Below are 57671 nucleotides of genomic sequence, written 5' to 3'. Positions count from 1 at the left end.
GATGTATCTTCCATTATCCAATTCGGATGTCCTAACAATTGCCTCTTCTACTGTTGTTATTTGTTCATCAGTTACATTTGTACCTTCGCTGTTGTTTGAACAAGCTGTTAGGAAAAACATAAAAATGATAAAAAAGGTTAAAATTGAAAACACTTTCATTTTCATAGAGGACCCCCCTAATTAATTGAATTTAATATCTCTTTTAATTATTCTACCATATTTACCTTGCCTTTTTTCAATTAAACTTCTTACAAGATATTTTTATGGCATTGGGTCTTAATTTTTATTATTGATACTTCTACAAAGAACAATTATTCTCCTCTTTCAATTGCATAATCTCATTTAATTAACTGCGACTTTAGCAAAACGACTGTCTTATTTGATAATCGCAGTAAATAATTAAATACTCAACTTCCGCACCCCAAAAAGCGTGATATTTTATTGGATTTTCAAGGAACCAAGGACTTTTTTACTACGAATCGCGACTGATTTGCATTGCTTTTTTCAAATAAGGAGGCATTTTTTCAAAAAAGATATCCAAAAATCTTTATATTTGATTATCTGTAATAAGCAACTCTTTTGATAAAGTCTCACATAGATGTTCTAACAATAATTGTAGTGCTTCTATTTCACCAAAAAGGATGTCTTTTTCTATATATTTTTATGTTTTTCTAGAAAAAAGATATAATAGGCTAATCACAATAAGAAAGAACCTACCAATCATCGCCGATATACTTTTCCAATAAAATAAAGTAGTGGCTTAGAAAGAGTTAAGCAGTTAAAAACTTCCTAACTCTCCCCCTATAACTTATTCCGTATCTTCATTTTTCTTCTTCCTCAATCGATAAAGATATAAAATAGGTGCTAATCCACAGACAAAAAAGATTCCAGGTATTAAAAGCACGTTGATTATATTAAATTCATCAATAAGAGGCAAGAGTATTGCAGAAGTTACACAAATGGACACTAATACAATTAAATGTATTTTTAGTCCTTTTTTCGGATCTTTCTTCTCGCCTTCGTGATCTACGCTAATATTCATAGATAAATAAGCAGTTACAATGGTAGTAATGATAAAAACGAACCATAAGGGGTTATCGGTCATTCCATTGATCCCTTTTGTCACAAAGTCATAACCTAAAATTGCGATGATTCCAAGTGTTTGAATAACATAGGCAATACGAATGTTTTTCAAGTTTTTCAGTTTGAGTCGTTCATCTTTAATTTTTTCCATTTCTCCACTCCTCCCTTTCTAACCAAAATAATTCATCTAATGTTTTGTTAACTGTATAGCAAATTTGGAGGCAAAGTTTTAACGACGGATTGTACTTACCTTTTTCAATTAAACTAATTGTCTGTCTTGTGACACCGACTTTATCAGCCAATTGTTGTTGGGTGAGGTCCATCGACACTCGAGCGATTTTTATTTTATTTTTCACAAAATCAACTCCTCCATAAATGTAACATATATATTACATTATATAGTATATGTTACATTTTGCAATATATAAATTACATTATGTGTGAAATAATGCTTTATTTTTTGCAACAGAAAAAGACCAACAAAATGAAATACAAATTGATGGTTACATAAAATTATAATGAAATTTTTGCGAAATCGTAAAGCTAAAATTAAGGCTAATTGATATACGCTTTAAATGCCTTTTTGGGTGCGAATTGATATAATTTTTGTTTGCACCTCTGAAGAGAACCCGTTAGATATTAACTATCTCCCTTTTTGCTTAAGTGGTGTTCTTTACAAACTTATTGTAAATCAAAACCCAGATGTTATACACTTTCCCCTCCTTCTTTAAGTAAAGTGCTATCGTTGAATAAGAAGCATTAGTTTTGATAACAAGTTTCATATTCATCTATCATTATCCAACTATCACAAGCTCGTCCACTTTCATCATAAATTTCCTATCCAATTATAATCTCTATACTTCTATCAGAATCTGGATATTCAGGACCTTCGTCATTTCTTATATAGATGGCGTTATCACCATTCCATCCCATAGAAAAGTTGCTTTTCCATCGCTATAATTAATAGTTTGCACTTCGCTATTTTCATTATTAGTGATTTCCACCTATATATTAGCCCCGCCAGTTGCACCACCCCAATGCTTAAAATAAGAATCAGCCGTATATATTCCATTTGGGGAATCTACAGGTCCTTTATAATATGTACCTTCACCAAGACTATCAAACGTAAAGAAATATTTTTTATATCCAATTACCAACAGAATTGCAATAATAATTAGTATGAGTGTTTTATATCTCTTTCTCAAATAATCACCCTCAAATATTCTAATAATAGTCTAATCTAGTTAGTCAGTATCTATGTCGCTCTTGTACTCTAGAATGTCACCAGGCTGACATTCCAAAGCTTTACAGATCGCCTCTAAAGTTGATATTCTAATAGCCTTCGCTTTTCCATTTTTCAATATGGAAATATTCGCCATTGTTATTCCAACCCTATTTGAAAGCTCCGTTACACTCATTTTCCTTTTCGCTAACATCACATCAATATTGATTACAATTGCCATTGTTTTCACCTCAGACCGTTAATTCATTTTCTAACTTTATATCTAAAGCATTTCTTAATAGTTTCTGAAGAACCCCAGCAAAGACTGAGATGACAGCTGATGCAAAAATAAGTATAATTCCGATAAGTGCTATCCCAGGATGCAAAGCATTTTGTGACATAAGAAATATCGTCCCTATTACATATAAGATACTGATAGTAATTGCACAGTACTTTATAAGTTTTAAAGATTTTACAGATGATTCTGAGAAGGCATCGTTATTATCAATGTAGTTTAAAAGTCTTACTGCCTGATACAGAGCGATAAAAAGCGGGATCGCAGTAACATACAAACCGATTAGAACGGGATACTGTAAATAAGCTAACTCTGGAAACATTTCTACCGTATAATTTGCCAACCAAGGCAGCAAAAAAACACACAAAGCAAGTACCGAAACCCTAATAAGAAAAACAGCTGTCTTTAAAAAGATCGTTGTTCCTCGTTTCATTAAAAAGCACCTCACTTATTTATTGATAATTTTATTTTATTACAAAATTTATCGTATTACAATAAAATATTACTATATTTCATTATATTATTGTTGTTATAGAAATATCCTTTTCATTTTGGTCAAAGATAAAAAGCATTCCAATGTAATGTAGGAATGCTTTATCACTTTAAACTACTCAATTAATATCATCTAAAACAAACCTGCATAATTAGCTAAAGATGCATCTGCGTAAGACGATCTACCTATTTTGTTAAGCACCAAACAGTGCAATTAAAAGTGGGTTCCATTATCTGATTTTTTTGAATTATTAAATAGAAAAAGTACTATCTAACCATAAAATAATCTATTAATAATCCTGCTATGATTTACAAAATGCCAATAAGAAAGTTTACCCTTTTTTCGTGTACCCCTGTTTTCTCAAGTATGTAAAATATAATTCCCAATGCCCCTAAGTATTGAATACTATTGAGAAAGTTATTCTCTTTGAAAATAAACATATCTGCATAAAATTGATGAATTCCTGAAACTAGTTCAAATATGAAAAGCATCATTGGTATTCTTAATTTCCACTTCATTTTTAACCACATTACCGTTTATCATATTTTTTATTATTCAACTCTTCTGTTGCATTAATAGAATATAGAGTACAATACATTATTTCAGTAATGCACCAGTTTATTGAATAACATCCAATTGATTTACCCTTCAACGATTGCGAGGTATTTCAAAGTTTCTTCATTAACTTCAACAAGTAAAATATCTTCTCTTTCTTTGGCTGAAAAAATCTTTGCACCAACAGGAAGTTTATTCGACATTTCATCATTAAAATCTGTATTAGCATCATTTCTTGTTACTATATCACCAATTTGAACGTCTTTTGTTAAAGACAATTCTTCAACCCAATCGATATTTGTTTTATAAATTACTCCATCATACTGGAAAATATCAGCATCAGGATTCAATTTAAGGACTTCTTCAGCATCGATACTATCAATTGTTACTGTGGTTGTTTCCCCTTCATTAGAACATCCACTAATCATTAATAACGCTGATGCAATCAGTACGTAAAATAACTTTTTAGTCAATGTAATATCCCCCATTATTTATAGTCGGAAATACTCTATCCTAAGTTTCTTCTTCCACTAACCTGTCATGTTAGCTAAAGATGGATTTCCTAGACGGGCTACTTGTTGTGTTAAAGCACCTGTTCGTTTGAGAAGAATTCTTTAAAGTTAGAGATCTAAATCATTTAAGGTCCCTTTCAATATTTATCTGATTTTCTCCGCCAACTCTAAAATAATTCCCTCTGGACCACGGACATAGCATAACTTATAACTTTCTTCATATTGCTGTATCTCACTAAAGATTTCCGTGCCCTTCCTTTTCAACTTTGAAACAATAGCTTCAATATCTTCAACAGCAAAACAAATATGTCGGATACCCAGCGTATTTGCAAAAGGTTGCTGAATATCTTTTTCATCTGACGGCGTATAAAATTTGACTAGCTCTATCCATACCTGACCATCTGGCATCCCCAATCCTACACATGCCGTTTTAACATCATTAAGCCCAACTATTTTGTCCAATTGTTCTCCATCCAATTCCCATTCCGCTTGCACTTCAAGTCCTAAATCAAGAAAGAACGCTTTAGCCTCTGAGAGATCATTTACGTTTATACTCACATGATCTATTCTATTGATTTTCATATCTCATACCTCCAATGCTCCTGTTATTTTCAATACCTGTGTTCGTGTAAGGATTGTTTGAAATGTAAGCGTCAAATACCGCATTATCCAAAATCAGGATAAGCGATTATTTGACGCTTACCTTAATTAAGTCCTTTTTCAACGAAACACCCCCTTAGGGAAACATATCCAAAGAGATAAAATGGATCCACTTTTTCATCAATGATAAGAATTTATTTCAATTTCGCATATTCTCCAAAGTTATTTACATAGCACAAACAAATAAAACCAAACTTAAAACCCTTGTCACAAACATTATTGTGACAAGGGTTTTAAGGTTTTATCCAATCGAACCTTCCATTTCGAATTTGATTAAGCGATTCATTTCAACCGCGTATTCCATTGGAAGTTCTTTTGTAAATGGCTCAATGAAGCCCATTACAATCATTTCCGTAGCTTCTTGTTCAGATAAGCCTCTGCTCATCAAGTAGAATAGTTGCTCTTCTGATACTTTAGAAACTTTCGCTTCATGCTCCAATGAAATATTATCATTGTAAATTTCATTATATGGAATCGTATCCGATGTTGATTCATTATCGAGAATAAGCGTATCACACTCAATATTCGAACGAGATCCATCTGCTTTACGTCCAAAATGTACTAGTCCACGATAGGAGACTTTTCCACCTTGCTTAGAGAAGGATTTAGAAACAATTGATGAAGATGTGTTTGGTGCTAAATGATACATTTTAGCACCTGCATCTTGCACTTGACCACGACCAGCAATCGCGATTGAGATTGTGTTTCCACGTGCACCCTCACCTCTTAAATGAATCGCAGGGTATTTCATCGTAAGTTTTGATCCAATGTTCCCATCAATCCATTCCATTGTTCCATTTGCGTCAACTACTGCTCGTTTTGTTACAAGGTTATATACGTTATTTGCCCAGTTTTGAATCGTTGTATAACGGCAATAGCCATCTTTCTTAACGACGATTTCTACAACTGCACTATGAAGTGAGTTTGTCGTATAAACTGGTGCCGTACATCCTTCAACATAGTGAACAGATGCACCTTCATCAACAATGATTAAGGTTCTCTCAAATTGTCCCATGTTCTCTGAGTTAATGCGGAAATACGCTTGAAGTGGTGACGTTGCTTTCACACCTTTTGGCACATAAATGAATGAACCGCCAGACCAAACAGCCGAGTTTAATGCTGAGAACTTATTATCTGAATACGGGATAACCGTTCCGAAATATTCTTTAACAAGTTCTTCGTGTTCTTGTAATGCTGTATCCGTATCCAAGAAGATAATACCCATTTCTTGAAGGTCTTCTTTAAGACTATGGTATACTACTTCCGATTCGTACTGTGCAGAGACACCGGCTAAATATTTTTGCTCTGCTTCAGGGATACCTAATTTATCAAATGTTTGCTTGATTTCATCTGGTACTTCATCCCATGTTTTTCCTTGCTTTTCGGATGGTTTTACATAATAGACGATTTCATCGAAGTCGAGTCCCGTAAGATCTCCACCCCATTGCGGCATTGGACGATCATAGAAATGCTTTAATGATTTCAAACGATAGTCCAACATCCACTGTGGTTCATTTTTCATTCTTGAAATTTCTTCTACTACTTTTTGGGTTAACCCTCTTTCCGTACGAAAAACGGAAACATCACGATCATGGAACCCATATTGATATTCTTCTATTTCTGGTGCATTCTTCGCCATTGATAAAACCTCCCTTAGGTATTTACATTAGAAGAAAACAGCGATTCCTTTCTTCCAATTATCTTACCCTATTCCTCACGAACGCCTTTTTCCATTGCTTTCCATGCCAAAGTTGCGCATTTAATTCGTGCTGGAAACTTTGATACGCCCTGCAAAGCTTCGATATCACCGAAGTCTAATTCATCTGTATTTAGCTCTTTACCAAGCATCATGTCAGAGAATTGATGTGACATTTCGAGTGCTTCACTTATTTTTTTTCCTTTTACTGCTTGCGTCATCATTGATGCAGATGACATGCTGATTGAGCAGCCTTCCCCGTCATACTTCGCATCCTTCACAATGCCATCTTCCACCTGCAATTGCAATTGAATCCGGTCACCACAGGTAGGATTATTCATGTCAACTGTTACTGCATCACCAGCAACAATCCCACGATTTCTAGGATTTTTATAATGATCCATGATTACGGTTCGATAAAGCTGATCAAGGTTATTTAAAGACATTCCCAAAATACTCCTTCGTTTTCAAGAGTCCTGCAACTAGATGGTCGATTTCTTCTTCCGTATTGTATAAATAAAAACTTGCTCTCGCTGTTGCCGTTACATTTAACCACTTCATTAATGGTTGTGCACAATGATGCCCCGCACGTACCGCAATTCCTTCTGCATCGAGGACAGTTGCTGTGTCATGTGGATGGACATCATCTAAATTAAAGGTTACAAGTGCACCGCGATCCTGTGGTCCGTAGATACTTACACCATCAAGTTCACTTAATCGCTCCATTGCATAGTGTGCTAGTTTCTTGTCATGTGCTAGTATATTATCCATACCAACTTCATTTAAAAAGTCAATGGCAGCTCCAAGACCAATTGCCCCTGCAATAACCGGTGTGCCCGCTTCAAACTTCCACGGTAATTCCTTCCAGGTTGAATCATATAAATTAACGAAATCAATCATTTCGCCACCAAATTCTACTGGTTCCATTTCTTCTAACAGTTCTCTTTTTCCATATAATACGCCAATTCCTGTTGGTCCGCACATTTTATGCCCAGAAAATGCATAGAAATCACAGTTCAGATCCTGTACATCTACGGTCATATGCGGAGCACCCTGCGCACCATCAACTAAAATAACGGCACCTTTCGCATGCGCAATTTCCGCAATTTGCTTGATCGGATTGATCGTTCCTAAAACATTTGACATATGGGTAATGGCAACGACCTTCGTGTTCTTCGTAATCGTCTCCCTCACATCGTCAAGTGAAATCGTTCCATCCTCTTGGAGTGGAATATATTTCAACGTTGCTCCTGTCGCTTTGGCCGCTTGCTGCCAGGGTATTATATTACTATGATGCTCCATTGGCGTAATGACAATTTCATCGCCCGCAACTAAATTTGCTCTTGCGTAGCCATATGCTACGGTATTAATCGATGTGGTTGTACCACGGGTAAAAATCACTTCAGCCGCACTACTTGCATTAATAAATTGGCGAACTTTTTCCCGTGCACCCTCATATTTATCGGTAGCTCTTGTCCCTAGTGTATGAACACCACGATGGACATTTGAATTATCTTGGCGGTAATAATCATTAACCGCCTCGATCACTTGAATTGGCTTTTGCGATGTTGCTGAGGAATCAAGGTATACTAATGGATGTCCATTCACTTCCTGGTCTAAAATAGGGAACATTTGACGAATGGCGTTAATATCCATTAGTTTACTTTCCTTTCAATTACCTGTTTCAACTGATTCTTAACAGATTCAATTGGTAATTGATCGACAACAGGTGCCAGGAAGCCGTGAATAATCAAACGTTCTGCTTCTTCAGTCGTTAAGCCACGACTCATCAGATAGTACATTTGTAATGGATCAACACGACCAACAGATGCTGCGTGACCTGCCGTTACATCGTCCTCATCAATTAATAGAATTGGATTTGCATCCCCACGTGCATCTGGGCTAAGCATCAATACGCGTGATTCTTGTTCCGAATTTGCCTTCGTACCACCATGCTCGATTTTACCAATTGCATTAAAGATCATCGTTGCACTTTCCTTCATTACACCGCGTTGTAAAATAAATCCGTCTGTAGCTTTACCATGCTGATCAATGCTTGCTGTAAAGTTTTGGATTTGTTTCCCACGACCAACGGATACAGCATTTGCTTTTGATGTAGAACCATCGCCGATTAGATGTGTAATATTTTCCGATACAGTATTACCATCATTCATTTGTCCGAGTGCCCAATCAATGGTAGCATTTCGATATGCTATTCCGCGACGGTTCACATAGGAAGTCGTTCCTGCAGCAAAATTATCGACAGCACCAAAGGAGATAGTAGCATTATCTAATGCAAACACTTCTGTAATAATATTTGCTACTGTTTCTTGTTCATCGTTATTAGAAATGTAGTTTTCTACATACGTTAATTTACTATTTTCATCAGCAACTACAATAACATGGTTCACAAGTGCTAATTCAGGGTCTTCCTGCCAGAAAATCACTTGAAGCGGGTCTGCAATTTCTACATTCTTCGGAACATATAAGAATGCACCGCCATTGAATAATGCTGCATGTAGTGCCGTTAATTTATTTTGATCTACTGACACTGCATCTTTCATAAAATATTTTTCAACTAACTCGCTATGGTTTTGTAATGCAGTAAAAATGTCAGTGAAGATAACACCTTTTTCTTGTAATTCTTTACTCAATGTTGCATATGCAACAGAATGATTCCGTTGAATTAACAAGTTTGCTGGGACATTTTCTTCATCAAAATATTCTTGAATTTCTTGCGGTAAGTCTTCAATCGATGTAATTGCGAAGCCAGTTGTATATTCATGTTTAAAATTACTGAAATTCCATCTTGTAATCTTTGTTTTATCCGGCTTCGGCATTTCTAATACTTCTGCTTGTTCAAGCGCTTGAAAACGCAAGACTCGCATCCATTCTGGTTCATTTCTATCCTTAGAAAATTGCTCGATATATTCTTTATCATAAGGTAGCTTCGTTTCAACAGTCATATTACCCCTCCTAACATTTACGCATTTTGTTCTACAGATTCTTCCGTGTCTTCGATCCCTAGTTCTGCTTTAATCCATTCATATCCTTCATCTTCTAAGCGTTTTGCTAATTCAGGGCCACCTGATTTCACAACACGACCTTGCATCATTACGTGAACATAATCTGGTGTAATGTAATTTAGTAAGCGTTGGTAATGTGTAATCATTAAGCAACCAAAGCTCTCACTACGCATTTTGTTAATCCCTTTTGAGACAATTTTAAGTGCATCAATATCTAATCCTGAATCAATTTCATCAAGGATTGCTATGTTTGGTTTAATTTGTAGTAATTGAAGAATCTCATTTCGTTTCTTTTCTCCACCAGAGAAACCTTCGTTTAAGTAGCGTGTTGCCATGTTTTGATCGATTTCTAGAAGATCTAAATCATTATCCAATTCTTTAATAAATTTCATTAACGGAATTCCGTCTCCCTCTTCACGTCTTGCATTGATTGCTGAACGTAAGAAGTCAGATGTTGTCACACCACTAATTTCACTTGGGTATTGCATTGCAAGGAAAAGGCCTGCACGTGCACGTTCATCTACTTCCATTTCCAATACATCTTCACCATCAAGTGTAATGCTGCCTTCTGTTACTTCGTATTTTGGATGACCCATAATTGCTGAAGCTAATGTTGATTTACCAGTTCCATTTGGTCCCATGACGGCGTGAAATTCTCCACCCTTTATTGTAAGGTTTACACCCTTTAATATCTCTTTATCCTCAATCGACACATGAAGATTCTTAATTTCTAACACTGATCCTGCCATTATAAAACCTCCAAATACTAATATATTTTATCAAATGGATTTGAGATCCATTATCAATCTATTCTCATTATAATCTTATAGCAAATCAAATTAATTATCAACATATTTACAATTAACGTCAAATAAAGGATTCCCTAGTATTTATCCTGTATTTCGCTATTATTTCTTCTTATATATACCCCAATCACTTAAAGGCAGATATGGAGCGTTTAATCGATAATCATTAGAGGCTAATTGATAACAGAAACATGAATTCTCTCTTCGTAAGGATACCATATACTCCCCTTCAATTCAAAAATGCTGATGCCCTTTTCTTTGAGAGCATCAGCATTTCTTTTTTACTATCTAGGAAACTATAAAATTTGAAAGCAGTGGACAACTTAATTACTGAGAATAGCTACGTCCAGCTCCATGTTTACATGTGGATGTTACTATTTACTTGGGCGGCTAAAACTTTGCATTCATGATGGTCCTTCTCCCGTCTTTCTTCAACCATAAGACGATTGTCTAAATTCCGTTCATACTCAGCATAACTCATATGATGCGTTTGATGCATTGCCTTTTCCATTTCTGATGTGTACCTCAGACCATTAATAGTGAACCATCCTCTCGATTTGACTACATCTAAAATGGTAACATAAAGATGTTCCTCGAGACAAAATCGATTTAAGCCGATGTAGTACAATGTCGTTTACTCTCATCAAGTATGACCGACACTTTAAGGGTCTATCGTTCATTTCCTGCTATTTTCTAATGAATACTCTCGAATCCACAATCAACGCTTATTTCGTACCGCCTACTGGAACGATTGCACCATTATATTTTTCTAGTATAAAATTAGCAATCTCTTCAGACTGAAGAACATCAACAAGCTTCTTCAATGATTCTTCATCTTTATCCTCAGAACGAACGGCAATAACATTAACATAGTCCGATTCTTCTCCTTCAATAAAGAGTGCATCGTCAATTGGATTTAAATCAGCACCAATTGCATAGTTTGTGTTAATTACGACAAGTGCATCTGCTTCATTATGGTATAACTCTGGTAAAATTTCAGGTGCATAGTCTGGTGAAAACACTAAGTTTTTGGGATTATCCACAATGCTATCGATCGTAATTTCTTCCGCATTTTCATCTAATGTAATTAAACCTTCTGCTTCAAATAATTTTAAAATACGTTCATGGTCTGCTACAGAATTACTTAAGATAACTTCAGCGCTATCCGGAATATCATCTACACTTTTAATGTTTTGAGAATATACACCCATTGGTTCAACATGAATTCCACCAATAGATTCAAGTTCATATCCTGTATTTCCAATTGTTTCTTCTAAAAACGGAAGATGTTGGAAATAGTTTGCATCCAAGTCACCATTTGCTAAGTCATCATTAGGCAACACATAATCTTCGTAGGGTACAATTTCAAGTGTAATCCCTTCTTCTTCAAGTAATGGGACTGCTTCCTCAAGAATTTCTGCATGTGGCGTACTTGATGCTCCTACTTTAAGCACAACATTTTCATCTTGGCCTTCCGTTGTTTTTGTTGAATCATTTTCTTTTGAATTACTTCCACCACAGGCTGCCAATACTAAAACAGCTAGAAGTGCGATTAAAGTTAAATACTTTTTCATTATTTAGTTCCCCTTTTCTAATTGAATGATATATTTATAAAGGATAATACATCCTAGATAACATGTTATTAACGTTTATCGATTCGTTTGGAAATCATATCTCCAATAAATTGGAAAATGAATACAATGATTACAATGATAATCGTACAAACTACTACAACGTCAAAGTCTCGACGCATAAAACCGTAATAATGGGCGCGATTTCCTAATCCCCCAGCACCTATGACACCAGCCATTGCTGTATAACCAATTAAGGCGATTGCAGTTACCGTAATACCCGATACTAGTGCAGGCATTGACTCTGGAAGCAACACCTTAAATATGATTGTTTTTGTTTTTGCGCCCATTGATTTAGCAGCTTCCACCACACCTTTGTCAACTTCAACTAATGCGATTTCCACTAAGCGTGCATAGAATGGTGCGGAGCCAATAATAAGTGCTGGTATTGCCGCATTTGGACCACGAACCGTTCCCATTAAAAAGCCTGTAAATGGGAATAGTAGTAAAATCAAAATAATAAATGGCACTGCACGGAATATGTTCACTACTGCCGATGTAATCTGATAAATGTATTTATTTTCCCAAATTCCATTCTTATTCGTTAAGTAAAGGAGCAATCCCAATAATATGCCAAAAATAATAACCCCAATTAATGAGAGTATCGTCATATACAGTGTTTCATAGGTTGCTTCAATCATATCCTCTGCTTTTACATTTGGAAATAAATCAGATAGCATTTTCAATAACCTCCAATTCAACTGAGGTTTCATTTACAATAAACTGACAAGCCTGCTCAATTACTTCTTTCTCACCATTCATTTGCACATATAGCGTACCAAATGCACCATGCTGTGTTTGCGTAATTTTCCCTTGTAATATATTGATATCAACGTTAAATTTACGTGAAACCTCACTTATTAATGCTTGATTTGTTGATTCGCCAATAAATTGCAGACGTAGTATTTTTCCAGTAGTCGAATTTGCGATTAACTGATTAATCATTTCGTTATCTTCGTCATTGCCCATTACTTGTTCCACAAATTTCTTCGTAACGGCTTGCTGCGGCTTTTGAAAGACATCGAGGACATCTCCTTGTTCCACAACCTTCCCATTTTCCATTACCGCTACACGATTGCAAATTTTGCGAATTACGTGCATTTCATGTGTAATTAGAATAATTGTCAATTTCATTTTTGCGTTAATATCCACCAATAATTCTAGGATGGAGTTGGTTGTTTCCGGATCGAGTGCCGATGTTGCTTCATCACAAAGCAATACTTTCGGTTTATTTGCTAGTGCACGAGCGATACCAACTCGCTGCTTCTGTCCTCCACTCAACTGGGATGGATATGCATTTTCTCTACCAGATAAGCCCACTAAGTCAATTAATTCCTGTACCCTTTTCTCTCGCTTATCCTTGGAAATACCCGCAATTTCTAATGGGAAAGCAATGTTCTCTTTTACCGTCCGTGACCAAAGCAAATTAAAATGCTGGAAGATCATCCCTATTTCTCTTCTCGCGAGTCGAAGCTCGTTTGATTTTAGCGAAGTAATTTCCTGTTTATCAATAAAAATCTTACCGCTTGAAGGCTCCTCCAAGCGATTGAGTAGTCGGACAAACGTACTCTTCCCTGCGCCACTATAACCAATAATGCCATATATTTCACCTTGATTGATCTTTAAGTTAAGATTGTCAACAGCCTTTAGCTGCTTATTGTCTTGTTTAAAAATTTTACTTAATCCTTCAATCGAAATCACTAAGATTCCTCCTCTTAATACATAACACATCTTAGAACTTACTATACCTTTAGAAAACTTGGTTGTCACCAAGCCTTTCGGTGACAGCCTTAGTTGCACTTATGTAGTAAGAAATATTTTATACTTTCTTAACTACCAAAAAACGCCCTTCTGATTGAGAACAGAAGGACGTTTAATATTAAAAGTCTCGTGTTCTCTCATCTGCCAAAGCAATGCTTTGCAGGAATTAGCACCTTTCAAACAGACCATGCTTGAAGGTTGCCGCGGTATCATGGGGCCAGTCCCTCCACCGCTCAAGATAAGAGCTATCAACATATTCGATTAGTTAGTATAATGAAATTATATTAGCATGATAGTTACATTATGTCAATTGCAGGCAATATGAACTCATCTATGTTACTTTAAATAATTCGGGCTTATATTCTAACAATAATGAATAAATATTGGCAATGGATTGGAATGCATAAACCTTTTCTTTTATTTCATTTCCCTCTTTAATTAACAGACAAGGTACACTCTCAATTTTGAGCTCCTGCATAAATTCTGGATGTAAGGATGCATTCATTTCATAAAATATATCTTGTTTATGGATGGACTCAATTTTCTCAAGCATGCTTCTTGCAACACTACAAGTACCACAAAATGGCGTATAAATATATAATAAATAGTTTTCCTGTACTAATTGTTTAGTCGTTACTTCTTGCAACCTAACCACCTTAACTTCTTATAAATTCGGCATCAAAAATACCGGATGTACCTGAAAATTCTTGCTTAATAATGCGGATGCAAGAATATGCACGGGGGTTGTAGCAACCTCACGATATTCACTACTCACATAAATATGATCCGCATGTGGTAATTCTCGGGCAAGCTGCTTTCTTAGCTTCAACCCTGATTTATCTTCATCAACTAGAATAAATACTTCTTTCTCATCTAAGCAATACGTATCTAATAGCTCTTCAAAACGCCCAATACCCAATGTACCGTTTGTACAGACAATTGTAACATTGTCATTAATCACTTTCTCAACCTTTCGTTTATCGGTTAATCCTTCGACAATGATTATTTTATCTGACCCCATTGTTATCATCGCACAGCACTCCCCATATAAGTAAGCAAGCTAGACGCTTCGTTGATTTAGTATATGATAGAAAGAAAGCTAACTATACACTATTTTCAAATGTCAGTTAGCCTTTTATTTTAGTCCTGTTCTATGAAAGCCTTATATTGTTCAGCCGTTAATAATTCATCAAGCTCGGATTCATCAGATAGCTCAAGTACTACCATCCATGCTTTTTCATATGGAGATTCATTCACATATTCCGGATTATCATCTAAATCTTCGTTTGTTTCCACAACTTTCCCACCAACTGGAGCATATAATTCAGATACAGTCTTTACTGATTCCACACTACCGAATGGCTCGTCACTAGAAACCTCATCATCGACTTCTGGTAATTCAACAAACACAATATCCCCTAACTCATCTTGTGCAAATTCAGTAATACCAATGCGAACATTGTTTCCCTCTTTTTTCACCCATTCATGTTCTTTTGAATATAATAAATCCTCTGGTAAATTCATCCTAATCCCTCCGTTAGTTCATTCTAATTAACTATACAATGTTACATCATATATTTCTAGCCCTTGTAGAAATTTTCTCATTTCGTTATTTTAGTTTTAGTCCCAGGCTTCTTCATACGCTTCTACCTTGAAACCAACGGTAACCTTTTCACCATCCGTAACAATTGGTCGCTTGATTAGCATGCCATCAGATGCTAAGTATGCTGCCATTTCTTCGATCGTTGCATCCTTAATTTTGTCTTTCATATTCATTTCCCTATACTTTATCCCACTAGTATTGAAAAATTTCTTAGCAGGTAATCCACTATTTTCAATGAGCTCGAGAATCGTTTCTTTCGCTGGCGTCTCCTCAACAATATGTATTGCTGTATAGTCAATATTATGTTCATCAAACCATTTTTTAGCCTGCTTACATGTTCCACATTGAGGCAACCAATAAAATGTTAAAGCCATATTATTACCACCTATCTAGAATAAAATTACTCTCATTATAGCATAAGAGGTGCCTGTCACTTCCCGGGTTTTGTAATAAAATGTCGAATCCTAGAACTGCCACATGCTATTCATTCCACTTATTACATTTCGAGTTAACTTCTAATTGTGAAATACTAACTTTAAGAACAAAAGCTTAAAGCTAGTTTAGCAACGTACGGACTGCGCCCCACAGGACGTGGGGTGGTTCGACGTTGCCACACGAAGTGGCGAACTTAGTCGAACTTCTCCTTGCCTTTTGAGATAAAGGAAACTCTTTGGGAGCGTAAGCGGTTGACTTAGATTACGGAGGTGAGGGAAGTCTCGCTACAGCTTTAGCGCTGGAGCTGGACGTGGCTATTCTCAGTAATTAAGTTATCCACAGCACCCAATTTTATAGTTTCCTATGCTATTTAAAAATCCCCCTACTAAAAAGTAAGGGGCATCCTATTAACTAATCTCCACTTTACAACACATACTTCTCCTCAGCGATGATTTTCGCTGCAATCTCTCGTTTCTTCGCGACAATATTTATTGGCGTATGTCTTGTTAATTTCCTTAACGTCGACAGTAGCATCCGAAGTGTGTCCCCTTCTTCAATCGCAATCAAGGTTTCTTTCGCATCTGCTTCCATCCGATTAAATGCTTCTTGAACATATACTTCAGTATAAAGGATTTTTTGATTATTTTTTTCTTCGCCTGTCTTATTGATCGCTTTCTCTGTCCTTAGTATTGCCGACTCGATATTATAAACTTCAGAGACCATATCAGCGATATTAACTAACACCTCTTGTTCCTTCTCAATTTTTTGCATATATTTCTGTGCTGCGAGTCCTGCTGCAAAAAGCACGAGCTTCTTCGCATTTCTTAACAGGTATTTCTCCTGCTCCAATGTTCCATTCCCAACTTCTTCCGGCATCCTCATGATTAATTCTTCCTGCAATGCCTGGGCCTTTTGCAGTAATGGGAGTTCACCCTTCATCGCCTTCTTCAAAATTGTCCCTGGCACGAGTAAGCGATTGATCTCATTTGTTCCTTCAAAAATACGATTAATCCTTGAATCACGATAGATTCTTTCCACTTCATACTCTTGGATGAATCCATTCCCACCATGTATTTGTACGGCTTCATCGACCGTATAGTCAAGCATTTCCGTTGCCATATATTTATTCATCGAGCATTCGATTTGATACTCAGCAATCGCTGCTGCCACTTCTCTGCCATCCCTTAACTGCTCAGCCGTCAGCACACCCAGCCGCTGCTCCATTAGGCCAACGGTACGATATGCGGCACTTTCATTGGCGTATATCCTTACTGCCATTGTCGCCAGCTTCTCTTGGATTAATGAAAAACTAGAAATCGCCATTCCAAATTGCTTCCGCCCATTTGCGTATTTTACTGCTAATTCTAATGCTCGTTTTGCTCCACCAACTGCACCAATCCCCAGTTTATAACGACCAACATTTAGAATGTTAAATGCAATAATATGCCCGCGTCCTTTTTCACCAAGGAGGTTTTCGATAGGTATTTCTGCGTCATCTAAAATTAATGTACGTGTCGAGGAGCTTTTAATTCCCATCTTCTTCTCTTCTGGACCGGTAGATACACCTGGATAATCACGTTCGACAATAAAGGTTGAGAAATGCTTGCCATCAATTTTGCCATAAACAATAAAAACATCTGCAAATGCCGAGTTCGTAATGAATTGTTTTTCGCCATTCAAAATGTAATGGGTTCCCGCTTCATTTAATACCGCTGTCGTTTTGGCACCTAATGCATCAGACCCCGAACTGGATTCCGTTAAGGCATAGGCTGCAATTAGTTCACCTTTCGCGAGCTTTGGTAGATACTTTTCCTTCTGCACCTCTGTTCCGAAGAATACGATTGGCAAGGAACCAATCCCAACATGTGCCCCATGTGTAATCGAAAATCCACCAGCACGGGAAAACTTCTCTGTAATCAAAGCAGAGCTTATTTTGTCTAAACCGAGTCCACCATATTCTTCAGGAACGTCTGCGCCTAATAACCCAAGTTCTCCAGCTTTTTTCAATAATGCTACCGAATGCTCGAATTCCTGCTTTTCTAGGTTTTCTACTTTCGGTAAAACTTCACGGACAACAAAATCCTCCGTCGTTTTTGCAATCAATTTCTGTTCTTCCGTAAAATCCTCTGGCGTAATAATATCATCAGCAGTCAAATCTTCTATTAAAAACACTGCCCCTTTAAAAAGCTTTTCCCTCGTTTCACTCATATCCATCTTCCCCTTTTCGATTTCTTATAGTAATTCAAATACTCCTGCAGCACCCATTCCTCCGCCAATGCACATTGTGACAACACCGAATTGGACATTTCTTCGTTTCATTTCATGGATTAATGTTAAGGTTAGCTTCGTTCCAGTACATCCCAGCGGGTGTCCAAGTGCAATTGCACCGCCATTTACGTTAACGATGGTCGGATCTAAATCAAGTGCTTGAATAACCCTCACTGCCTGCGATGCAAATGCTTCATTTAATTCAAATAGTCCGATGTCATCAAGCTGAAGGCTTGCAAGCTTCAATGCTTTCGGAATTGCCGCAACAGGTCCAACTCCCATAATTTCTGGTTCCACGCCAGCAACTGCAAAAGATCTAAATTTAACCATTGGTGTAAGCCCCTCAGCCTCCGCTTTTTCTTTTTCCATCACTAGGACAGAGGCTGCACCATCACTCATTTGCGAAGCATTTCCCGCAGTAACCGTTCCATTTACCGCAAATGCAGGGCGAAGATTTGCAAGTATCTCCACTGTTGTACCTTCCCTTACCCCTTCATCCATTTTGAAAATAGTCGCTGTTTCCTCGATTCGATTGTTTTTCCCAATCACTCTTTCCGTAACCTCAATCGGTACAATTTCATCCATGAATTTACCTTCTTTTATCGCCTTTGCTGCCCGCTCATGGCTTTGTACCGCAAATGTATCTTGTTCTGCACGTGAAATATTAAAACGCTTCGCAACTTCTTCTGCTGTATGCCCCATTCCCATATAATAGCCAGGTGCTTCCTGAACGAGCTTAGGATTCGGTTTAATTACATGGCCACCCATTGGAATCATACTCATCGACTCTGCCCCACCTGCAATAATCGCGTCACCTGCACCAATCATAATCCGCTCCGCTGCGAAGGCGATCGACTGTAAACCAGACGAGCAATAGCGATTAATCGTAATTCCAGGAACATCTACCGCTAAACCTGCAAGTCCGGCAATATTCCTCGCCATATTCATCCCTTGCTCTGCTTCTGGATTCGCACAGCCGATAATAACGTCATCAATATTGCCTGCATAGTCGCCAGCACGTTTTAATGTTTCTTTAATCGTTAATGCGGCCAAGTCATCTGGGCGATAATTCGCTAATGATCCTTTATGTGCTTTCCCTACTGGGGTCCTCGCACCTGCTACAATCACTGCTTCCTTCAATAATCTCTCCCCCTTGTTATTAATTTCTTAATGCCTTCCCTTTTACCAACATATGTTGCATCCTTGCCTGTGTAAGCGGTTCACCAATAAGACTTAAAAATGCTTCACGCTCGAGATCCAGCATTACTTGTTCATCGATTTGCGTTCCTTCCCTCAATCGTCCACCAGATAGGACGTAGGCAAGTTTTTCTGCAATTTTCACATCATGTTCTGATGCATACCCACCATATTGTAACGTCTTCGCCCCCATGACCATTGCCGCATATCCTGCATTGCCGACAATCGGAATCTTCTCTGGTTGTGGTGCTCGATAACCCGTTTTCGCAAGTCCTAATACTTTTTCTTTTGCATCATGTAATAAATGATCAGGGTTTACGCTAATACCATCACCCGCATCTAAATACCCGTTTTCAAAAGCTTCAGCAGCAGAGGTTGAAACCTTCGCCATAGCAATTTTTTCGAATACATTATTTGCAATTTTTGTTAAGTCAAAAGGAACACCTTGTGGTAGATTACGCAGCTCTTTTAAGTAGAGCTCCTTCGCCCCTCCCCCACCCGGAATGAGGCCAACCCCGAATTCAACAAGCCCAATATACGTTTCCGATGAGGCTTGAATTGCTGCAGCAGGTAAAGAAACCTCAGCACCTCCGCCAAGGGTCATATTAAATGGTGCGGTGACTACCGGCTTTTCTGAATACTTGATTCTCATCGCCATGTTTTGGAATCCGCGAATAACCATATCTAATTCGTCAAAGTTATCATCCTGTGCCTCCATTAACATTAATGCCAGATTCGCACCAACACAGAAATTCTTACCTTGATTACCAATGACAAGCCCTTCATAATTTTTTGCAACTTCATCTATCGCATAATTCACCATTTGAATAATATCAACGCCAATTGCATTGCTCTTTGAATGAAACTCTAATAATGCGACACCACCGCCCAAATCAACTAAACTAGCGCTATTATTTTGTTTGATAACAGGATTTCCTTCTTTAAGACGTCTTAAATTGATTTCTTTCTTATTCAATACTTTCTTTTTGAATTCACCATGGTCATAAAAGCTGACTTCTCCGTTCTCTTTTCTATAAAAAGATTCATTACCATCTTCAAGAAAATTCAAGATCCATTTCGGTACGGTCAGTCCCTCTGCCTGCATTCTTGCAACTGTTTTCCGAACCCCAATCATATCCCATATTTCAAAAGGGCCAGCCTCCCAGCCGAATCCCCATTTCATCGCTCGATCAATTGCTGGGATGTCATCTGCAATTTCGCCAAGTAATTCAGCAGAATAGATTAACACAGGGTGAATGACAGACCATATCAAATCACCTGCTCGGTCTCCCTCTGACATTATAAGCGCTTTCAATTTACGGTTTGATCCTTTCTCCTGTATTGCCATCTCAGTCGCAGCTGTTGATAATTTTGTCCGTTCCACATATTCAAAGGTTTCCGGGTTTAATTCATAAATGATGCCAGCTTTTTTCTTATAAAATCCTTGGCCAGTTTTAGAACCATGCAAGCCCATTTCATTCATCTTCTTCATAAATTGCGGAACCTCAAATACTTTCCGTTCTTCGCCTTCGACATGGTCATAAACATTCTTTGCAACATGTATGAAGGTATCTAACCCAACTACATCCAGTGTTCGGAAGGTTGCACTTTTCGGGCGGCCAATCAATAGTCCAGTTATAGAATCGATTTCACCGATACTGTATCCTCCTTTTAACATTTCCCTTACTGTTACAAGTAAGCCATACGTACCAATTCGATTCGCAATAAAATTAGGAGTATCCTTGGCGATGACCACACCTTTTCCTAAAACATTCTCACCAAATGCTTTCATAAATGCAAGTACCTCTGGACTCGTATGTTTCGTTGGAATGACTTCTAATAATTTTAAATAACGTGGTGGATTAAAAAAGTGTGTGCCAAGAAAATGCTTCCTAAAGTCTGTTGATCTATCCTCAATCATTTCCTCTACCGATATCCCAGAAGTGTTCGAGCTTATAATTGTTCCTTCTTGGCGATGTTTTTCTACCATTTCTAATACTTGCTGTTTAATTTCTAATTTCTCTGTAACGACCTCTAAAATCCAATCAACTTCTGCTATTTTCCCGATATCATCCTCGAAATTGCCAATTGTAATTAAATCTAAACTTTTCTTCGATGTTATTGGTGAAGGCTTTCGTTTTAGTAGTTCTTGTTTATTCTTTGCTGCTATTCTGTTCCGTACGCTCTGATGTTCTAATGTCAGTCCTTTTTGTTTTTCATTTTCTGTCAATGCTCTGGGTACAATATCAAGCATCAAAACTGGTATTCCTACATTTGCTAAATGTGCAGCAATTCCCGAGCCCATCACACCCGATCCTAGAACCGCTGCACGCTTGATTGATTGCTTCATTATTACAATCCCCCAATCTAATATTGAATGAATACTCATTCATTATCCATCTGCTTTCTACTATAAAGGAATATCAGACATTTCGCAATAAATTTAATTGAATTTGAATTATAAACGTAATCATTCCTATTTACATATCGTAATGATTACGATATGATACTATTTATAAATATATATTTTAGATAGAACGGAGATTATTAATGAAATCTTTATATAAAATGATGACATTACTATTTATCGGCTTGATTGCCACTGGCTGTACAGCAGCAAATGATACGACATCATCTGATACAGATAAATTAATGGTATACACAACCATCTACCCAATCCAATATGCTGTTGAACAAATTGGTGGGGACACGATTACCACAGAAACTGTTTATCCCCCAGGTGTAGATGCACATACGTATGAGCCTACTTCGAAAGATATGACGAAGATTGCTAAAAGTGATGCCTTTATCTATTTAGGTGCTGGCATGGAAAGTTTTGCTGAGACAACAGCAAAGGCACTTGCAAAACAAGATGTAACATTAGTTGAAATTGGTGAACATGAAGCGCTTTTTAACTCACCAGATACTACAGAGCATCTGCATGACGATGCCCACAATCACGGCGATCATGACCCACATATATGGCTTGATCCATTACGGATGATTGACATTGCTTCGATTATTAAAGATGAATTAATTACATTAAATCCAGATGAAGAAGCAACATATACTGCAAATTTTGCAACATTAAAAAAAAGCTTACTACAATTAGATCAACAGTTCGTCGATACACTGGCAACGAAAGAAAATAAGTCAATATTAGTCTCACATGCTGCTTTTGGTTACTGGGAAGAACGTTATGGCATTAAACAAATCTCCATTAACGGAATATCCTCTAGTAGCGAGCCATCGCAAAAGGAATTAACAGAAATCATTGATCAAGCGAAGGAATATGAACTTGATTATATTATTTTCGAACAAAACAGCTCCAATCGTGTGTCGGAAGTCATTCAAAATGAGATTGGCGCCGAAGCACTTACCATTCATAATTTATCTGTATTAACCGATGAAGATATTACGAATGATGAAGACTATCTTTCTTTAATGACATATAATTTAGGAATACTAGATAAAGCTACTAAATAATGAACAAACTTCGTGCCTGCTTCACAACAATTAACTATAGGTACCTATTTAAAGAGGTGGAATGATGAAAGAACCAATTATTTCGATGGAAAATATCAGTTACGGTTATGATAGAAAAACGGTATTGGATCATATTAGTTTTGAAATTCCCCGTGGCTCATTCATGGGCTTGATTGGACCAAACGGTGGTGGAAAGACAACATTAATTAAACTCATCCTGGGCTTATTAAAACCCGATAAAGGATCTATTAAACTATTTGGGGAACCAATTGATAAATTCAAGGATAGAAATAAAATTGGCTTTGTATCACAAAAAGCAAATGCATTTAATCGCGGTTTCCCTGCAACTGTGTTTGAAGTTGTTTCTACAGGGCTAACCGCCAAAGTCGGCTATTTTAAATTTTTTAATCATAAAGATAAAGCAAAAATTCTTCAAGCAATTGAACAAGTTGACATGCTCGATTACGCTTATCGCAATATTGGTGACCTATCTGGAGGCCAGCAGCAACGAATCTTTATCGCTCGTTCCCTCGTAAACGATCCGGAATTATTAATTTTAGATGAGCCAACGGTTGGAATCGATGCAGAAAATGTGAAACGGTTTTATGACTTACTACATCAACTACATGATAAGCGAAATATTACTCTACTACTTGTCACACATGATACAGGCACGATGACCGAGCATGCGACCGATATCGTCTGCTTAAATAAAACCTTGCATTTTCACGGGAAATCGGAGGAATTCAATTCCTTATCCGAACATGATTTATCCAATATTTACGGGCATGCGTTAAATATTGTCACCCACAATCATTAATGTTGGAGGAACAACTATGTTAGCAGATATTTTGCAATATGACTTTTTAAGGTATACATTTATTACAGGGATATTAATTGGCATTATTGCGCCGTTACTTGGCACATTTATTGTTGTAAGACGATTATCTTTAATTGCAGATGCGCTTTCCCATGTTACATTAGGTGGGATTGCATTTGGATTGATGATCGAGAAATTATTTGCAATTGCATTCAATCCACTATTTAGCGGACTGGTGTTTTCTGTTCTAGGCTCCATTTTGATTGAAAAGCTAAGAAGTGTATACAAAGCATACCAGGAGCTGGCAATTCCCATTATTATGTCTGCTGGTGTTGGCTTAAGTATCATTTTCATATCAATTGCAAATGGTTTCAATACCGATTTACTTAACTATTTATTTGGTTCTGTTTCCGCCGTGAGCCAAAATGATTTCTTTATGATTCTTGGTATTTCCATTTTCGTACTACTTGTTGTTACATTATTTTATAAGGAACTCTTTACGCTTTCCTTTGATGAAGAATATGCCTCCATTTCCGGGATTCATGCGAAACAAATTCATTTGCTGTTTATTGTTTTAACCGCACTTGTAATTGGCTCCTCTATTCAAATTGTTGGAGTATTGTTAGTTTCTTCATTAATGACATTGCCTGTGGCCGCTGCAATGCGAATTTCCAAAGGGTTTAAGCAAATGATGTTCTTATCTATCTTATTCGGGGAATTATCAGTTATTATCGGATTGATCTCCGGCTATTATCTAAGTATCCCACCAGGTGGTACAATTGTCATGATATCCATTATCATTCTATTACTTACAATTGGAATTAAGAAGATTAATTTATTTAAAAAGGTGCGTGAAGCTTAATGAATATAGATGAAGCAATCGATCTCTTAAAAGATAAAGGCTATAAAGCTACAGGCAGACGGAAGGATATATTATTCTATTTCGATGAAGCAGATGGATACCGGACTGCGAAGGATTTAATTAGTTATTTAGAGGAAAGCTACGACGGTATTAGCTTTGATACCATTTACCGCAACTTACATTTATACTCTGAAGTTGGAATTCTAGAATCAACGGAATTGAACGGCGAGAGGTTATTCCGAATGAATTGTACCCACCATCATCATCATCATTTTATCTGTAATGAATGTGGAAAAACGAAAGAAATTGAAGTGTGCCCGATGAACGATGTACTTGGTGCCCTTGCAAATTACGAGATTGAAGGACATAAGTTTGAAATTTACGGACTATGCCCAGGATGTAAAAAGGCATGATCCGTAAGACGTACTTGGCTGTTGCAATCGGCGGCATCATCGGAGCAGTCGGCCGTTACAGTATCTCTGTTCTTTTTAGCGGTACAGGATTTCCATATGCAACACTTACAGTCAATTTTATTGGCTGTTTTTTTCTTAGTTTTTTGATGAACCATGATGCAATCAAGAAGAAACTCCCGCCAGAAGTATTTACTGCACTTACGGTGGGAGTCATTAGTTCATTTACGACGTTTTCTACATTTGCAGTGGAAACGATTGAATTATTAACTTCAAGCCTTGGCTTAGCTATTACATATATTATTATCAGTGTACTTGGTGGGCTAATCTGCTGTTATATAGGTTTTATGATAGCAGCTAGAAAGCAGGTTTCCAGATGAATATTTTACTTGTTGCAGTTGGTGGCTTCTTCGGTAGTATTACCCGCTATTACATCTCTCTGAAGACAGAGAAACGTTTAATTGGTACATGGACAGCGAATATTACTGGTTCGATCCTATTGGGGGCACTTATGCATTTTCGCCTGAATGAAATGTTGCACGAATGGATTTGGCTGCTTATTGGTGTCGGATTTTGTGGTGCATATACTACCTTCTCCACATTTGGGAATGAAACAATTAATTTGATTCTAGCTAAAAACTATCGAACGGCTTTTTCCTATGTTATAAGTACCTTAATGACCGCTCTTCTTATCGTATATCTCATCATGATAATCCTTTAAATGCAGTTATCTTCTACATTATTCGGGATAAATTGCAATCGATAATTTAATTTCCGACTACTTTAGTGTATAATCATGGTTAGACAACAAAATTTAGGAGATTTGATATGAATAAATACAAAGGCCTTTATATTTTCATTTTGACAATTATTGCTTTGGCATTCATTGTATTTGTTGCGTTCATGCAGCATAACTTCACGAATCCCGATTTCTCAGCTTCTGGGACTGACCCAATTACTACCAGTGCAACGAAATCGGAAGCCAGTACGGAATCAGAATCCACTACAGGTAAGGAAAAGGAATCACAGGAAAATACCAATGTTGCAACGATAGAAGAGAATGATACGGTTACCAACTCCACTCAAGTTGTTATCGTTAGTTTACTCAATGTTCGTAGTGAAACAGATTTAGATTCAGATATCGTCGGTGTCGTGACAATGGATCAGGAGCTAGAAGTAGAAGATATTAATAACCCTGATGGCTGGGTAAAAGTGACTACAGACAAATTTACTGGTTATGTGAAAGGTAAGTTTTTAGAAGTAGTGGAATAGGTAATTTTAAAAAAAAGAGAAATCAATTTAACCTGATTTCTCTTTCTTGTTTCCTTTGATGCTATTTATATAAACTAATCGATATTAATTAATTTACTTCACCAATCACAAATAATTTAATTCCAACCATTCATCTGTTTCTGTGAACCCAAACTTTTTATATACCGGTCTACCTAATTTTGAAGCACCAAGCCATATTTTTGAAATACCAGCAGCCTTAGCTTCACCAACTAATTTAGTCAATAAATTAGTCGCTATACCTTGACCACGATAGTTTTCTTCCGTAAACATATTCGTAATATAAGCCTTTCTTCCACTTTTATTAGTATATGTAGGAGGAAAGTCATAATAGATTATTGCACCACATGCAATAATTTTCCCATTATCCTCTGCTAACAATTGAATTAAAGAGCCATCCGTTAATTTATTATGAAAGAATATCTTTAGCTCCATATCAATGTCTATATTTGGCTCTATCCCCTCATCCACCAGTTGTCTTTTTCTTAACTCAATCAATTTATCTATATCGTTAATTTTCGCTTTACGATAATTCAACCTCAATCACTCCATTTAAAATATTTCTTCTTAAACTAAAACCCTCACAAAAAAATATATTAATTGCTTTCATTAATGCAGATTAATAATTTCAACACTATTACCATAATTGATAAAGGCATTTTATAAAATCCAATGAAGTTTTGCATAACTCCTACAGATCTTTCATTATAAACCTGTTAACTAATCAACTTCAAACCCACTGCTGCCGTTAAAATCATTGCAATAAATAGCATTCTCCGCCAATCTCTTGACTCATTAAATAGTAACATACCAATAATGGCACTTCCAGCTGTCCCAATTCCTGTCCATACTGCATAAGCAGTCCCCATTGGAATTGTTTGCATTGCCAGCGCAAGGAAGAAAAAGCTCAATGAAAAACCGCCAATAAGCAAAGCAAAGGAAGCAATACTTCGCTCATGATTTACCCGATTAATACCCATTACACCAAAAATTTCACCGGAACTTGCAATTATCAAAAAGATCCAATCCATTATGCTTGCCCACCTTCCTTTTCATTACTTCCCGTTATCGTTAATAATCCAATAACTCCACAAACTAATAATAAAATTAATAGGACTTTTGTTAGTTGGAATGCCTCTCCAAATACTAGTATTTCTAAAATGACTGTTCCCGAAGTTCCCATCCCTGTAAATACAGCATAAGTTGTCCCTACTGGCAATCTTTTCGAGCCAATAATTAATAAGTGCATACTAAAATAAATCGCAAATAATGTTAATCCCCAGGTCCACCAATTATAGGAATGATTTAAACCAATCACCCAGCCTATTTCAAGTATTCCAGCTAAAAAAATGATACTCCAATCTCGTTTCATCTTTGACACTCCTTATTTTAAAAAAATATAAAAATCCCGGAAAGATATCTGTTATAAGATATCCTCCCGGGCTTTTGTCCCTCCGTGTACGTGAACACTTCACGCGCTTTCTCTCGGTCCAGACCAAATGATTTGCGGAACCCTAGAAAACTTTTAATTAATGCTTAGGCCTTCACGATTTTGACTTTTTTAATTTGATAGCCATCCATCTCATCGATAATGAATTGGTATCCTTCGTGGTCAATTGTTGTTCCTTCTTTTGCGTCTAGGTTATTCGTAAACACCCAGCCACCAATTGTATCCACTTCTTCATCCTCAATCGTAATACCTAATCTTTCATTAACTTCGTCCAATTGTAATTTACCAGAAACAACTGTTGTTTCATCATCAACGACATCAATCATCGGTATTTCATTGACGTCAAATTCATCTTGTATTTCTCCAACAATTTCTTCTAATATATCTTCAACTGTTACAAGTCCAGCAGTCCCACCGTATTCATCATTGACAATTGCCATATGGATACGTTCTTTTTGCATCTTTAGTAAGAGCTCTTTGATTGGGGTTGCTTCCGATACATGAATAATTGGACGAATGAATTTCTCAATTGAGGGTGGTTTATCCTCATCAATTTGCGCGGTAAATATTTCTTTTAAATTTACCAAACCAATAATATTATCTTTATCTTCATCTGCAACAGGATATCTTGTAAATTGTCCTGTACGAGTAATATCAATATTCTCATCGAAACTATCTTCTAAATAGAAGCAAACAATTTCAGTACGAGGAACCATTATTTCTCTCGTTACTCTTTCATCAAATTCAAAAATATTGTTTACATACATCATTTCTGATTGATTAATTTCACCGTTTTCATAGCTGTCAGCTAATATTAATCGCAATTCTTCTTCACTATGTGATTCTTCGTGACCTGACATTGGATCTAATCCAGCGGCACGGGCCAATAATCTTGCTGATCCATTTAATAGCCAAATGAATGGGTATAACAGTCGGTAAAACCACATCAATGGTCTCGCTGTCCACAGTGTCACTTGCTCAGCCTTTTGAATTGCTAATGTCTTGGGAGCTAGTTCCCCAACAACAACATGAAGAAAGGTAGCAAACAAGAATGAAATAGCAATTGAAAATGTCGTTACAAGCGCACTACTCATCGGTAATTGATCGACAAGTGGATGGAGCATTTTCTCAAACGTTGGTTCTGCTAAACGACCGATACCTAAGGCCGTAATCGTTATTCCTAATTGACAAGCTGATAAATATTCGTCAAGATGGGTTACCACTTGTTTCGCATAAACCGCCCTTTTATTTCCATTCTCAATAAGCTGTTCAAGCTGTGTACTACGCACCTTTACGATTGCAAATTCTGCCATAACAAAAAAAGCTGTAAACATTAACAGTATGGCGACTGCTAGTAAATTCCATAGGGTCGCTATGTCCAATTAAGTCCCTTGTATCAAACGATACAAGGAATTCACCTCCTGATTATCTCTAAATGTTCCGGATAATAAGCACGAACGATTAAATAGTAAATGATTCAACATCTTGGGTAAAAAATATATAAGTGAACGATAATTGAATTGTCCATATAATTTCACCTTCCCATTGAATCACCTACTTTCTTAAACTAAATTATATTATACAGAGAAAAATAAGTCTACATTTATTTCATTATCATACGATTATACAACAAGACTCTTTTTACGAAACAGGTGGTCGAATTGGACAAGGTGGGTATCCCGTGTTAAAAATAGGCATATCGATTATCGTTGGAAGTCTCTGCATTGGCATTGGTGTGAATTATTTTGTTATCCCATATCGTTTACTTGATGGAGGAATAATTGGGATTGGATTGATTCTAAATTATGCATTTGGATTAAAGCCCGGATTCACCATTATTTTAGTAAGTATCCCGCTATATATCATTGCCTTTAATTATTACAGAAGTTACTTTTACAACGGGATTCATGGTCTACTCATTTCTTCACTATTTATTGATGTTTTCCATTTTGTTTCATTTTGGAATAGTGGGGAAATACCAATATTAATCAGTGCACTACTTGCTGGGCTGTTCATTGGTTCTGGAATTGGCATTATGATGGCAAATGAAATTAGTACAGGCGGTACAGATCTTTTAGCATTAATCGTCTCCAATATAACGAAAAGGAATCCTGGTATATTTATTTTCATTATTGATTGCTTTGTGCTATCTATTGGCTGGTTCGTTATTCCAGAAGTAACCTTCTTCTATTCCTGTATCATGGTACTTGCCATTGATTGTACAACGTTTTTATTTCTAAAGAAATTTTCAATGAGAAATGGATGAATAAGTAAAAAGGGCATCCATCATCTTGATGGATGCCCTATCTCTTAAACTATTATCTTACAACACTACGTACATGCCCTGAGAAATGATCCTTCCAGTAACCAGATGTCATATCTGCTACACCTAATCCTGAATCTTGTGAACCGATAAATTTACCGCCACCGAGATAGATACCTACATGCCCATTTTTTTTATACGTATTAAAGAATACGATATCGCCTGGTTGCATATTGCTTGCTGAAACCTTTGTACCTGTACTCTGTAATGCAGCAGTACTTGATGGAATTGAAATTCCTGCCTGAGCAAATGCCCATGATACGAAACCTGAACAGTCAAATCCACCTGGCCCCTTACCACCCCATACATATGGCGTGCCAAGATGAGCAAATCCAGCATTGATTGCTATATCGATATTTCCACCACCAGTTGAACGTGCTGGTGCATTGGTTGATGCTTGTGCTTGCTTCGTAGTTGGTTCTGCTTTTGTTACTTCGTTGTTTGCATTCGTTCCATTATTATTAGTAGCTTCTGTTGCAACAGTTACAACTGGAACTGGTTGTGATGCAACTTCAATGCTATTTTTCACTTCAGACTCTAGTGATGCTAGATTTCTATCTTCAATCTTTAAATCTGCTGCTAATGTAGCTAGCTCAGATTTTTTTTCGCTTAATTGAGCTTTTTTCGCTTCATTTTCTTCTTTTTGCTTTTCGATTACAGCTTGCATTCCTTCAAGTTCAACCTTCAAGCCGTTTAATTCTTCTAGCTTATCTAAAACAGTATTTTGTTTTTCCTCTACTTCTATCTTATCACTTTCTTGCTTTTCCATTAAGGCTGCATCTGATTCAGCAATCTTGTTTACTGCAGATACACGGCTTAAAAAGTCACCAAAACTTTGTGAACCAAAGATAACTTCCAAATAGCTAATCGATCCACCAGATTTTTGATAAGAGATTGCGCGTTCTTTAAGAATTTCAAAGCGTTTTTCGATTGCTGCTTCGAGTTCTGCGATTTCCTCTTCAAGTTGTGTAACTTCTGATTCCTTCGCCTTAATATCTGTTTCTGTTTGGCTAATCATGTTGTTATTTTCATTTAATGCATCATTAACCTTTGTAATCTCATTGTTCAATTCTTCTAATTGAATCAAAACATCCGCAATTTCTGCTTCTGCGTCTGAGAGGTTTGCTTTAAGTTCATTACGGTCATCTTGAATTTGCGCTTGTTTTGCTTCTAATTCACCAATTGTTTCAGCATGGGTCGTTTGTGCACCAAAGAACGAGCTACCTAAACCAACCACAGCTGCTGCGGTTACTGTAATCAATACTTTATTCAATTTCAAAATCCTCGCTTCCCAATTTACATCACCGCAAAACACTCTATGTATGTATATCACTCTGTTTTCATTTGCAGTTATGTGATCTCTTTATTTTATAAGTATATTTTCCTACACAAGATGCATTATAGCATCTAAAAATGTCATGCATATTATAGAAATATTACAGTTATATTTCAAAAGTGACATTTTTCTTCTTTATAATAAAAAAACTACTCATTTCCTGTATAGGAATAGGTAGTTTTTTGTCTTTTTCTGTAATTCAGTCTACGAGATCATGTTTAAATGCATAGATTACAGCCTGTGTTCGGTCCTGTACTTCCAGCTTTCCTAATATATTACTAACATGAACTTTTACCGTTTTTAATGCGATATAGAGCTGATCGGCTATTTCTTGGTTGGAGTTACCTTGCGCAATTAACAGTAGAATTTCCATTTCTCGTTCTGTTAATTGATCATGTAAATTCACTTCCGGTTTTTCACGCATCTTCGTCATAATTTTCCCTGTTACTTCCGGCTCCAAAATAGATTGGCCACCATGGGTTGCACGAATAGCTTTTGCAATTTCCTCTGCCTTCGATGTCTTTAACATATAGCTTGTTGCTCCAGCTTCAAGGGCTGGATATACCTTTTCATCATCAAGAAAACTAGTAACGATGATAATTTTTGCTTCAGGCCATTGCTCAATAATCTTACGTGTCGCTTCAATTCCATCCATTTCCTTCATAACTAGATCCATCAAAATAATATCCGGTTTTAATTTCAACGCGAGATCTACTGCAGGTGCCCCGTCATCTGCCTCTGCAACAATTTCAATATCAGGCTGTGCAGAGAGATAGGCCGATACACCAATCCGTACCATCTCATGATCATCTGCGAATAAAACTTTAATCATCGGTCACATCCTCCTTCCGCAATACTGGAACCTTCACTTCTAATCTTGTCCCCTCATTCGGTACACTAATTACTTTAAACGTTCCACCAACCTCATAGGCGCGCTCCCGCATATTTTGCATGCCATATGAGCTTGTTTTCACTTGCTCTAGATTAAAGCCAATCCCATTGTCTTCCACACGCAAGATGACCGTTTCATCTCGTTCAATTAACAGAACTTGTAATAGACTTGCTTTCGCATGTCTTAAGGTGTTTGATAAAGACTCCTGTAAGATGCGGAACAGCTGGTCCTCCACCCCTTTGTCAACTCGGAATCCCTCGACCTTTGCATCAATTTCCATTGGCACCTTTTGTGTAAGCTCTAATAGTAGTTCTTCCACACCTTCCTTGAGTGACTTGCCTTTTAGTGCAACTGGACGTAAATGTAAAAGTAATGCGCGCATCTCAAGCTGGGATTGATGGATCATTTTCTCGACCATTTGTAATTGTTGTTTGAATTTCCCATCTTGCGGTGGATTCATCTCATTAATGGCTGACATCATCATTGATGCCGCAAATAATTGCTGGCTCACCGAATCATGTAATTCACGTGCTAGACGATTCCTTTCCTGGACAACAATTTCCTGGAGACTAACCTCACGTTCACGTGCACGTTCTGTCGCAAGCCGCTGTGCATGTTCCGCCTGATTCCTGAATTTATCTTGGATTTGAAACATCCGCTCTTGGATGCTATCGAGTTCTTTGTATGACTCATCATTTAATGAAAGCTTCTGTCCCTTTACAAGTTCATCAAGTTTGCGATCAATTTGGTAAAGCCGCTCCTTCCAGTACCAACCAGTAGCAATCCCAATAATTGTACCAAAAACGACTACAATCCCGATTGTCGTTAATAGATAGGAAACATCGCCAATTTGCTGCTCCCAAATGGCCGGCCAGCCATTTGGCATGTCTAATGAAAAAGCAATAAACGTTACTCCAATCAGCAATGCGGCTAATAACAAACTACAAACAACCGCCATAATAATGTGTCTGATAATCATATTCATACGCGCCTCACCTCAAGATCACCAGAGAATAACGAGGTAATTATCTTTACGCGTGGCTGTGCAGAATCATAATTTTCAGTTTGATAAAGAATCGTTTTATTCAATAACTTCCAGTGATGCTGCCCTAAAATATGCACCCGGCCGAATACCGAACTATGCGAAATACTAACTTCCACTTCATATGGAACATAGATTTCAATGTTACCTACGAGATGACGAATGGAAATAACGGCGGTATCATTCGGTAGCACCGTATTGCTTAAGTCGATTACTCGATCACCAAATGCACCATGAATATTGATATCACGCCATTGATATGAGCTTTCTTCCGTTTTCAGATCATCAAAAAAAGTATGATCGAATAGCGGCTTTATTTCCACAAGCATTTCTTGCTTTATTTCTTCGCCTGGTAGGATTGGTTCGAAATGTTTTGCTACCTTTTTTGATTTGGAATAATTTATCATAAATAAAATAATTAATGCAATTATAAAGAATCTTACTGCAAGTATATTCAACACAGCAAGTACAAAACTAATGAGGGAGAGCCAAAATAGTATTTTTCCCCATAATTTATTAAAGTATTTCCAGCCGATATATACGAATAAACCTGAAAATAGTGCCGAAACAATGGTACCACCATGGAAAAAAGCAATTTCAAAAATAAAGAGAACCACTCCAATGATCAATATCCAGTTAAAAGTATCTGTTGTAAGTCGTTTGAACATGAAGTGATCCTCCTTTAATATGTAATAAGTACAGGCACAATAACGCGCCTGTACAGTAGTATATCATGTTTTTCCTTTTTTCTGCACAACGAATTAGTTTGCTTTTTCTTGCTCATTCAGCTCTTTTTCAAGCTTCGCAATTTTGCTATCGAATGTGCTCTTATAGTATGCACTGTTCACTTTATATTCCAATCCCTCTATATATCTTTCCATTTCCGCAAATTTTGAGAATGGCTTATCAGAAACTTCCTCTACAACACGATTGATTTGATGATTTGCATGGGCAATGTTTTCTCTACCCATCAACTCCATTCGGCGTAAATGCATGTCTTTCAAACGATGCTTCATATCTTCGTATTTTTGTTCTAGTAAATCTACTTGCTCGTTTGCTTCTTCTCGGGAAGCTTTCATTCGATCTGCACGACCTTGATATTCCTCATATTCCTTTAGGGCAAAGGCATGCATGTCTTCTTCTCCAGCTTTTTCAGCAATTCCAGCTTGCTTCAAGCGTTTGTCAGCAAGATCTTGTGCCTTCATGTATTCCTTTGTAAATTCATCTTTTAGTTTGTACTGACGGTCAATAAGCTTACGAACCTTTTCCTTTTCTTCCTCACTTTGACGTAAATATTGATTTAATGCTGCAATCGGGTTCTTTTGTTCCTTCTTATCAAGAATATTATGAAGGTCTGCCTCAATTGAATTTCTCATACGTGTAAAAATGTTTGTCATTATTATTCGCTCCTCTTCATTAGTTATTAATTTGTATAAAATTAGACTGAATTATTTTTTTACTGGAACAGCCACGTCCAGCTCCAGCGCCCAGCGACTAGCGAGACTCCCCTCACCTCCGTACGATAAGTCAACATCGACTCCCTACGGTCGGCGTGTTTCCTTTATCTCCTTCGGTTCAGTCCAGTCCGTACGTCGCTAAACGGGCGCTTACGCTTTTGTTCTTAGTTATTTAAATCTGCCCATTGACGTTCAAAGTTTGTAAATGGGTCATCATCTTCTACAACATGGACAACTGGATCATTGTCTTCCTTATTCCAATTCTTAACGATGTAGTAAAGTGCTACTGCTGCAGCTAAACCGATAACGGAAAATACATTTGAAATTCCGATACTTAATATAATAAGCGCTAAAACTACCCAGCCAATCTTAGCCGCAACGGAATCCGTTTTTACAAACTTTTTAAATACGATATAAAGTAACCAAACACTGAGGCCTAGTAAAAGCATTGGTCCGAGATTTGCTAGTAATACAGCTACTGCAACAAGCCCTCCAATAAACAATAGAAATTTTCTCATTTCATCTGCCTCCTTTCTTTATCTTGATTTAATCTTACCGCTTCAATCGATTTTGGATAATGAGCTTAAGGAATATTTCCCTCTAGGACTTAGGGCTTATTGTAGGGTAGAACCAGCGAGACTGTGTGAAAGCTGGATGCTAATGAAGGTACTCGTAGGGGCTGTTATCCATAACACTTAAGCCGATATTCGACAAACTTCGGAAGTGACAGGCACCCCCCAAAAAAAACAGGCACCAAAAAAAGGGCGACCACAGAGGTCAGCCCTTATTTCCGCTTTCTTAGCTTTCTAATATAAAGTACAAAGAAGATAATAACCACTATTGCGATGATTAGATATGCGATACTAGAATATACATCCATGAATCCGAGAATGTTTTCCCAGTTTGCACCAAGTAATACTCCCGCATAAATCAAGATGATGTTCCAAATTACTGTTCCAATTGTCGTGAATAGTAGGAAGAGGCCAAATTTCATATTCGACATCCCAGCAGGAATGGATATCAAGCTTCTAATTAACGGAACCATCCTACAAAAAAGAACTGTCCAATAGCCATATTTATCGAACCATGCATCTGCTTTATATATATCTTCTTTTTTAATACGTAAGATATGTCCCCAGCGATCAATGATTTTTTCTAATGTTTCTACATCAATCAACAGACCAATTCCATAAAGAATAATTGCGCCTAGAATTGAACCGACAGTTGCAGCAATAATAACACCGACAACAGTTAAATCTGAGTATGTAGTCATAAATCCACCAAATGGAAGAACAATTTCTGACGGTATTGGCGGAAATACATTTTCTAATGCCATCATTAAGAATATCCCAAGATAGCCAAATTGCTCCATAATATCTGTTACCCAAGCTTGCATGCTAACCTCCATAATTTAAAATAATAGTTTGTCCATAATTAAGTATAGTTTACCATAAAACCAATTATGAGTGATTTCCTTCGAAAAGGAAAGCTTCGTTACGTTAACAAACGTTCATAATTGTCGTAAATTCACTACAGCTGCAAAGGCTTAGATTGAGCCTGCTATTTTCTTCAGCTGAAAGTAAATTTATCTTGCCCCTGTTTTGTTTCACTCATCCTAAATCCACTTTCTATCTATTTTCTAAATCAAATGCTTCGGCAATCAGCTGATAAGATTTTCTCCTTGCTTCATAATCATGTGTAATCGTAACAATCATCATTTCATCCGTCTGATATGCAGCTTGTAGTTCCTCCAATTTCGCTTTAACTTCCGTTGGATTACCAATAATTTGCTTTTTCTTCATCTTTTCAATTATCGCGGCTTCATCATCATTAAAAATGTAATGATGTGCCTCCTTAATTGATGGAACGCCGTCCTTACCTTCTCCTTTATTCTGTTGCACCCTCCAGTGTAGATTACTCAAAGCTATCTCTTCCGCTTCTTCAGTTGTTTCAGCACAAATAACCGAGACCGTTACAATCACTTTCGGTTCACCTTGCTTAAGATTGTCGCAGTATGTTTTTACAATAGAAGGTCCATCTTGGTCACTCATGAAATGACCAAACACATATGGCATTCCTTTTTCAGCAGCTAATATTGCGCTTTTTTTACTAGTTCCTAAAAGCCACGGAACGGGCGCAATCACCGGCACGGGTGCTGCAGAAACGTTTGAAAATAAATGTTCGGGCGGAAAGTCACGATGTAAGAAGTGTTGTAACTCATCCAACAGCTCTGGCATTTTCTTTACTTGTTCGAGAAAGTTTCCAACTAGCGCGATTGATACTTCTGCCGATCCACCTGGTGCCCTGCCAAGACCAATATCAACACGATCCGGATATAATGTGGCAAGCACATGATATCTTTCTGCAATATTAAATGGCTTATAATTCGGTAATAAAACGGCACCGGAACCAATTCGAATGCTTTCCGTCTGGGAGCCAATGATACCTAACAGAATATCTGGTGCTGGAGATGCTAGACCATTTAAATCATGATGCTCAGCGACCCAGTATCTTGTGTAGCCTAATTTATCTGCAAATATTGCCAGTTCGATTGTCGCTTCTAATGCATCCTTTGCAGAATAGCCACTTGAGACTGGTGCTTGATCCAATATACTAAGTTTCATGTGCTACATCCTTTCTTCGATATGAAAAGAACTTACCGTTCAAAAGGTAAGTTCATCGTTTTCGTTTAGAAAACTTGGCTGTCACCTAGCCTTTTGGTGACAGCCTTAGTTGCACTTATGTAGTTAAGAAAGTCGTTACACTTTCTTAACTACTAAATAGACACCATGGCAGATTGTACGTAATGGTAAAGTAATTCTTCCGTATTCAAGAGTGATTCTTCATGGGTTCTTTCAAATGCATGGGAAGAATCGATTCCTGGTCCAATTAAACCATGAACAATATCATGACCGGAACGGATTGCTGCCGATGCATCAGAACCATAGTATGGATAAATATCTAATTTATAGCCTAGCTTATTTTCCTCTGCTATTGCCACGAGGTTTTTTCTTAATTCATAATGATACGGACCACTTGCATCCTTCACACAAATAGAAACTGTGTATTCATCTGTTGATTGGCCGTCACCCATTGCACCCATATCTACCGCCAAATATTCAATCGTTTCCGGTGTAATATTTGAATTACCACCATAGCCAATTTCCTCATTATTAGAAATTAGAAAATGGGTTGTATATGGTAGGACAACCTTTTCTTCTTTCAACCGTTTAATTAACTGTAAAAGGATTGCAACGCTTGCCTTATCATCTAAATGGCGGGATTTAATAAAGCCGTTGTCTGTCAATTCCACACGAGGATCAAAGGACACGAAATCGCCAACTTCAATGCCGAGAGCGCGAATATCCTCCGCGTTTTCTACCTTAGCATCGATGCGTACTTCCATATTTACTTGATCACGTTTTGCATCCCCAGCATCTTTATATACGTGGACAGAGGTTTGATGCATTAAAATCGTTCCAGTAAAAACCTGTCCACTCGTCGTATGAATCTCACAATATTCCCCTTCGATCGAGTTGTAGCGAAACCCACCAATCAAATCAAGACGTATACGGCCATTAGCTTTCACTTCTTTCACCATTGCCCCTAAAGTGTCAACATGTGCTGTCAACATCCGGTGCTCTTTGTCGTTTCCACCGGGTAGCGTTGCAATTAAGCCCCCCTTACGATTTCGCTTCGTTTCGACGTTTAGCTTTTGTAAATAATCTTCCACAAATTGAATGACCTTCCCAGTATTTCCTGATGGGCTAGGTATTGATACTAATTGTTTTATCAAGTTTTTCGTATCGTTTACGTTTGGATATGTAGTCAATGTTGTTACTCCTCTCAAAAATCTATCTCTATTTTACCGCTTCTAGAATTTGCACACAAGAATTCAACTTGACTAATCCTTTTTCGTTTGGGCATCTTCCATTCCATCTATGATTTTCTCAGCTGCTCTCCGGTATAAATTACTCATGTGTGCAAACGATGCAGCTAATAATATCTGCTGAAAATAAGCAGCATCGGGATTCCCTTGCTCCTCCAAATCCGCGAATACCTCGTGATTCAATGCTGCATTATCATCAACAAACCGTTCGACATTGTTTTCCGCTAACTGAAGATAGTGTTGATAGAGCTCCCCAAGTTCAAATTCCTCTTCCACCATTATTTTTTCATTTAACATATGAAGTGCCTTCTTAATGTCATTAATTGATAATGTACTCTTCATTTGGTAGATCATGCTAATTAACATGATATGTTCTTTTGTATATTTTTTATTTTTTATCGGAAAAAATAATTTGCCCTTCGCATAATTATTGATCATGGTTTTCGTCACTATTTTCTCATTGTCATTCCTTTTTGTCGGCGCAAACTTCTTCTCAAATAATTGTATTACTTGATCCATATAGAGGTCGATATCCGGAATATCCTCTAGAGTTAAATGTGTATCCAAATGTAATTCCTTCATTAATTCATCGATATTTTCCATTATCATTACACCAAAATTCTGTTTAATTTATTCTTATTATACGATGAAATTTTCGTGAAGTAAACTATTGACTAGATGGTGTGATACATTTATTATTATGATATAGTTTTTGAAACTACATATTGAAAAAGGTGTTGATAAATTGAATAATTATATTCGAGAACCGATTAATGGATTGACACATCTCTTGGGGGCTTTATTAGCTGTTGTTGGTCTTGTACTAATGATCACCAAGGCAGCAACAACGGAATCTGTGCTAGCAATTACAGCGGTAATCATTTTTGGCGTAAGTATGATATTACTATACTCTGCATCTGCAATCTATCACATGGTAATCGCGAAGGATCGTGCAATTGCTTGGTTAAGAAGGATAGACCATTCGATGATATTCGTACTTATCGCCGGAACGTATACACCTTTTTGTTTAATCAGTCTAAACAACACACTAGGATGGGTGCTATTCTTTGTGGTAAATGGGCTGGCACTACTTGGTGTAACGTTTAAATTAACTTGGTTCCGCTCTCCTAGATGGCTATCAACGGCAATCTATTTGGGAATGGGCTGGCTAGTTATCTTCTTTACAGGCGAGCTCGCACCAACACTCGGTACTGGTGGTATGGTATTCTTAATTCTCGGTGGATTAGCATATACCATTGGCGGAATTATCTACGGTTTCAAACCAAAGTTTCTTCAATATAAAAATTGGGGATTCCATGAGATATTTCACATCTTTATTTTATTTGGAAGCCTGTTTCACTTCATTTGTATTTATGGGTATGTATTATAGATAGTTTTAGGGCATGTGATTTTAAAATATTAATTATCTATGAATTTATCTGTCTCTTGACAATATATGTAATTTCTGCCTTTAGAAATTTTCAGAGAAGTGTATAATAGAAAATAAATATACAATAGTAAATTAAAGGGGGGTTTATATTATGAAGAAAGTTACATTAGAATTATTTTTAAAAAATTATTTTGGTTTAGTAATGATAATGTCGCTTATTTACTTAATCTTAAGCCCATCTGAAAATACCTCTTTACCTCTTGTTATGATATTAGGTTTACCAATAACAGCAATAATGCTTTTTACAGGATTAGATGAAAAATTAAAAAAATTTCTCCCTTAAAATATTATATATTGATGTTTAGAAAATCACATTTTTGTGAAGTACCAGATATAATTCTGATACTCCTTTTTATACTATTCCTGATCAAACAAGTTCTTAAACAAGCTCTTGCCCTAATAACAATAAATGAAGATGTTTATGTAAAGGGAATTCATTCAAGGCATTCGAAATTCAAAACTCGTCTGGTTTGAAAATAGTAGTCATGGATTGTTCTGGGGAGAAAAAGGATATTAATAGGGAATTGCTCGATTTTGTTAAATAGTCCCAGACTAAATTATTAAGCGAGACACATTCAGTAAGGGAGGTCTTCCCCTCCCACTGAATAACCCGCTTACAATTAAGAAATCTCAATCAGTTCCTTTCTAGCTATCTCAATGTTTGTTAGTTCATCCTCCATATTAACTGCTTCTAAATTAAGTTTATGAATGATTCTCTCTACATTAACTAGTTGATTTCTAACTTGTGTCAACGAATCCTCGATCCTTCCTTGAACCATCCAATCGGAAATAATATCATCAAAGAAAAAGTCTGCAAATTTTAATAATCCGGAAATCTCGATTTCTAAATCAGCTGTTTCGTCTACGTCCAGCAATTCTTTTTGAAAATGCCGCATGCCTGACTGTGCTTCATGAATTCTGTCTGTCGCTTCATCGATATGGCTATACTTCACCATACCGGCAATTGCTCCACCACCTAATAAATCAAATGTCCCCCACCCTGAAGCACTTTCAAGTGATGATACTGCATCCCCCAGCTTACGTTTCGCTATATTTCCTGCTGCTATTGCTTCATTAAGCTCTTTAAGTGTAATCCGAACTTCATCAGCTTGCTCTGTTAACTCAAATAATTTTTCAGATGAAGCAGAATTACTGTTCTTAATCAGCTCTTCCTTTCTCACCATTAATTGCTCATATTCTATTTCGATATTGCCTGTATTTTCAATTCTTTGTTCGAGCTGTTCGATTGATTGGATCAGTTCTGATTTTGTTTTCTCCAGTTTCTTTAACTGCAGTTGAACTGCTATGACTTCCTGCTTTTCCTTTGTCAGTTTTTCTTCCTTCGAGCCAAAAAATGTTTGAAATAAACTACTGAAGCTAATTCCCTCCAATTTCTTAACATCCTTCATTTCTGCTGACAATTGTTTCTCAATAGCAGCTATTGTATCCTTAACATTTATGAAATCCTTACGATAATCTGCCAATTGCATTTCCCATTTTTGTTTCTGACTAAGCTTCCCTTTTATTTGTGCAAGCTCGATATTTAAATTATCCAAGTAATTCATCTGCTCCCCCCTGGTCTTCAACATTAACTGCTGCCATTTCACAACAGAATATTTTAAATACGGTTTATCTTCCTGAATAGTTTCAAAAAAAATAGACAGTACAGATACGTTTGCATATCCATACTGCCTATATTTTAATTTCTATTGATGTATTACCGTAGTGTCACTAATCATATCGTGGATTCCTTGCTTCTTATTGTCGAATGCGACGACAATATATAACAGTTGCGCAATGAAGAAGACGCGGTAAAAGAATCTGCATACAACTTCACGGAAAATGATATCACTCCACTGCAGTGGCTGAAGATCTTTACGAACTACTTTTAATCCAAAGATCATTTTCCCTAATGTTTGCCCATAATATTTCGTCATTAACAGGAAGTAAAAGTATAGAACAAGCACACCAATTATTCCTGTCAGTGTCCAGTAGCTGATAGCAATCGGTTTACCTTCATTGATAAATTTAAAAGGGCTAAGAAGGATTCCATTTATACTGAACACGATAACCAAATCAGCTAAATATGCCCAAAATCTCATCCAAAACCCTGCATATTTTGTTGTATCTATCGGTGGTGTCACTATATCATATTCCAATTGTTCTTCACTCATAGCATTATTTCATCCTCCTTATCTCGAATATAAGTACAACGCCCTTGGTGCATTTGCTTCCCTAAGCAGATTCAAACCATCTAATTCTAAACGACTGCCGAATACGCTTTGCATTGCTCCGCCTAGAAATTGATTGAATTCAAATCCATTTGCATATTCGATTACTGTTGCATCCGACAAGCCTTGATCTTCCTTCATCATCGCAATCGTGTCGTCTAATGTTCCTAGTTCATCAACTAAGCCATTTTCCTTCGCTTGTGATCCTGTATACACACGGCCGTCACCTAATTCTCGTACAACCGATTCGGACATACCACGACCATCAACTATTACTTGAACGAATTCACCGTAAAGTTCATCAATCATCGTTTGCAGGATTGCTCGCTCTTCATCTGTCATTTCACGGGAAGCAGACATAATATCTTTGTATTCACCGCTTTTAATAGTGTTAAAATCAATCCCTATATTATCTGCAAGTTCCGCATAATTTAACGCCTGCATAATTACACCAATTGACCCGGTTAATGTGGCTGGATGGGCAACGATTTTATCTGCCGGTGCAGAAATATAATACCCACCAGATGCTGCAGTATTTCCCATTGATACATAGACAGGTTTTTCATAGGTTTGTTGAATCTCCAATACCTTTTCATGGATTTCCGCACTTTCCACAACGCCCCCACCTGGTGTATTCACATCCAAGATGACGGCTTTAACCGTATCATCTTCTGCAACATGATCTAATAAATCCAAGAATCGCTGATGACTATACGTCCCCGTACTCAATACACTTGATCCACTATCCTCCTGGATTACTCCGTTCAATTTAAGTACTGCGATTTTATCCAGACTTGTTCCTTGATCAACGATTTCCTCACCAAAGTCTTTATTAAAGGTACTAAATATAGAACTGAAGTCTGTTGATGCAACGGTTGTGCCGATTTGTGAAATTATTGAAACGATGAATAAACCGATTGCTATCACTAATGCGATCCAACGCTTTTTATTCAATATGTACACCCCAACTTAATGAATTTATTTATAAAAATACTATCTATATAGTTTACTTGCTATAAACCGCATTCAAAATCCAGCTGGCTTTTTTATTTCCCTGCTTAATCTCTCCCTTCTGATAATCTCATTATTATTACTCCTATAGAAGCATTATACCATTTGTTTCCAATATTCTAAAACCAAAGCAATTACCTGTGTGTGCCTATATCTTTGCTTGTGCTGGTGCCTGTCACTTCCCGAGTTTTGTCGAACGATGTCGATACTTTCATTTATTTGTAAAACAAACATTAAGGGACAAGGATAATTTTCCCAGAGCTTTTTCTGCCTTCCAAAAACCGATGTGCTTCAGCACCGTCTTTTAAGTCAAATTTTGTTGGTGCCTTCACTTTAAGCTTACCTTCTGTTATCCAGTCAAACAGCTGCTGCGAACGTTTTCTTCTCTCCTCATCGGAAGTTAACACATTCCACAGATCACCACCAGTCAGTGTTTTCGAGGTGTCCATTAACATTCTTGGGTCTACAGGTGTTGGGTCGCCACCTGACATGCCATAAAATACAACTGTACCACCAATTTTGGTTGCATCAAAACTTGCTGTTAAAGTTGAGCCAACAGATTCATATACCACATCCGCCCCTCGTCCATCTGTTATCTCCTTTACTTTTCCTATCCAATCCTCATCATATAAAAATACAAAATGAGCACCTGCTTCGTACACTGCTTTCGATTTTTCCAATGTGGAGGTCAGGCCAATAACATTTCCCCCTAGTTGCTTTCCAATCTGCACTAAATTTTGTCCTACACCACCTGCCGCAGCATGAACTAGGACAAAATCTCCAGCTTTTATCGCATAACTATCCCTCGTTAAGTATTGTGCAGTCAGTCCTTGCAATAATACAGAGGAAGCGACTTCATAAGAAATTTCATCTGGTAATTGAATCGCCTTTTCCAGTGGAACAGCAACTAATTCTGCATTCGCATACGGAACATCAGCAAAGGCAACTCGGTCACCAACGTTCACATTTACTACGTTAGCACCAACGCTTTCAACAACCCCTGCCCCCTCATATCCCAATATATATGGTGGCTCCCCTGCAAGATGGTAATTTCCTTTTCGTCTATATATATCCGCAAAATTCAGGCCAATCGCCTTCATTCGTACTAATATTTCATTTTCTGTTATCATCGGATCTGGAATTTCTTGATACCGCAATACATCTGACCCACCAAAATTCTCAAAGATCAATGCTTTCATGTTTTTCACTCCTTATCATAGTTCTTTATTGAATTGTTGTTTCATTATTTAGCATATCCAATATTCCTAAATGAAAAAAGAAGCTTAACCCCTTTTTCAATATGTGTAAGTGGGATAGCTTCTTTTTTGTAAATCATTACAATTTCTTCCAAACCGCTTCATATACTTTTTTCAATGGTAGATTATGTAGTTTCGCAAGTTTACGGCAGTCTTCGTACTCCGGGGAGCTTTGAAAAACCTTTCCATTATAAATCCCTTGCTTCACAGTCACAACTCCCCATTCGGTTTCAACTTTAATAAATCGGCGCTCCATTCGATGTACAGTAATCGGATAATAGCGAATCCCTAATGTCGTTGTTTCCTCCAACAAAATCTCCTTCATGATATCAATTGCCTTGAAGGAGCAAAGTAATTGCAGCAATACTCCCGGTCGATTTTTCTTCATATAGATTGGTGTGTAAAACACATCATTCGCGCCTGCTTCAAAGAGAAGTTCCATCACATTTCCGAGCCATTCTCCAGAAATATCATCGAGATTCACTTCCATTTTTATCATTTCGTCATCAATATGTTCATGATTCGGTGGGTGCTTAGAAGTCATGTTGGTGTTTCCCTCTTTCTTGCTAAAATTTCACTTTTTATTCCGTGCCATCTGATCAATTAATACAGCACTATATGCCCCACCGAAGCCATTATCAATGTTAACAACACTAATGCCACTCGCACAGGAATTTAACATCGTTAGTAATGCCGATAATCCGTGGAAGTTAGCCCCATAGCCAATACTCGTCGGAACTGCGATTACCGGATGGGATACAAGTCCACCGACAACACTTGGTAGCGCACCTTCCATTCCTGCAACTACAACGGAAACCGACGCTTTTTGAATTTCTTCGGCATGATCGAGCAGGCGGTGAATTCCGGCAACACCAACATCATAGAATCGCTTCACATTACTTCCAAGAACCTCGGCAGTAATCGCCGCTTCTTCCGCAACACGTAAATCAGATGTACCTGCACAGAGAACTGCAATAAAGCTGTCAGATTCTTCAACATGCATCTGTTCGGTTTTCCAATATAAAATTTTTGCCACCTGATGATACGTAAATTCCGGATGGACTTCCAGCACACTGTTTGCCTTCTCTTCAGAAACCCTTGTAATTAAGACATCATTATTCTTCGCTTTAATTGCTTCAAGAATGGTAATGATTTGTTCTACCGTCTTTCCTTCTCCATAAATAATCTCTGGGAATCCTTGTCGTTTTTGCCGGTGATGATCGACCTTTGCAAATCCCAAATCCTCATATGTTGCCAACGCTTTCTTCGCTTCTTCAACTGATAAAGTGCCTGCTTGTACTTGTTTTAATATTTCATCCATCATTTCTTCACCCCATACTTCCTAATTTCACCGTTCGACATGTTTCGTGCAAATTTACTATTCACCAATCATTACGCGTAAAACATTTGGGTGATTGGGAAAGTTTTTCGTTCCAGCACCATAGCCAATACTTGTCACCTTCATTGCCGGAAATGTACCATACTCTGCTGCGAGTACTGCCGCAATTGCTGCTCCAGTTGGTGTTGTCAACTCTGATTTCAACTCACTTTTCGCAAGTGGTACGCCACGTAAAATTTCCAGTGTTGCTGGTGCTGGCACTGGAAATACCCCGTGATCTATATGAATATGACCTGATCCAGTTGGAACTGGCGCTGATCTAATTTCATCCACTCCAAGCTGCTCGATTAATATAGCCACACCAACAATATCGATGATGGAATCAACTGCACCAACCTCGTGGAAATGAACATCTGCAAGTGGCACGCCATGGATTTTCCCTTCCGCTTCACCAATTTTCTTAAACATATTTAATGCCATTGTTTCCACCTTTTCAGAGTAACCAGCTTGTCCAATCAGTTGGATAATCTCTCGGTATGCACGGTGGTCATGCGTGTGAGTATGATCGTGATCATGTGTATGGCTATGAGCATGCTCATGCATATGCGTATGGTCGTGATCATTTGTATGGCCATGAGCATGTTCATGTTTATGGTCGTGGTCATGTGTATGTTCTTCGTTCTCATGCGCATGCGTATGTACTTGCTCATTTCCTAACACAACATCAAACTTGGTACTCGTTATTCCATTTTTCACTACCTTGCTTACCTTGAGTTCATATTCATCATCTATTTGCAATTTCTTTAATTCCTTTTCTAAATGGGAAAAATCCCCACCAGCGTCAATGAGTGCACCAATTGTCATATCTCCACTTAATCCAGAAAAACAATCCAAATAAAGAATTTTCATATCAAATCTCCTTACATTTTATTGGTAGATAAGTGCAACAAAGGCAGCACTATAATCTAAAGACTTGGCTAAATCTTAGTTTTCTAATACCCATTATAACATTGCATTATAGCAGATAATCATTGTATAACCTATTAATCGGTTTTCGTACACAAACGAAAAAAATAACCGGGAAGTAGTAACCTCCCGGCAAAAAAACAATGATTTCAATTAAGCATTTGCAGCCATTTTTTGTTCAGTTGCTAATTCAGGTAGAACTTCATTCATGCTTCCTGAACGGTATCCACGAAGGTCAACAGATACATAGTCGAATCCAAGTGATACAAGTTTATTTTGAATTTCTTCACGTTTTGTTAATAGATCAGCAATCTTATCTGCTGCAACTTCAATTCGTGCTACATTTTCATGGTAACGTACACGAACAGAAGCAAAACCGATACGAGCTAAATAAAGTTCAGCTTCGTTTACTTGATTTACTTTTTGCTTATCAAGTGCTGTACCATATGGGAATCTTGATGCTAAACTACATGAAGCAAGTTTATTCCATACTGGAAGATCCAATTCTTTTGCAAGCTCACGAACTTCCGTTTTATAAATATTTGCTTCTTGTAATACACTGCGGATTCCTTCTTCTGTTCTAGCTCTTAGTCCTGGACGGAAATCTTCTTCATCATCCATGATCATACCATCTAGAACATATGGATAATCTAATTCTTCCGCTAATTTATTTAAATGTGTATAAAGTAATTTCTTGCTGTAGTACCAGCTTTCTGTTTGATTTGCTACGATATTTGCATCTTCAAGTTCTTTAATCTCTGTCTTAAGAACAGCGACACCCATATCTTCTGCTAGCTTAACTGCAGCATCAAATTCAGAATCACGGTATAATTCAGATGCAACAACAACAGCTAATACTTGGTCGCCAAGTTCTTGTTGTGCTCTTTTCAATACTACAGCGCTATCAACACCGCCAGAAAACGCAACCATTACACGGCCCATGCCTTGCAATATTTCACTTAATTGATTATTTTTATTAAGCGTTACTTCATTCATTCCATTCACCTCATCTGCCCTATGGAAAGGGGATTTTAACTTCTTTATTGTTCAATAAAGAATCTAATAATTTATCCTTGATATTCTTATTATAGCACTTTTTTAGTAAAAAGACGATAAATGTAGACCTTTCCATTTAATTTAAAGATGGATGAAGGATTTAAACCGATTAATTATAGGTGAGACCGCTTAGAAGAAATAGTCGATGAAATCCATGAGGAATTGGTTAAAGCTCAGGAAACGACCACTTTCATATTATATAAAACAGCACAACTCTCTAAATAACATCCGTAATCGTCCCCACTTATTCTAAAATCAAACGCATACTTTTATGAACCTGGACATTACGTGACGCTGTTCAGGTTCACTTTCTCGCAATTCAAGTAGCTGCCTCTATCCTTTCTCCCCTTCAGATGGATCAAAGACAAAATCATGTTTGCTTTAGTTCTAGCCTTTTTGCAATCAAAGATAATACATAGTTTACTGCAAAATATATTAATGCAATTAATATGAAAATTGGAATGACATATTGTGTGTTTTGTGCTTGAATAATTTTTGCATGGTGAAGCAATTCAGGCAGCGAAATGACAACCGCAAGTGACGTATCCTTTAACAAGGAGATAAATTGACTGACAAGATTCGGTACCATTCGCTTCAATGCTTGGGGCAGAATGATTGTTCGCAATGCTTGCAAATATGTAAGACCAGAGGAACGTGCTGCCTCAATTTGTCCCTTTTCAACTGAATCCAATCCTCCCCTGACAATTTCAGCAATCATGGATGATTCAAATACAACTAAAGCAATAATAGCCGAAACGGTATTACCTAGATTAATACCGATCTCAGGCAATGCTAAATATGTAAACAATATAATCAATAGAAGTGGCAAATTCCGGATTGTTTCAACGATAGCGACAACTATTTGCGATATGGCAGGTACTCTCGTGAATCGAATTGTTCCAAGTATCCCACCGATGATAAAGCTAAGTATAATTGACACAACCGCCACTTTTAATGTCATATAGAATCCCTGCATTAAAAAAGCTAAATTATCTAGCGAATATGCACCTATAAAATCCATTTTGCCCCCTCCTTAATAAGTATTTGCAAGACGGCTTTCTATGTACCTTAAGCCTACACTTAATGGAATGGTGATAATTAAATAAAGCAATGCGACTAATATATATACATCAAAAACAATAAATGTTTTAGCAGAAATAAGATCCGCCTGGTACATTAAATCAGCTCCGGAAATCAGTGCCAAAATGGATGAATTTTTCACTAAATTAATAAATTGATTACCGATTGGAGGTATCACAATTTTAATTGCTTGAGGCAAGATAATCATTCGCATTGTTTGCATATAATTTAGGCCTGATGATCTTGCAGCCTCCATTTGCCCTTTTGGAATAGATAGAATACCTGAACGAACGGCTTCAGCAATAAACGCTGATGTATAAATAGAAAGTGCAATTGTACCCGCCGTAATACCACTAAACCTTATTCCAATCGCCGGTGTTCCTATAAAAAAGAAAAAGGCGATAACGACCAAAGGAATATTTCTAAAAAACTCAACATATGCTGTTCCGACCCAACGCAATGGTGCAATGGGGGTAATACGCATAACGGCTACAACTGTCCCTATAATGAAGCTCGCGACTAGTGCTATTAAACTTGCGACAATCGTGACTTTAAAGCCATCCCACAACATATCCGAGTAATCTATCAAAATCGAGAAGTCCAACATAGCTCCCCCCACATCATTTAATTAGGATGGGCATTTTTTCATGCCCATCCTGTCAATGAACACTTCTAAATAATTATTTCTATTCCGTCTTAATCCACTCGTTGTAGATCTCGTCATATTTCCCATTATCTTTAATTGTTGTCAAAGCATCATTAATTGCATCTACTAGCTCTTTTTGCCCCTTTTTAACTGCAATACCATAAGGCTCGTCAGTGAATGTACCGCCTACCAATCCGAAAGAATCATCTTCCGAAGCCATTCCTAAAAGAATTGAGTTATCCGTTGTCAATGTATCCCCTTGTCCAGATTTCAAGGCAGTAAATGCCTCTTGATAATTTTCAAATTCCAATACTTGTGCATCTGGAGCTGCTTCGCGAATGTTATCCGTTGAAGTGGATCCTTTTACCGCAAGTACCGTTGTATCTTTCGTAAGGTCATCGATGCTTTCAATTGGACTACCATTTTTAACTAATAGGGATTGACCTGCTTCAAAGTAAACATCAGAAAAATCAACTTCCTTTTTACGTTCTTCAGAAATGGTCATGGTCGCGATAATCGCATCAATATCCCCTTTGTTCAATAGAGGTATCCTTGTCTTTGATGTAACTTCAACAAATTCAACTTTCGTTTCATCACTTACGATTTCTTTTGCGATTTGCTTCGCAATATCAATATCAAATCCCTCTACTTCGCCTGAAGCTGGATCCTTTAACCCAAAGAGTCTAGTATCATATTTCACACCGAAGATGATTTTGTCACGATCCTTAATTGTCTCTAACACATTCCCGCTTTCTTTATCACTACTAGAACCACATGCAGCTAATAGAATAATAGAAAGCAGAGCAATTACTGCTAAAACCGATAATCTTTTTAGTTTTCTCATATTCTCTCTCCTCTTTAATGATTTAATATACGGCTAAGAAATAATTTAGCCCGATCCTCTTGTGGGTTCTCAAAAAATTCCACAGGATCGGCCACTTCAAGAATTTGACCTTCATCAATAAAGATAATTCGATCTCCTACTTCTTTGGCAAATCCCATTTCATGTGTTACCACAACCATTGTCATTCCTTCCTTCGCAAGCGTCTTCATAACATCTAATACTTCCCCTACCATTTCTGGGTCAAGTGCTGAAGTTGGCTCATCAAAGAGTAATATTTCCGGTTTCATGGCAAGCGCCCTTGCAATTGCGACACGTTGTTGCTGACCTCCTGAAAGCTGAGAAGGATAGGAGGAAGCTTTATTCGGAATCCCCACTTTTCCTAAGTAGAACTCAGCAGTCTCTTTGGCTTCTTCCTTTGATTTCTTTAATACATTCATTGGAGCAAGCGTAATATTTTCAAGCGCTGTTTTATGTGGGTATAAATTAAATTGCTGAAATACCATTCCAATCCGCTGCCTAACTTTATTAATGTCCGTATTTTTATCATGGATTGCTTTGTCTCCGATTGTCAAAGAACCGTCAGATATTGTTTCCAGTCTATTGATACATCTCAATAACGTGCTTTTACCAGACCCTGATGGACCAATGATGACAACTACTTCCCCCTTGTTAATCATTAGGTTAATGTTTTTCAAAACATGAAAATCACCATAATATTTGTTCACATTATTAAAGGAAATCATGTCTGCCCCCCTTCCCATTAGACCATAAACACATTAACTTACAAGGAAATTAAACCGCTTTCTTTTCTGTGCATGATAAAGGTCTGAAATATCCTATAAGTAACTTGTTTCACATATTCTATGTCTATCCAACCTTATGCACGAAAGAAATAATAATGTATTTCCCCTTCAAGTTGGTATAATAATAACAATAATTAAAATATTTTGCAAGTAGAATCCTACTATGTAGAGTTACTACGAATCACTATTGTATTAATCAATAGACGTAAAAATACCAGGGAATGTACTAAACATGTTTGACACTTGTTATATAATGATATAATTGATGAAAATGATTAACGCGTAAGGAGACATACAATGGCAAAGAAAAAATATTATGTTGTCTGGGTTGGTAGAAAACCAGGTATATATTCGAGCTGGTCAGACTGCCAAGCGCAGACGAACCACTTTGATCAAGCAAAGTTCAAATCCTTTGAAAGTCTGGAACTAGCGGAAAAGGCTTATCGTGAGGGCTGGCAACATCATTGGGGTAAAGGAAATGCGCAAAAAACTGCGAAAGGTCAATCGAATAGAAAAACAAGTTCAGGTAAACTAAGCGCTTTAACCTCCAATGAAATCGATTTTAATAGCATTTCCGTTGACGTTGGAACCCGCGGAAATCCTGGTCCAGTGGAATATCAAGGTGTAGATACAGAAACGGGAGAAGTAATCTTTTCGTACGGACCAATTAGTAAAGGCACGAATAATTTAGGAGAATTCCTTGCGATTGTGCATGCATTGGCATATTTGAATCAGATTGGTAGTAATAAAACCGTTTATACTGATTCACGAAATGCCATGAAATGGATAAGGGAAAAGGCCGTGTCAACAACTTTGAAAAGGGATGAGTCTACCGCTGAAATATGGGACTTGATTGACCGTGCCCTCGACTGGCTCCACCATCATTCATATGAAAATAAAATACTGAAATGGGACACAAAAAACTGGGGTGAAATCAAAGCAGATTATGGACGGAAGTAAAATAAGCGCCTTTCCGAATGACTAAATTTTTTAAAACTCCATAGACTAATGAGAGACCACATTCCTTTGTAGTCATAAAATATTTTTTCATTGAGGTGCAGTTATCATGAAGAGACGGCCATTTATCCTTTTCCTTTCACTATTCTTTTATGTATTCTTTTTTTCAAATATGCAGGCATTAGCAAAAGACCGCTGGGACTATGAAAAGACAGGTCAGGTCACATGGGACTTAGATACGAAGGAAAAAATGGTTGCGATCACCTTTGATGATGGCCCACATCCGCTATACACTCCTAATATTCTAGATACATTGGCAGAGTATAATGCAAAAGCTACTTTTTTTGTTTTGGGTGCACATGCTAAAAAATATCCTGGGCTTGTTTATCGTCAATATACAGAGGGTCATGAAATAGCAAATCATACCTATAATCATCACTATCACCCCGTGAGTTCTTTGGAGTTAAAGAAGGAAATAGATGCAACAGCAGAAATCATTTATGAAATTACTGGAACGAAACCAACGCTTTTTCGTCCAGTTGGTGGAACTTATAATGATTTAATCATAAATACAGCAGTCGATAGCGGTTATCATGTTGTCCTCTGGTCATGGCATCAGGATCCTGAGGACTGGAAAAATCCTAGTGTCAATCGAATTACGAATCACATCATTAGGAATATAAGTCCAGGTGATATTATTCTGCTTCATGATGCAGGCGGAGACAGAAGCCGAACCGTTGAATCACTAAAAAGGATTTTACCTATATTAGCAAAAGAAGGATATGAATTTGTAACGGTTTCGGAAATGATGTTACGAACTGACATGAAAGACTCTCGTTTCTTAGAGCTTTTTCTATATTAAGTTTCCCATGTCTAACATTTTTGATAAAGTGAAGCTTCATTAAGTGGGGGTAATATCCGCCCCCCACTTAATGTTAGTTGAACAGAATCGGGATTTTCTTTGCGATACTCACTCACGTTTCCCATGCACGTATGAATAAAAAAATAGAGATATGCTTTACACCTAAAACAACCACCTGCTTTAACAGATGGTTGTTTTAGGTTATGGAAAATTGTTAATCATTATCCGATTCAATCCAGCACCCTTACATTGTTCGCTGAGAAAAGGTAGCCAAATGAAGTAAGTTCGGAAAATATGCCGTCTAATTCACTTTCAGCTGAATTCTTCGTATAGTGCGTCACGATTAATAAGCCAACGATCCATTATCCCCGTTCTTTGGATCGTAAATTGTACTGTTTTCTTTACTATTCCATCTTCTTTTGTCATCATCTTGATTTCAACAGGTATTTTGACAAGCAAATCATTATTTTCTTTATGTTGTGATTCTGAAAGCTCCATCTCAATGATATCAATTCTTGTGATATCTACAACAAGTTTATGAAAATCTTGCTGATGATCGGATTTTGTAAAGGTTCGATCCAACAAATAATCATCTTTCTGATTCATTGCAATCACGAAGATCTGTATTAACTCTTCAGGGTTCACCTTAGTCAAATATTCATCAAGCTGATTCCCTGCCCTCAAAATCATTATTTTATGGGCTGGATCTTCTTTATTTGATCGATGTGTCTTGCTGCCGATAAAATGCACACAAAAGTGGCCTGGAAATCCATTGTTAAGAGCACCAGCGCCATGTGGCATTCCATGCATCGACGCTGCAACCATTTGGTCATTGACTTTTACAATAACGGCTCTCCTTTTCCAACTCCACGTATTATTATAAATTTCCTTCATGATTTGTGTGTCTTTCTTCGTTAGTGGCTGGACATCTGCATGGCTTTCCCCTGCCCTTCGTTGAACATTGAAAGATAATCCAGTTTCAAAATCGATGATGGTGAATGTTGCTTTATTAGGAATCATTTTGTCTACTTCTTGCCACGGCAACATATTGATTTTAAAACTTATAGGGAAATGATTACTTTCCTGAACCAAGGCTGTAATATGATTGCTGAATGGAATGGTTAACATCAAGCTGATTACAAATGTTTTGACAAAGAATTTGCTGTCCATTTGATTTCTCCGTTGTTATATATTTTTGTTTATAAAAATATATTGCCCAATCGGTAGCTACTGATTCCATCTTTTGCAACTTTCCATACTTCACTTTATACACATTATGGTGAGCAAACCTTCTTCCAAAAAGCACCATAATTTGCTTCATATTTTTTGTAAGAATTGTGGGATGCTAAAAGTAAAAATCCAGAGGTGTAGTTCATGAAAAAAATATTGATTTGTAGCATCCTTTTTCTATTTTCATTTATACAACCTGCTTTTGCAGAATCATCACCGCATTTAAAAAAAGAGCTGGCAATTGTTATCGATGACCTTGGCAATAATATGAAAGGAACGAAAGAAATACTTCATTTGCCAATAAAACTAACCGTAGCAATTATGCCGTTTATGCCTTCTACAAAAGAAGATGCAGAGCTTGCATATCATAATGGTCACGAAGTCATTGTCCATTTACCGATGGAACCAAAGAAAGGAAAGAAAAGTTGGCTCGGTCCTGGAGCCATCACATCCGATTTAAGTGATCAAGAAATTAGAGAACGAGTAGAGTCTGCAATTAAAGATGTGCCCCATGCCGTCGGAATGAATAATCATATGGGTTCTAAGATTACGGAGGATGAGAGAATAATGAAGATAATTCTCGAAGTCTGCAAGGAAAACGCTCTATTCTATCTCGATAGTAAGACAACGGGAAAGAGTGTCGTGAAAAAAGTAGCTACTGAAATGAATGTCCCTGTTTTGGAAAATAATTTATTTTTTGATGCTGTATATACAACACAGCATATTAAGAAGCAAGCCGATTTACTGTCGAAGCAATTAATAGACCATGAAAAAACGATTGCTATTGGTCATGTTGGGGTACCAGGGCCTATGACATTTAGCGTCCTAAAAGAATACATCCCCATCTATCAAAATCAGGCGGAATTCGTTTCACTTTCTGATTTAATACCTGAATTTAATATGATCGACGGAATTCTAACGAGTAAGGACTGATGATTAGTTAAGTTCTCACCGTTAAGTAGATTGTGGGATCAGATAAAATTTATAAATTAACCACTCACCCTTTTACTCGATCGTCCTTCCTGCAAATTGAACTTCTGGTTTTTAATCTGCTGCATATGGGCGAATAAAGATTTGTAGCATCTCTATATTTTCATTAGGTGCTGATTCTTGATGGAAGAAACTCTTTCACGCACCATCAACATATTTTTAGTTGGTGAAATTAATTCCCTTCTTCCATCCGAATCTTTAGCAATTACTATAGTTAAAATACTTGGTATTTGTAAATATGATGAAGCTCTTTTAAAAAATAAACTGTTATTTGAGGAGCAATTTTTTAAACTATAATAAGAAAACTAAATGTGACGTAAAGCATATAATTTCCTAGTAATAAAGCATATAGTTTCCAGCCTAAGAGCCACAAGGCATTTCATCACTTTATATAAGATTTATCACCCATTAAATTAAATTATTACTTGAATAAAATCTTGTTTTACTATTTATTTAAACTTTTAGGAAGAGTTATGCTTTACATTTTTTTTAGGAAATTTTATGGTTTATTGTTATTTCCTAAAGAAATTAGTGTATTTGGCATTTAACTCATGTATGGAATCGCTTATATTTTCTATCTATCAAAAGGCCTTCAACATACCGACTGTGTATAAACTGGTGTATATTAAAGGTCTTTTGATTATGGAGCTTATTTAAGTAAAGCACCAGTTACTTTAAGTACATTTATTCACAATATCCATTTATCTTACTAGTGTAATTGATCTATATCTATTCTCCTTAGTAATCGAAATATTTCTAGTAAGAGAATATTTAAGCCTAGCCAGACTCCTCCAAAGACGTAGCCAGCAGCAATATCACTCGGGAGTTCGACTTTAAAGAACAATCGACTGATGGCAATAAGAATTAACACACCTAATCCGGCTATTGGAACAAGGGTGTGAGACCAAGCGTTTTTTATAAAGCGTACACATATAAATACTGCAAAGCCGTAAAAAACAAAATTCATTAAAGATTGCTCGCTTGGAAAATTACGAAAAGGATGATTCGTGAACGAATAGGGAACAGGGGAAAGGATTTGAAAAATTCTCCTCAAACTTTCTTCAAAGAGTTCCCCACCTAAAATAACGATTAACAGAGAACCTAACTCAATTAATTTATTCTCACCTTTCCATAAAATCCAAATGAATGTAAAGCTGATAAGTATAAGTTGGACTTGCCTCGAACCTAGGAATAAAAATATTTGCATTGCCTCTATCCAGTCCTTATTAAAAACTAAGGAAATCAATAAATCCACAGTTTGATTAAAATTGGTAAACTCGTTTCCAAGAAAATCCTCTATCATGCCAAACATGAGAATCAAAAGGCCCAACGTCAGGATAAAAGTCACAGTTAATAGAAAGCCAACTCGTCTTCTCGTATGAAAAATAGTCAAAGTTAGATTTAATAACCTAATGACTGTCTCTTTTATCTCCTCTTTATATTTTTTGTAGATGTAAATCACAATAAAAACGACGGCAGCTGCTATCACCCCAATAATGAGATACTTTTTAATTGAACTGTGAAACGTCTCCCATTGTGGACCTAGTACTTTACCGAGTGTTATAAATACCATCACCCACAGAAATGCTCCAGTATAGGCAAAAACAGCGTACATTCGAAAAGGCAGTCGGGTAGTTCCTGAAAAGTACCCCGTAATATGTCTAATTCCAGGGATAAAATAAGCAATCAGCAACAGCTTATTCCCATACTTGCTAAACCAGTGGGAAAATTTTCCAATTCGTTCTGGACCCATATGAAAACGAGAACCGTATTTTTCGAAGAACGGTTGTCCTACCTTATAACCTATCCAGTAAGAGATAGTCATTCCTATACAGGATCCAAAACCAGCTATTAAAATACTTAGTATCCAATTTAAACGTCCTTGAAAAACAAGAAATCCTGTATAAGTCATAAGAATTTCACCTGGTAATGGAAGTGCGATCAATTCTAATAAAAGGGCAACGAATAGCACAATATATCCAAATTGGTCAATATATGCTGTAATATCACCCACCGATTATCATCCTTTAGTATCTTTTTTAGTTGTAAGTAAAGATGGAGAAAACCTAATAGATAATAACATCTCTACCTGAGTTCCTACTCTCTATTTACTTTAATTTCTACATTATTGTGGTTCTAATTCGCTTATGGAAGCAAATCATATTCGTTTTGTGAGGAATCTTTTTAACATTTTTAGCTTACCCCTCATTATTAGTTATTTATACTAATTTAACGCGGTGAACTTTAAAATATACCCTTATCCTTATATATGAGTACTATAATAATATTCCAAAAACATTCTCGGATTTTTTAACTCGAAAAGATGGCTATATTACTCATCGGCTTGTTTAACTATCGCACCCGTTAGCCATCCATGAAGCGCAAAAATCAGCGCTTCACCACAGAGAATGAAAATGTTTATGATTGCCGATACTGATTCTACGGCTGGG

The 57671-nt window shown here is 37.0% G+C and carries 67 protein-coding genes and 2 riboswitches (1 of these 69 running past the window's edge); of the genes, 14 read left to right on the top strand and 53 right to left on the bottom strand.

Going from position 1 to position 57671, the window contains the following annotated elements; translation table 11 throughout:
- The 25 genes from CWR48_RS10300 to CWR48_RS10180 all read right to left on the bottom strand — a co-directional run.
- Window positions 1-165 carry the start of a hypothetical protein gene (locus CWR48_RS10300; protein ID WP_115773158.1) on the bottom strand. It extends 618 nt beyond the left edge of the window, so 165 of the gene's 783 nt are visible here — the first part of the coding sequence; the start codon lies at window positions 163-165; the stop codon falls past the left edge of the window.
- Between the two features lie 643 nt (window positions 166-808).
- Complete coding sequence (locus CWR48_RS10295; RefSeq protein ID WP_115773157.1) at window positions 809-1234, bottom strand: hypothetical protein; 426 nt, start codon at window positions 1232-1234, stop codon at window positions 809-811.
- On the bottom strand, window positions 1221-1439 hold the full coding sequence (locus CWR48_RS10290; protein ID WP_115773156.1) for a helix-turn-helix transcriptional regulator: 219 nt from the start codon (window positions 1437-1439) through the stop codon (window positions 1221-1223). The genes CWR48_RS10295 and CWR48_RS10290 overlap by 14 nt, the downstream gene beginning before the upstream one ends.
- Before the next feature lie 648 nt (window positions 1440-2087).
- On the bottom strand, window positions 2088-2288 hold the full coding sequence (locus CWR48_RS10285) for a DUF5412 family protein (protein ID WP_115773155.1): 201 nt from the start codon (window positions 2286-2288) through the stop codon (window positions 2088-2090).
- Window positions 2289-2327: 39 nt separating this feature from the next.
- Window positions 2328-2546, bottom strand: coding sequence for a helix-turn-helix domain-containing protein (locus CWR48_RS10280; RefSeq protein WP_115773154.1), 219 nt, complete (start codon window positions 2544-2546; stop codon window positions 2328-2330).
- A gap of 10 nt (window positions 2547-2556) precedes the next feature.
- The gene (locus CWR48_RS10275) at window positions 2557-3033 is read right to left on the bottom strand and encodes a DUF2975 domain-containing protein (RefSeq protein WP_115773153.1); all 477 of its coding nucleotides are present in this window, start codon (window positions 3031-3033) and stop codon (window positions 2557-2559) included.
- A 368-nt stretch (window positions 3034-3401) separates the two neighbouring features.
- A complete protein-coding gene (locus CWR48_RS10270; RefSeq protein ID WP_115773152.1) occupies window positions 3402-3611 on the bottom strand; it encodes a hypothetical protein in 210 nt (69 codons plus the stop codon).
- Window positions 3612-3734: 123 nt separating this feature from the next.
- The gene (locus CWR48_RS10265) at window positions 3735-4121 is read right to left on the bottom strand and encodes a hypothetical protein (RefSeq protein WP_245976780.1); all 387 of its coding nucleotides are present in this window, start codon (window positions 4119-4121) and stop codon (window positions 3735-3737) included.
- A gap of 183 nt (window positions 4122-4304) precedes the next feature.
- On the bottom strand, window positions 4305-4742 hold the full coding sequence (locus CWR48_RS10260; RefSeq protein WP_115773150.1) for a VOC family protein: 438 nt from the start codon (window positions 4740-4742) through the stop codon (window positions 4305-4307).
- A 319-nt stretch (window positions 4743-5061) separates the two neighbouring features.
- Complete coding sequence (gene sufB, locus CWR48_RS10255) at window positions 5062-6459, bottom strand: Fe-S cluster assembly protein SufB (protein WP_115773149.1); 1398 nt, start codon at window positions 6457-6459, stop codon at window positions 5062-5064.
- A 68-nt stretch (window positions 6460-6527) separates the two neighbouring features.
- Complete coding sequence (gene sufU, locus CWR48_RS10250; protein WP_115773221.1) at window positions 6528-6962, bottom strand: Fe-S cluster assembly sulfur transfer protein SufU; 435 nt, start codon at window positions 6960-6962, stop codon at window positions 6528-6530.
- Window positions 6949-8172, bottom strand: coding sequence for a cysteine desulfurase (locus CWR48_RS10245; RefSeq protein WP_115773148.1), 1224 nt, complete (start codon window positions 8170-8172; stop codon window positions 6949-6951). Before CWR48_RS10245 ends, sufU begins: the two co-directional genes overlap by 14 nt.
- Window positions 8172-9482 (bottom strand): Fe-S cluster assembly protein SufD, encoded by a 1311-nt coding sequence (sufD, locus tag CWR48_RS10240; RefSeq protein WP_115773147.1) that lies wholly within the window; start codon window positions 9480-9482, stop codon window positions 8172-8174. Before sufD ends, CWR48_RS10245 begins: the two co-directional genes overlap by 1 nt.
- Window positions 9483-9499: 17 nt before the next feature.
- Window positions 9500-10291, bottom strand: a complete 792-nt coding sequence (gene sufC, locus CWR48_RS10235; RefSeq protein ID WP_115773146.1) for a Fe-S cluster assembly ATPase SufC — start codon at window positions 10289-10291, stop codon at window positions 9500-9502.
- A gap of 415 nt (window positions 10292-10706) precedes the next feature.
- Window positions 10707-10976 carry a YuzK family famiily protein gene (locus CWR48_RS10230; RefSeq protein ID WP_115773145.1) on the bottom strand — a complete coding sequence of 90 codons (270 nt, stop codon included), beginning with the start codon at window positions 10974-10976 and terminating at the stop codon, window positions 10707-10709.
- Between the two features lie 97 nt (window positions 10977-11073).
- On the bottom strand, window positions 11074-11922 hold the full coding sequence (locus CWR48_RS10225) for a MetQ/NlpA family ABC transporter substrate-binding protein (protein WP_115773144.1): 849 nt from the start codon (window positions 11920-11922) through the stop codon (window positions 11074-11076).
- Window positions 11923-11990: 68 nt separating this feature from the next.
- Complete coding sequence (locus CWR48_RS10220; RefSeq protein WP_115773143.1) at window positions 11991-12659, bottom strand: methionine ABC transporter permease; 669 nt, start codon at window positions 12657-12659, stop codon at window positions 11991-11993.
- Window positions 12649-13680, bottom strand: coding sequence for a methionine ABC transporter ATP-binding protein (locus tag CWR48_RS10215; protein WP_115773142.1), 1032 nt, complete (start codon window positions 13678-13680; stop codon window positions 12649-12651). Before CWR48_RS10215 ends, CWR48_RS10220 begins: the two co-directional genes overlap by 11 nt.
- Window positions 13681-13874: 194 nt before the next feature.
- Window positions 13875-13985: riboswitch (SAM riboswitch) on the bottom strand.
- An 86-nt stretch (window positions 13986-14071) separates the two neighbouring features.
- Window positions 14072-14395 carry a thioredoxin family protein gene (locus CWR48_RS10210; RefSeq protein WP_342772448.1) on the bottom strand — a complete coding sequence of 108 codons (324 nt, stop codon included), beginning with the start codon at window positions 14393-14395 and terminating at the stop codon, window positions 14072-14074.
- 9 nt (window positions 14396-14404) lie between these two features.
- Complete coding sequence (locus tag CWR48_RS10205) at window positions 14405-14770, bottom strand: toprim domain-containing protein (RefSeq protein ID WP_211316732.1); 366 nt, start codon at window positions 14768-14770, stop codon at window positions 14405-14407.
- Window positions 14771-14880: 110 nt separating this feature from the next.
- Window positions 14881-15264, bottom strand: a complete 384-nt coding sequence (gene gcvH / locus CWR48_RS10200; protein WP_115773140.1) for a glycine cleavage system protein GcvH — start codon at window positions 15262-15264, stop codon at window positions 14881-14883.
- A gap of 96 nt (window positions 15265-15360) precedes the next feature.
- Window positions 15361-15717, bottom strand: coding sequence for an arsenate reductase family protein (locus CWR48_RS10195; RefSeq protein WP_115773139.1), 357 nt, complete (start codon window positions 15715-15717; stop codon window positions 15361-15363).
- A gap of 484 nt (window positions 15718-16201) precedes the next feature.
- The gene (locus CWR48_RS10190; protein ID WP_115773138.1) at window positions 16202-17986 is read right to left on the bottom strand and encodes an acyl-CoA dehydrogenase family protein; all 1785 of its coding nucleotides are present in this window, start codon (window positions 17984-17986) and stop codon (window positions 16202-16204) included.
- Between the two features lie 24 nt (window positions 17987-18010).
- On the bottom strand, window positions 18011-19186 hold the full coding sequence (locus CWR48_RS10185) for an acetyl-CoA C-acetyltransferase (RefSeq protein ID WP_115773137.1): 1176 nt from the start codon (window positions 19184-19186) through the stop codon (window positions 18011-18013).
- A gap of 19 nt (window positions 19187-19205) precedes the next feature.
- Entirely contained in the window at window positions 19206-21593 is a 2388-nt protein-coding gene (locus CWR48_RS10180; protein ID WP_115773136.1) for a 3-hydroxyacyl-CoA dehydrogenase/enoyl-CoA hydratase family protein, read from the bottom strand.
- Window positions 21594-21793: 200 nt separating this feature from the next.
- On the opposite strand from CWR48_RS10180, the gene CWR48_RS10175 reads away from it, so the two are divergent.
- The 7 genes from CWR48_RS10175 to CWR48_RS10145 all read left to right on the top strand — a co-directional run bounded on the left by CWR48_RS10175 (window position 21794) and on the right by CWR48_RS10145 (window position 26093).
- Complete coding sequence (locus tag CWR48_RS10175; RefSeq protein WP_115773135.1) at window positions 21794-22729, top strand: metal ABC transporter solute-binding protein, Zn/Mn family; 936 nt, start codon at window positions 21794-21796, stop codon at window positions 22727-22729.
- A 64-nt stretch (window positions 22730-22793) separates the two neighbouring features.
- Window positions 22794-23549: a metal ABC transporter ATP-binding protein gene (locus tag CWR48_RS10170; protein ID WP_115773134.1), complete on the top strand. Its 756-nt coding sequence runs from the start codon at window positions 22794-22796 to the stop codon at window positions 23547-23549.
- A 16-nt stretch (window positions 23550-23565) separates the two neighbouring features.
- Window positions 23566-24411 carry a metal ABC transporter permease gene (locus tag CWR48_RS10165; protein WP_115773133.1) on the top strand — a complete coding sequence of 282 codons (846 nt, stop codon included), beginning with the start codon at window positions 23566-23568 and terminating at the stop codon, window positions 24409-24411.
- The gene (locus CWR48_RS10160) at window positions 24411-24824 is read left to right on the top strand and encodes a Fur family transcriptional regulator (protein WP_115773132.1); all 414 of its coding nucleotides are present in this window, start codon (window positions 24411-24413) and stop codon (window positions 24822-24824) included. The genes CWR48_RS10165 and CWR48_RS10160 overlap by 1 nt, the downstream gene beginning before the upstream one ends.
- Entirely contained in the window at window positions 24821-25201 is a 381-nt protein-coding gene (crcB, locus tag CWR48_RS10155; RefSeq protein ID WP_115773131.1) for a fluoride efflux transporter CrcB, read from the top strand. The genes CWR48_RS10160 and crcB (CWR48_RS10155) overlap by 4 nt, the downstream gene beginning before the upstream one ends.
- Window positions 25198-25542: a fluoride efflux transporter CrcB gene (gene crcB / locus CWR48_RS10150; RefSeq protein ID WP_115773130.1), complete on the top strand. Its 345-nt coding sequence runs from the start codon at window positions 25198-25200 to the stop codon at window positions 25540-25542. Before crcB (CWR48_RS10155) ends, crcB (CWR48_RS10150) begins: the two co-directional genes overlap by 4 nt.
- A gap of 107 nt (window positions 25543-25649) precedes the next feature.
- On the top strand, window positions 25650-26093 hold the full coding sequence (locus CWR48_RS10145; protein WP_115773129.1) for an SH3 domain-containing protein: 444 nt from the start codon (window positions 25650-25652) through the stop codon (window positions 26091-26093).
- A gap of 105 nt (window positions 26094-26198) precedes the next feature.
- On the opposite strand, the gene CWR48_RS10140 is transcribed toward CWR48_RS10145, so the two are convergent.
- The 4 genes from CWR48_RS10140 to CWR48_RS10125 form a co-directional block, all read right to left on the bottom strand.
- Window positions 26199-26648 (bottom strand): GNAT family N-acetyltransferase, encoded by a 450-nt coding sequence (locus CWR48_RS10140; protein WP_115773128.1) that lies wholly within the window; start codon window positions 26646-26648, stop codon window positions 26199-26201.
- A gap of 179 nt (window positions 26649-26827) precedes the next feature.
- Window positions 26828-27142 (bottom strand): DMT family transporter, encoded by a 315-nt coding sequence (locus CWR48_RS10135; protein ID WP_115773127.1) that lies wholly within the window; start codon window positions 27140-27142, stop codon window positions 26828-26830.
- Window positions 27142-27483, bottom strand: coding sequence for a DMT family transporter (locus tag CWR48_RS10130; protein WP_115773126.1), 342 nt, complete (start codon window positions 27481-27483; stop codon window positions 27142-27144). Before CWR48_RS10130 ends, CWR48_RS10135 begins: the two co-directional genes overlap by 1 nt.
- A 61-nt stretch (window positions 27484-27544) precedes the next feature.
- Window positions 27545-27640: riboswitch (guanidine-I (ykkC/yxkD leader) on the bottom strand.
- A 7-nt stretch (window positions 27641-27647) separates the two neighbouring features.
- Window positions 27648-28943 carry a hemolysin family protein gene (locus CWR48_RS10125; RefSeq protein ID WP_115773125.1) on the bottom strand — a complete coding sequence of 432 codons (1296 nt, stop codon included), beginning with the start codon at window positions 28941-28943 and terminating at the stop codon, window positions 27648-27650.
- 299 nt (window positions 28944-29242) lie between these two features.
- Here CWR48_RS10125 and CWR48_RS10120 point away from each other — a divergent pair, with 299 nt between their 5' ends.
- A complete protein-coding gene (locus CWR48_RS10120) occupies window positions 29243-29827 on the top strand; it encodes a YitT family protein (RefSeq protein WP_115773124.1) in 585 nt (194 codons plus the stop codon).
- A 52-nt stretch (window positions 29828-29879) separates the two neighbouring features.
- Here the strand turns inward: CWR48_RS10120 and CWR48_RS10115 are convergent, their stop codons facing one another.
- From CWR48_RS10115 to CWR48_RS10070, 10 genes are all read right to left on the bottom strand, one after another.
- The gene (locus CWR48_RS10115) at window positions 29880-31163 is read right to left on the bottom strand and encodes a C40 family peptidase (RefSeq protein ID WP_342772446.1); all 1284 of its coding nucleotides are present in this window, start codon (window positions 31161-31163) and stop codon (window positions 29880-29882) included.
- A 256-nt stretch (window positions 31164-31419) separates the two neighbouring features.
- A complete protein-coding gene (locus CWR48_RS10110) occupies window positions 31420-32052 on the bottom strand; it encodes a response regulator (RefSeq protein WP_115773123.1) in 633 nt (210 codons plus the stop codon).
- The gene (locus tag CWR48_RS10105; protein ID WP_115773122.1) at window positions 32045-33097 is read right to left on the bottom strand and encodes a sensor histidine kinase; all 1053 of its coding nucleotides are present in this window, start codon (window positions 33095-33097) and stop codon (window positions 32045-32047) included. The genes CWR48_RS10110 and CWR48_RS10105 overlap by 8 nt, the downstream gene beginning before the upstream one ends.
- On the bottom strand, window positions 33094-33822 hold the full coding sequence (gene liaF / locus CWR48_RS10100) for a cell wall-active antibiotics response protein LiaF (protein WP_115773121.1): 729 nt from the start codon (window positions 33820-33822) through the stop codon (window positions 33094-33096). Before liaF ends, CWR48_RS10105 begins: the two co-directional genes overlap by 4 nt.
- A 93-nt stretch (window positions 33823-33915) precedes the next feature.
- Window positions 33916-34551: a PspA/IM30 family protein gene (locus tag CWR48_RS10095; RefSeq protein ID WP_115773120.1), complete on the bottom strand. Its 636-nt coding sequence runs from the start codon at window positions 34549-34551 to the stop codon at window positions 33916-33918.
- 224 nt (window positions 34552-34775) lie between these two features.
- Window positions 34776-35129, bottom strand: a complete 354-nt coding sequence (locus CWR48_RS10090; protein ID WP_115773119.1) for a lmo0954 family membrane protein — start codon at window positions 35127-35129, stop codon at window positions 34776-34778.
- 266 nt (window positions 35130-35395) lie between these two features.
- A complete protein-coding gene (locus CWR48_RS10085; RefSeq protein WP_115773118.1) occupies window positions 35396-36007 on the bottom strand; it encodes a DedA family protein in 612 nt (203 codons plus the stop codon).
- A 232-nt stretch (window positions 36008-36239) separates the two neighbouring features.
- A complete protein-coding gene (locus CWR48_RS10080; RefSeq protein ID WP_115773117.1) occupies window positions 36240-37235 on the bottom strand; it encodes an LLM class flavin-dependent oxidoreductase in 996 nt (331 codons plus the stop codon).
- 152 nt (window positions 37236-37387) lie between these two features.
- Window positions 37388-38443 carry a M42 family metallopeptidase gene (locus CWR48_RS10075; protein WP_115773116.1) on the bottom strand — a complete coding sequence of 352 codons (1056 nt, stop codon included), beginning with the start codon at window positions 38441-38443 and terminating at the stop codon, window positions 37388-37390.
- Window positions 38444-38515: 72 nt separating this feature from the next.
- Window positions 38516-39103, bottom strand: a complete 588-nt coding sequence (locus tag CWR48_RS10070) for a DUF1836 domain-containing protein (protein WP_115773115.1) — start codon at window positions 39101-39103, stop codon at window positions 38516-38518.
- Between the two features lie 142 nt (window positions 39104-39245).
- Here CWR48_RS10070 and trhA point away from each other — a divergent pair, with 142 nt between their 5' ends.
- Together trhA and CWR48_RS10060 are read left to right on the top strand one after the other, a co-directional pair.
- Window positions 39246-39890, top strand: coding sequence for a PAQR family membrane homeostasis protein TrhA (gene trhA, locus CWR48_RS10065; protein WP_115773114.1), 645 nt, complete (start codon window positions 39246-39248; stop codon window positions 39888-39890).
- Between the two features lie 151 nt (window positions 39891-40041).
- Window positions 40042-40233 (top strand): hypothetical protein, encoded by a 192-nt coding sequence (locus CWR48_RS10060; RefSeq protein WP_115773113.1) that lies wholly within the window; start codon window positions 40042-40044, stop codon window positions 40231-40233.
- Window positions 40234-40570: 337 nt separating this feature from the next.
- Here the strand turns inward: CWR48_RS10060 and CWR48_RS10055 are convergent, their stop codons facing one another.
- The 12 genes from CWR48_RS10055 to CWR48_RS10000 all read right to left on the bottom strand — a co-directional run bounded on the left by CWR48_RS10055 (window position 40571) and on the right by CWR48_RS10000 (window position 51122).
- The gene (locus CWR48_RS10055) at window positions 40571-41515 is read right to left on the bottom strand and encodes a hypothetical protein (protein WP_115773112.1); all 945 of its coding nucleotides are present in this window, start codon (window positions 41513-41515) and stop codon (window positions 40571-40573) included.
- 141 nt (window positions 41516-41656) lie between these two features.
- Window positions 41657-42124, bottom strand: coding sequence for an RDD family protein (locus tag CWR48_RS10050; protein WP_115773111.1), 468 nt, complete (start codon window positions 42122-42124; stop codon window positions 41657-41659).
- Between the two features lie 18 nt (window positions 42125-42142).
- Window positions 42143-43135: a signal peptide peptidase SppA gene (sppA, locus tag CWR48_RS10045; protein ID WP_115773110.1), complete on the bottom strand. Its 993-nt coding sequence runs from the start codon at window positions 43133-43135 to the stop codon at window positions 42143-42145.
- A gap of 290 nt (window positions 43136-43425) precedes the next feature.
- Window positions 43426-44391: a quinone oxidoreductase family protein gene (locus tag CWR48_RS10040; protein ID WP_115773109.1), complete on the bottom strand. Its 966-nt coding sequence runs from the start codon at window positions 44389-44391 to the stop codon at window positions 43426-43428.
- A gap of 136 nt (window positions 44392-44527) precedes the next feature.
- Window positions 44528-44992 (bottom strand): nickel pincer cofactor biosynthesis protein LarC2, encoded by a 465-nt coding sequence (gene larC2, locus CWR48_RS10035; RefSeq protein WP_115773108.1) that lies wholly within the window; start codon window positions 44990-44992, stop codon window positions 44528-44530.
- A gap of 30 nt (window positions 44993-45022) precedes the next feature.
- The gene (gene larB, locus CWR48_RS10030) at window positions 45023-45772 is read right to left on the bottom strand and encodes a nickel pincer cofactor biosynthesis protein LarB (protein ID WP_115773107.1); all 750 of its coding nucleotides are present in this window, start codon (window positions 45770-45772) and stop codon (window positions 45023-45025) included.
- 54 nt (window positions 45773-45826) lie between these two features.
- Window positions 45827-46696 (bottom strand): nickel pincer cofactor biosynthesis protein LarC, encoded by an 870-nt coding sequence (gene larC, locus CWR48_RS10025; protein WP_115773106.1) that lies wholly within the window; start codon window positions 46694-46696, stop codon window positions 45827-45829.
- 210 nt (window positions 46697-46906) lie between these two features.
- Entirely contained in the window at window positions 46907-47749 is an 843-nt protein-coding gene (gene larE / locus CWR48_RS10020) for an ATP-dependent sacrificial sulfur transferase LarE (RefSeq protein WP_115773105.1), read from the bottom strand.
- A gap of 430 nt (window positions 47750-48179) precedes the next feature.
- Window positions 48180-48830 carry an amino acid ABC transporter permease gene (locus CWR48_RS10015; protein ID WP_115773104.1) on the bottom strand — a complete coding sequence of 217 codons (651 nt, stop codon included), beginning with the start codon at window positions 48828-48830 and terminating at the stop codon, window positions 48180-48182.
- A 12-nt stretch (window positions 48831-48842) separates the two neighbouring features.
- A complete protein-coding gene (locus CWR48_RS10010) occupies window positions 48843-49496 on the bottom strand; it encodes an amino acid ABC transporter permease (RefSeq protein WP_115773103.1) in 654 nt (217 codons plus the stop codon).
- A gap of 79 nt (window positions 49497-49575) precedes the next feature.
- On the bottom strand, window positions 49576-50379 hold the full coding sequence (locus tag CWR48_RS10005; protein ID WP_115773102.1) for a transporter substrate-binding domain-containing protein: 804 nt from the start codon (window positions 50377-50379) through the stop codon (window positions 49576-49578).
- Between the two features lie 14 nt (window positions 50380-50393).
- Complete coding sequence (locus CWR48_RS10000) at window positions 50394-51122, bottom strand: amino acid ABC transporter ATP-binding protein (protein WP_115773101.1); 729 nt, start codon at window positions 51120-51122, stop codon at window positions 50394-50396.
- Between the two features lie 357 nt (window positions 51123-51479).
- Here CWR48_RS10000 and rnhA point away from each other — a divergent pair, with 357 nt between their 5' ends.
- Together rnhA and CWR48_RS09990 are read left to right on the top strand one after the other, a co-directional pair.
- Complete coding sequence (gene rnhA, locus CWR48_RS09995) at window positions 51480-52142, top strand: ribonuclease H (protein WP_115773100.1); 663 nt, start codon at window positions 51480-51482, stop codon at window positions 52140-52142.
- Between the two features lie 106 nt (window positions 52143-52248).
- Complete coding sequence (locus CWR48_RS09990) at window positions 52249-53001, top strand: polysaccharide deacetylase family protein (protein WP_115773099.1); 753 nt, start codon at window positions 52249-52251, stop codon at window positions 52999-53001.
- A 312-nt stretch (window positions 53002-53313) separates the two neighbouring features.
- Here CWR48_RS09990 and CWR48_RS09985 read toward each other — a convergent pair whose 3' ends face one another.
- Window positions 53314-54171: a hypothetical protein gene (locus tag CWR48_RS09985; protein ID WP_115773098.1), complete on the bottom strand. Its 858-nt coding sequence runs from the start codon at window positions 54169-54171 to the stop codon at window positions 53314-53316.
- Between the two features lie 204 nt (window positions 54172-54375).
- On the opposite strand from CWR48_RS09985, the gene CWR48_RS09980 reads away from it, so the two are divergent.
- Both CWR48_RS09980 and CWR48_RS20415 read left to right on the top strand, forming a co-directional pair.
- On the top strand, window positions 54376-55164 hold the full coding sequence (locus CWR48_RS09980) for a divergent polysaccharide deacetylase family protein (protein ID WP_115773097.1): 789 nt from the start codon (window positions 54376-54378) through the stop codon (window positions 55162-55164).
- Window positions 55165-55341: 177 nt separating this feature from the next.
- Window positions 55342-55518, top strand: coding sequence for a hypothetical protein (locus tag CWR48_RS20415; RefSeq protein ID WP_211316731.1), 177 nt, complete (start codon window positions 55342-55344; stop codon window positions 55516-55518).
- A gap of 412 nt (window positions 55519-55930) precedes the next feature.
- Here the strand turns inward: CWR48_RS20415 and CWR48_RS09975 are convergent, their stop codons facing one another.
- A complete protein-coding gene (locus CWR48_RS09975; protein ID WP_115773096.1) occupies window positions 55931-57235 on the bottom strand; it encodes a VTT domain-containing protein in 1305 nt (434 codons plus the stop codon).
- Window positions 57236-57671 lie beyond the last annotated feature (436 nt).

The sequence above is a fragment of the Oceanobacillus arenosus genome (assembly GCF_003369575.1).
Classification (GTDB): Bacteria; Bacillota; Bacilli; order Bacillales; family Amphibacillaceae; genus Oceanobacillus; species Oceanobacillus arenosus.
The sequence above is the reverse complement of the archived record's forward strand: the minus strand, read 5'-3'. Positions and strand labels throughout refer to the sequence as shown.

Coding starts and splice junctions, on each gene's coding strand:
- CWR48_RS10295 (WP_115773157.1), bottom strand. CDS start 1,234: ATGGAAAAAATTAAAGATGAACGACTCAAACTGAAAAACTTGAAAAAC.
- CWR48_RS10280 (WP_115773154.1), bottom strand. CDS start 2,546: ATGGCAATTGTAATCAATATTGATGTGATGTTAGCGAAAAGGAAAATG.
- CWR48_RS10275 (WP_115773153.1), bottom strand. CDS start 3,033: ATGAAACGAGGAACAACGATCTTTTTAAAGACAGCTGTTTTTCTTATT.
- CWR48_RS10270 (WP_115773152.1), bottom strand. CDS start 3,611: ATGAAGTGGAAATTAAGAATACCAATGATGCTTTTCATATTTGAACTA.
- CWR48_RS10260 (WP_115773150.1), bottom strand. CDS start 4,742: ATGAAAATCAATAGAATAGATCATGTGAGTATAAACGTAAATGATCTC.
- sufB (WP_115773149.1), bottom strand. CDS start 6,459: ATGGCGAAGAATGCACCAGAAATAGAAGAATATCAATATGGGTTCCAT.
- sufU (WP_115773221.1), bottom strand. CDS start 6,962: ATGTCTTTAAATAACCTTGATCAGCTTTATCGAACCGTAATCATGGAT.
- CWR48_RS10245 (WP_115773148.1), bottom strand. CDS start 8,172: ATGGATATTAACGCCATTCGTCAAATGTTCCCTATTTTAGACCAGGAA.
- sufD (WP_115773147.1), bottom strand. CDS start 9,482: ATGACTGTTGAAACGAAGCTACCTTATGATAAAGAATATATCGAGCAA.
- sufC (WP_115773146.1), bottom strand. CDS start 10,291: ATGGCAGGATCAGTGTTAGAAATTAAGAATCTTCATGTGTCGATTGAG.
- CWR48_RS10225 (WP_115773144.1), bottom strand. CDS start 11,922: ATGAAAAAGTATTTAACTTTAATCGCACTTCTAGCTGTTTTAGTATTG.
- CWR48_RS10220 (WP_115773143.1), bottom strand. CDS start 12,659: ATGCTATCTGATTTATTTCCAAATGTAAAAGCAGAGGATATGATTGAA.
- CWR48_RS10205 (WP_211316732.1), bottom strand. CDS start 14,770: ATGATAACAATGGGGTCAGATAAAATAATCATTGTCGAAGGATTAACC.
- gcvH (WP_115773140.1), bottom strand. CDS start 15,264: ATGAATTTACCAGAGGATTTATTATATTCAAAAGAACATGAATGGGTG.
- CWR48_RS10195 (WP_115773139.1), bottom strand. CDS start 15,717: ATGGCTTTAACATTTTATTGGTTGCCTCAATGTGGAACATGTAAGCAG.
- CWR48_RS10190 (WP_115773138.1), bottom strand. CDS start 17,986: ATGAGTGAAACGAGGGAAAAGCTTTTTAAAGGGGCAGTGTTTTTAATA.
- CWR48_RS10180 (WP_115773136.1), bottom strand. CDS start 21,593: ATGAAGCAATCAATCAAGCGTGCAGCGGTTCTAGGATCGGGTGTGATG.
- CWR48_RS10175 (WP_115773135.1), top strand. CDS start 21,794: ATGAAATCTTTATATAAAATGATGACATTACTATTTATCGGCTTGATT.
- CWR48_RS10170 (WP_115773134.1), top strand. CDS start 22,794: ATGAAAGAACCAATTATTTCGATGGAAAATATCAGTTACGGTTATGAT.
- CWR48_RS10165 (WP_115773133.1), top strand. CDS start 23,566: ATGTTAGCAGATATTTTGCAATATGACTTTTTAAGGTATACATTTATT.
- CWR48_RS10160 (WP_115773132.1), top strand. CDS start 24,411: ATGAATATAGATGAAGCAATCGATCTCTTAAAAGATAAAGGCTATAAA.
- crcB (WP_115773131.1), top strand. CDS start 24,821: ATGATCCGTAAGACGTACTTGGCTGTTGCAATCGGCGGCATCATCGGA.
- crcB (WP_115773130.1), top strand. CDS start 25,198: ATGAATATTTTACTTGTTGCAGTTGGTGGCTTCTTCGGTAGTATTACC.
- CWR48_RS10145 (WP_115773129.1), top strand. CDS start 25,650: ATGAATAAATACAAAGGCCTTTATATTTTCATTTTGACAATTATTGCT.
- CWR48_RS10135 (WP_115773127.1), bottom strand. CDS start 27,142: ATGGATTGGATCTTTTTGATAATTGCAAGTTCCGGTGAAATTTTTGGT.
- CWR48_RS10130 (WP_115773126.1), bottom strand. CDS start 27,483: ATGAAACGAGATTGGAGTATCATTTTTTTAGCTGGAATACTTGAAATA.
- CWR48_RS10110 (WP_115773123.1), bottom strand. CDS start 32,052: ATGATTAAAGTTTTATTCGCAGATGATCATGAGATGGTACGGATTGGT.
- CWR48_RS10105 (WP_115773122.1), bottom strand. CDS start 33,097: ATGAATATGATTATCAGACACATTATTATGGCGGTTGTTTGTAGTTTG.
- liaF (WP_115773121.1), bottom strand. CDS start 33,822: ATGTTCAAACGACTTACAACAGATACTTTTAACTGGATATTGATCATT.
- CWR48_RS10095 (WP_115773120.1), bottom strand. CDS start 34,551: ATGACAAACATTTTTACACGTATGAGAAATTCAATTGAGGCAGACCTT.
- CWR48_RS10090 (WP_115773119.1), bottom strand. CDS start 35,129: ATGAGAAAATTTCTATTGTTTATTGGAGGGCTTGTTGCAGTAGCTGTA.
- CWR48_RS10085 (WP_115773118.1), bottom strand. CDS start 36,007: ATGCAAGCTTGGGTAACAGATATTATGGAGCAATTTGGCTATCTTGGG.
- CWR48_RS10080 (WP_115773117.1), bottom strand. CDS start 37,235: ATGAAACTTAGTATATTGGATCAAGCACCAGTCTCAAGTGGCTATTCT.
- CWR48_RS10070 (WP_115773115.1), bottom strand. CDS start 39,103: ATGGAAAATATCGATGAATTAATGAAGGAATTACATTTGGATACACAT.
- CWR48_RS10060 (WP_115773113.1), top strand. CDS start 40,042: ATGAAGAAAGTTACATTAGAATTATTTTTAAAAAATTATTTTGGTTTA.
- CWR48_RS10055 (WP_115773112.1), bottom strand. CDS start 41,515: ATGAATTACTTGGATAATTTAAATATCGAGCTTGCACAAATAAAAGGG.
- CWR48_RS10050 (WP_115773111.1), bottom strand. CDS start 42,124: ATGAGTGAAGAACAATTGGAATATGATATAGTGACACCACCGATAGAT.
- CWR48_RS10040 (WP_115773109.1), bottom strand. CDS start 44,391: ATGAAAGCATTGATCTTTGAGAATTTTGGTGGGTCAGATGTATTGCGG.
- larC2 (WP_115773108.1), bottom strand. CDS start 44,992: ATGACTTCTAAGCACCCACCGAATCATGAACATATTGATGACGAAATG.
- larB (WP_115773107.1), bottom strand. CDS start 45,772: ATGATGGATGAAATATTAAAACAAGTACAAGCAGGCACTTTATCAGTT.
- larC (WP_115773106.1), bottom strand. CDS start 46,696: ATGAAAATTCTTTATTTGGATTGTTTTTCTGGATTAAGTGGAGATATG.
- larE (WP_115773105.1), bottom strand. CDS start 47,749: ATGAATGAAGTAACGCTTAATAAAAATAATCAATTAAGTGAAATATTG.
- CWR48_RS10015 (WP_115773104.1), bottom strand. CDS start 48,830: ATGGATTTTATAGGTGCATATTCGCTAGATAATTTAGCTTTTTTAATG.
- CWR48_RS10010 (WP_115773103.1), bottom strand. CDS start 49,496: ATGTTGGACTTCTCGATTTTGATAGATTACTCGGATATGTTGTGGGAT.
- CWR48_RS10005 (WP_115773102.1), bottom strand. CDS start 50,379: ATGAGAAAACTAAAAAGATTATCGGTTTTAGCAGTAATTGCTCTGCTT.
- CWR48_RS10000 (WP_115773101.1), bottom strand. CDS start 51,122: ATGATTTCCTTTAATAATGTGAACAAATATTATGGTGATTTTCATGTT.
- rnhA (WP_115773100.1), top strand. CDS start 51,480: ATGGCAAAGAAAAAATATTATGTTGTCTGGGTTGGTAGAAAACCAGGT.
- CWR48_RS09990 (WP_115773099.1), top strand. CDS start 52,249: ATGAAGAGACGGCCATTTATCCTTTTCCTTTCACTATTCTTTTATGTA.
- CWR48_RS09985 (WP_115773098.1), bottom strand. CDS start 54,171: ATGGACAGCAAATTCTTTGTCAAAACATTTGTAATCAGCTTGATGTTA.
- CWR48_RS09980 (WP_115773097.1), top strand. CDS start 54,376: ATGAAAAAAATATTGATTTGTAGCATCCTTTTTCTATTTTCATTTATA.